The sequence below is a fragment of the Blautia sp. OM07-19 genome (assembly GCF_003481595.1).
Classification (GTDB): Bacteria; Bacillota; Clostridia; order Lachnospirales; family Lachnospiraceae; genus Blautia_A; species Blautia_A intestinihominis.
In genome coordinates, this window is the sequence record NZ_QULA01000007.1 from 115,343 (window position 1) to 157,487 (window position 42,145).

The 42,145-nt window shown below is 45.5% G+C and carries 41 protein-coding genes (1 of these 41 only partly in view); 36 read left to right on the top strand and 5 right to left on the bottom strand.

All coding sequences use genetic code 11. From position 1 onward, the window contains the following. The 4 genes from murD to ftsZ form a co-directional block, all read left to right on the top strand. Positions 1–1,341, top strand: the 3' portion of a protein-coding gene (murD, locus tag DXC01_RS07325; RefSeq protein WP_118698627.1) for a UDP-N-acetylmuramoyl-L-alanine--D-glutamate ligase. It extends 18 nt beyond the left edge of the window; only the last 1,341 of its 1,359 coding nucleotides appear in the window; the start codon falls outside the window, past its left edge; it ends in the stop codon at positions 1,339–1,341. 165 nt (positions 1,342–1,506) lie between these two features. Further along, complete coding sequence (gene murA / locus DXC01_RS07330) at positions 1,507–2,802, top strand: UDP-N-acetylglucosamine 1-carboxyvinyltransferase (protein ID WP_334295377.1); 1,296 nt, start codon at positions 1,507–1,509, stop codon at positions 2,800–2,802. Further along, on the top strand, positions 2,780–4,006 hold the full coding sequence (locus DXC01_RS07335) for a cell division protein FtsQ/DivIB (protein WP_118698629.1): 1,227 nt from the start codon (positions 2,780–2,782) through the stop codon (positions 4,004–4,006). The genes murA and DXC01_RS07335 overlap by 23 nt, the downstream gene beginning before the upstream one ends. A gap of 148 nt (positions 4,007–4,154) precedes the next feature. After that, entirely contained in the window at positions 4,155–5,318 is a 1,164-nt protein-coding gene (gene ftsZ, locus DXC01_RS07340; protein WP_118252128.1) for a cell division protein FtsZ, read from the top strand. A gap of 77 nt (positions 5,319–5,395) precedes the next feature. On the opposite strand, the gene DXC01_RS07345 is transcribed toward ftsZ, so the two are convergent. After that, positions 5,396–5,722, bottom strand: a complete 327-nt coding sequence (locus DXC01_RS07345; RefSeq protein WP_118698630.1) for a DUF1540 domain-containing protein — start codon at positions 5,720–5,722, stop codon at positions 5,396–5,398. A 372-nt stretch (positions 5,723–6,094) separates the two neighbouring features. On the opposite strand from DXC01_RS07345, the gene infC reads away from it, so the two are divergent. The 14 genes from infC (at position 6,095) to DXC01_RS07415 (ending at position 17,490) form a co-directional block, all read left to right on the top strand. After that, the gene (infC, locus tag DXC01_RS07350; RefSeq protein ID WP_022215329.1) at positions 6,095–6,589 is read left to right on the top strand and encodes a translation initiation factor IF-3; all 495 of its coding nucleotides are present in this window, start codon (positions 6,095–6,097) and stop codon (positions 6,587–6,589) included. Positions 6,590–6,675: 86 nt separating this feature from the next. After that, a complete protein-coding gene (gene rpmI / locus DXC01_RS07355) occupies positions 6,676–6,873 on the top strand; it encodes a 50S ribosomal protein L35 (RefSeq protein ID WP_015541985.1) in 198 nt (65 codons plus the stop codon). Between the two features lie 50 nt (positions 6,874–6,923). Further along, a complete protein-coding gene (gene rplT / locus DXC01_RS07360) occupies positions 6,924–7,280 on the top strand; it encodes a 50S ribosomal protein L20 (protein ID WP_015541986.1) in 357 nt (118 codons plus the stop codon). 73 nt (positions 7,281–7,353) lie between these two features. After that, the gene (locus DXC01_RS07365) at positions 7,354–8,832 is read left to right on the top strand and encodes a DUF6056 family protein (protein WP_118698631.1); all 1,479 of its coding nucleotides are present in this window, start codon (positions 7,354–7,356) and stop codon (positions 8,830–8,832) included. Positions 8,833–8,995: 163 nt separating this feature from the next. Then, positions 8,996–10,156, top strand: a complete 1,161-nt coding sequence (locus tag DXC01_RS07370) for an ABC transporter substrate-binding protein (protein WP_118698632.1) — start codon at positions 8,996–8,998, stop codon at positions 10,154–10,156. A 107-nt stretch (positions 10,157–10,263) separates the two neighbouring features. Beyond that, a complete protein-coding gene (locus tag DXC01_RS07375) occupies positions 10,264–11,148 on the top strand; it encodes a branched-chain amino acid ABC transporter permease (protein WP_022213246.1) in 885 nt (294 codons plus the stop codon). 12 nt (positions 11,149–11,160) lie between these two features. Next, positions 11,161–12,231 (top strand): branched-chain amino acid ABC transporter permease, encoded by a 1,071-nt coding sequence (locus DXC01_RS07380; RefSeq protein ID WP_022213247.1) that lies wholly within the window; start codon positions 11,161–11,163, stop codon positions 12,229–12,231. A 2-nt stretch (positions 12,232–12,233) separates the two neighbouring features. Beyond that, the gene (locus DXC01_RS07385; protein ID WP_022213248.1) at positions 12,234–12,992 is read left to right on the top strand and encodes an ABC transporter ATP-binding protein; all 759 of its coding nucleotides are present in this window, start codon (positions 12,234–12,236) and stop codon (positions 12,990–12,992) included. A gap of 13 nt (positions 12,993–13,005) precedes the next feature. After that, positions 13,006–13,716 (top strand): ABC transporter ATP-binding protein, encoded by a 711-nt coding sequence (locus tag DXC01_RS07390; RefSeq protein WP_022213249.1) that lies wholly within the window; start codon positions 13,006–13,008, stop codon positions 13,714–13,716. Positions 13,717–13,729: 13 nt separating this feature from the next. Next, entirely contained in the window at positions 13,730–14,356 is a 627-nt protein-coding gene (locus DXC01_RS07395) for a cytidylate kinase-like family protein (RefSeq protein WP_118698633.1), read from the top strand. Between the two features lie 97 nt (positions 14,357–14,453). Continuing rightward, positions 14,454–15,185: a polysaccharide deacetylase family protein gene (locus DXC01_RS07400; RefSeq protein ID WP_118252079.1), complete on the top strand. Its 732-nt coding sequence runs from the start codon at positions 14,454–14,456 to the stop codon at positions 15,183–15,185. A 130-nt stretch (positions 15,186–15,315) separates the two neighbouring features. Then, positions 15,316–15,975, top strand: coding sequence for a YesL family protein (locus tag DXC01_RS07405; protein ID WP_022213252.1), 660 nt, complete (start codon positions 15,316–15,318; stop codon positions 15,973–15,975). Then, entirely contained in the window at positions 15,972–16,955 is a 984-nt protein-coding gene (locus DXC01_RS07410) for a TIGR01212 family radical SAM protein (RefSeq protein ID WP_022213253.1), read from the top strand. Before DXC01_RS07405 ends, DXC01_RS07410 begins: the two co-directional genes overlap by 4 nt. Before the next feature lie 16 nt (positions 16,956–16,971). Continuing rightward, a complete protein-coding gene (locus DXC01_RS07415; RefSeq protein WP_022213254.1) occupies positions 16,972–17,490 on the top strand; it encodes a DUF4364 family protein in 519 nt (172 codons plus the stop codon). 18 nt (positions 17,491–17,508) lie between these two features. On the opposite strand, the gene DXC01_RS07420 is transcribed toward DXC01_RS07415, so the two are convergent. Next, positions 17,509–18,828 (bottom strand): replication-associated recombination protein A, encoded by a 1,320-nt coding sequence (locus DXC01_RS07420; protein WP_118698634.1) that lies wholly within the window; start codon positions 18,826–18,828, stop codon positions 17,509–17,511. 181 nt (positions 18,829–19,009) lie between these two features. On the opposite strand from DXC01_RS07420, the gene DXC01_RS07425 reads away from it, so the two are divergent. Next, positions 19,010–19,318, top strand: coding sequence for a YerC/YecD family TrpR-related protein (locus DXC01_RS07425; RefSeq protein WP_118252076.1), 309 nt, complete (start codon positions 19,010–19,012; stop codon positions 19,316–19,318). Positions 19,319–19,512: 194 nt separating this feature from the next. Here the strand turns inward: DXC01_RS07425 and DXC01_RS07430 are convergent, their stop codons facing one another. Further along, on the bottom strand, positions 19,513–21,222 hold the full coding sequence (locus DXC01_RS07430; protein ID WP_118698635.1) for a serine hydrolase: 1,710 nt from the start codon (positions 21,220–21,222) through the stop codon (positions 19,513–19,515). 245 nt (positions 21,223–21,467) lie between these two features. Between DXC01_RS07430 and DXC01_RS07435 the strand changes: the two genes are divergently transcribed. Both DXC01_RS07435 and DXC01_RS07440 read left to right on the top strand, forming a co-directional pair. Beyond that, positions 21,468–22,436, top strand: a complete 969-nt coding sequence (locus DXC01_RS07435; protein ID WP_022213200.1) for a serine hydrolase — start codon at positions 21,468–21,470, stop codon at positions 22,434–22,436. Positions 22,437–22,477: 41 nt separating this feature from the next. Continuing rightward, on the top strand, positions 22,478–23,434 hold the full coding sequence (locus DXC01_RS07440) for a hypothetical protein (RefSeq protein ID WP_243111569.1): 957 nt from the start codon (positions 22,478–22,480) through the stop codon (positions 23,432–23,434). Between the two features lie 57 nt (positions 23,435–23,491). On the opposite strand, the gene DXC01_RS07445 is transcribed toward DXC01_RS07440, so the two are convergent. Next, the gene (locus DXC01_RS07445) at positions 23,492–24,100 is read right to left on the bottom strand and encodes a DUF1836 domain-containing protein (protein WP_118252074.1); all 609 of its coding nucleotides are present in this window, start codon (positions 24,098–24,100) and stop codon (positions 23,492–23,494) included. A 67-nt stretch (positions 24,101–24,167) separates the two neighbouring features. Beyond that, a complete protein-coding gene (locus DXC01_RS07450; protein WP_022213203.1) occupies positions 24,168–25,016 on the bottom strand; it encodes an AraC family transcriptional regulator in 849 nt (282 codons plus the stop codon). A gap of 293 nt (positions 25,017–25,309) precedes the next feature. Between DXC01_RS07450 and DXC01_RS07455 the strand changes: the two genes are divergently transcribed. From DXC01_RS07455 to DXC01_RS07530, 15 genes are all read left to right on the top strand, one after another. Beyond that, complete coding sequence (locus DXC01_RS07455) at positions 25,310–26,602, top strand: ABC transporter substrate-binding protein (protein WP_118698636.1); 1,293 nt, start codon at positions 25,310–25,312, stop codon at positions 26,600–26,602. Further along, a complete protein-coding gene (locus DXC01_RS07460) occupies positions 26,599–27,468 on the top strand; it encodes a carbohydrate ABC transporter permease (protein ID WP_022213205.1) in 870 nt (289 codons plus the stop codon). The genes DXC01_RS07455 and DXC01_RS07460 overlap by 4 nt, the downstream gene beginning before the upstream one ends. After that, entirely contained in the window at positions 27,468–28,316 is an 849-nt protein-coding gene (locus DXC01_RS07465) for a carbohydrate ABC transporter permease (protein WP_022213206.1), read from the top strand. The genes DXC01_RS07460 and DXC01_RS07465 overlap by 1 nt, the downstream gene beginning before the upstream one ends. 36 nt (positions 28,317–28,352) lie before the next feature. After that, the gene (locus tag DXC01_RS07470) at positions 28,353–30,539 is read left to right on the top strand and encodes an alpha-galactosidase (protein WP_118698637.1); all 2,187 of its coding nucleotides are present in this window, start codon (positions 28,353–28,355) and stop codon (positions 30,537–30,539) included. A gap of 222 nt (positions 30,540–30,761) precedes the next feature. Then, on the top strand, positions 30,762–32,993 hold the full coding sequence (gene pcrA, locus DXC01_RS07475) for a DNA helicase PcrA (RefSeq protein ID WP_022213208.1): 2,232 nt from the start codon (positions 30,762–30,764) through the stop codon (positions 32,991–32,993). A gap of 98 nt (positions 32,994–33,091) precedes the next feature. Continuing rightward, positions 33,092–33,784 carry a phosphatase PAP2 family protein gene (locus DXC01_RS07480; RefSeq protein WP_118698638.1) on the top strand — a complete coding sequence of 231 codons (693 nt, stop codon included), beginning with the start codon at positions 33,092–33,094 and terminating at the stop codon, positions 33,782–33,784. Between the two features lie 7 nt (positions 33,785–33,791). Next, the gene (locus DXC01_RS07485; RefSeq protein WP_118698639.1) at positions 33,792–34,826 is read left to right on the top strand and encodes a lysylphosphatidylglycerol synthase transmembrane domain-containing protein; all 1,035 of its coding nucleotides are present in this window, start codon (positions 33,792–33,794) and stop codon (positions 34,824–34,826) included. A 5-nt stretch (positions 34,827–34,831) separates the two neighbouring features. Further along, complete coding sequence (locus DXC01_RS07490; RefSeq protein ID WP_118698640.1) at positions 34,832–35,509, top strand: CDP-alcohol phosphatidyltransferase family protein; 678 nt, start codon at positions 34,832–34,834, stop codon at positions 35,507–35,509. A 3-nt stretch (positions 35,510–35,512) separates the two neighbouring features. Next, a complete protein-coding gene (locus DXC01_RS07495) occupies positions 35,513–36,394 on the top strand; it encodes a phosphatidylserine decarboxylase (protein ID WP_118698641.1) in 882 nt (293 codons plus the stop codon). A gap of 116 nt (positions 36,395–36,510) precedes the next feature. Continuing rightward, the gene (locus tag DXC01_RS07500) at positions 36,511–36,753 is read left to right on the top strand and encodes a hypothetical protein (RefSeq protein ID WP_022213213.1); all 243 of its coding nucleotides are present in this window, start codon (positions 36,511–36,513) and stop codon (positions 36,751–36,753) included. 99 nt (positions 36,754–36,852) lie between these two features. Further along, positions 36,853–38,241, top strand: a complete 1,389-nt coding sequence (gene rlmD, locus DXC01_RS07505) for a 23S rRNA (uracil(1939)-C(5))-methyltransferase RlmD (RefSeq protein WP_118698642.1) — start codon at positions 36,853–36,855, stop codon at positions 38,239–38,241. Between the two features lie 173 nt (positions 38,242–38,414). Next, positions 38,415–38,633 carry a cation transporter gene (locus DXC01_RS07510; RefSeq protein ID WP_005427815.1) on the top strand — a complete coding sequence of 73 codons (219 nt, stop codon included), beginning with the start codon at positions 38,415–38,417 and terminating at the stop codon, positions 38,631–38,633. A gap of 69 nt (positions 38,634–38,702) precedes the next feature. Continuing rightward, positions 38,703–40,571 (top strand): heavy metal translocating P-type ATPase, encoded by a 1,869-nt coding sequence (locus tag DXC01_RS07515; protein ID WP_118698643.1) that lies wholly within the window; start codon positions 38,703–38,705, stop codon positions 40,569–40,571. 29 nt (positions 40,572–40,600) lie between these two features. Beyond that, on the top strand, positions 40,601–40,963 hold the full coding sequence (locus tag DXC01_RS07520) for an ArsR/SmtB family transcription factor (RefSeq protein WP_022213216.1): 363 nt from the start codon (positions 40,601–40,603) through the stop codon (positions 40,961–40,963). A gap of 169 nt (positions 40,964–41,132) precedes the next feature. Next, the gene (locus tag DXC01_RS07530; RefSeq protein WP_330427639.1) at positions 41,133–42,080 is read left to right on the top strand and encodes an HAD-IA family hydrolase; all 948 of its coding nucleotides are present in this window, start codon (positions 41,133–41,135) and stop codon (positions 42,078–42,080) included. The last annotated feature ends 65 nt before the right edge of the window (positions 42,081–42,145 follow it).

The following is a 42,145-nucleotide window of genomic DNA, read 5'->3' on the forward strand; positions in this document are numbered from 1 at the left end:
AGAGTACTTGTCTTTGGAACAGGCAAAAGCGGCATCGGAGCTGCAGATCTTCTGGGAGAGACAGGAGCTCATGTGATCCTTTTTGACGGAAACGAAAAAACAGACAAGGATGCGGTTCTGGCGAAAGTATCTCACGCAGAGGATGCCTCTGTTTATGCCGGTGAGCTTCCTAAGGAAGTTCTGGAAAGTCTTGATCTGGTTATACTGAGCCCGGGAGTACCGACAGATATTCCGATCGTGAAGAAATTTTATGAGATGGGACTTCCGGTATGGGGAGAAGTAGAACTGGCTTACCGTACCGGCAAGGGAAGGGTACTCGCAATCACCGGAACAAATGGCAAAACAACCACAACAGCCCTTCTTGGCAAGATCATGAGTGATGCAGAGGACTCTGTCTTTGTAGTGGGAAACATTGGAACTCCATACACTTCCAAAGCACTGGAAATGAAAGAGAATTCCACAACAGTAGCGGAGATCAGCAGTTTCCAGCTGGAGACGATCGAAGAATTTGCACCACAGGTCAGTGCGATCCTCAACATCACAGAGGACCATCTGAACCGTCACCATACAATGGAGGAATATATCCGCGTCAAGGAACTTATCGTCAAAAACCAGAAACCAGAGAACTACTGTGTCCTGAATTATGAGGATCCGGTACTTCGCGAATTTGGCCAGCATATCGTTCCGAAGACTGTTTATTTCTCAAGCGTAAGGAAACTTGACGAGGGAATTTATCTGGACGGAGATCTGATCGTACTCAAGACCGCAGAAGCGGAGATTCCGTTCGTACATACAGGAGAACTGAAACTTCTGGGACAGCATAACTTTGAGAATGTGATGGCAGCAGTTGCAATGGCATACTATGCAGGCGTGTCTGTAGAGAGTATCCGTAAGAGCATCTGTGAGTTTACAGCAGTAGAACACAGAATTGAATATGTCACAGAGAAAAATGGTGTCGCTTATTACAACGATTCCAAGGGAACCAACCCGGATGCTGCGATCAAGGGCATCCAGGCGATGAACCGTCCGACCCTTCTGATCGGCGGCGGTTATGACAAAGGCTCCAGCTACGATGAATGGCTGAATGCTTTTGACGGCAAAGTGCGTTATCTTGTACTGATCGGACAGACAAGAGAGAAGATCAAAGAAGCGGCAGAGCGTCTTGGCGTATGCCCGAACATTGTTCTCTGCGAGGACCTCAAGGAAGCAGTAGAGTTCTGTGCACAGAAAGCGGAAGCAGGAGATGCAGTCCTTCTTTCACCTGCATGTGCAAGCTGGGGACAGTTTGACAATTATGAGCAGCGAGGAGATATGTTCAAAGAATACGTAAAGACTCTTTGATTTTTGGGATTTTTCACAACACTATATAATATAGAAGAAACAGGAAAGTCAGATTTGAACAAAAAGTTCAGATCTGGCTTTTGTATTGTGTGGATTTTATGGACAGAACAGAGAATCACAGAAAAAAGTTTTTGACATATAATAAAAGTAAGATGCCCTTTGGGAGTGAACCGATTGGATAAAATTCACATAGCAGGGGGAACACCCCTCCATGGAACCATCCGTATCCAGGGCTCCAAAAACGCTGCCCTTCCAATGATGGCGGCGGCACTTCTTTATCCGGGGGTCAGTATACTCAGAAACTGTCCGAAAATCGCAGATGTATTCTGCATGGAAGAAATCCTCTGTGCACTTGGTGCAGATACCTGGTGGCAGGAACATGACCTTTACCTGGACTGCACAAAAGCGGATAAAACGGAGATATCAGGGATTTACACAGAAAAAATGAGGTCTTCAGTCATACTTCTGGGTGTATTGCTTGGAAGATATGGGAAGGCATCCATGGGGTATCCCGGCGGCTGTGTGATTGGAAAAAGACCGGTGGATCTTCATCTGTATGCGTTGCGGGAATTCGGTGTATGTATAGAAGAAAAGAAAGAGTTTCTGGAAGCAGAATGCCGGAAGCTGAAAGGCTGCGAGATCTTTTTTGCAGGGAGTAGTGTGGGTGCGACAGAACAGGCGGTTCTGACCGCTGCTTCGGCAGAGGGAAAAACAAGAATCCATAACTGTGCAAAAGAGCCCGAAATTATCTGGCTCTGCAGATTCCTGAAAAGAATGGGAATAAAGATCCAGGGAGAAGGAACAGAAAAAATCCTGGTTGAAGGCGGCGCACCGGTGAAGGGCGGAGATATGCAGGTTCCACCTGACCGGATCGTGGCAGGAACCTATCTGTGTGCTTCCGCAGCCACCAGAGGAAAGATTGAGATTGAGAATCCTCCGGAGGGAGAGCTTACAGCTTTCCTCGAAGTATATCGCAAAATGGGTGGACAATATGAATGGAACAGTGGTAAACTAGTAGCGGACAGCCGCCGGGTGCGTTTTCCTGTCCCTCTGACAGAGACCGCTGTATATCCGGGATTTCCTACAGATCTGCAGTCGCCTCTGATGGCAGTGCTTGCGACGATTCCGGGAGAGAGCCGCATACAGGAATCTGTTTTTGAAGACCGTTTCAAAATAGCAGAAGAACTTAACCGGATGGGTGCAGAGATAAAGATACAGGGGAAGAAAGCATGGATCCGCGGAAGTTTTTGCCTTAAAGGCACCAAGGTACGTGCACAGGAACTCCGAGGGGGAGCGGCACTTGTAATTGCGGCACTTGCGGCAAAGGGTGAGTCCATTGTAGAAGGATATTCATTTATCCGCCGGGGTTACGAGGATATAAGCCAGGATATTTCAAGGCTTGGCGGCAAAATCAAGAAGGATACAGGAACTACGATATATGAAGACATCCAGCAATATTAGTACACGAAAACTGGTTATAGGCAGTGTGGCTGTTGTGGTTTTGGCTGCCGCTGTTTTTTTCTTTACTTTTTTTCAAGTAAAAACAGTAGAAGTTATAGGAAATGACCATTATACAGAGGATGAACTGAAAGAAAAAATCCTTAAAGGCTCAATGACATCCAATGCCATTCTTGCACCGCTGTTTTATTCCAAGAATGCGGCAGAAGAACTTCCGTATATTGAGAGTTTTAATGTCAGACGTTCCGGCAGGAACAAACTGATCATCAGCGTCAAAGAAAAAAGCGTTGTAGGATGCATTCCTTATCTGGACAGCTATGTTTACTTTGACAGTAATGGATATTTTGTGGAGGGCAGCAAGACAAGAGATACGAAAGTTGCCTTTTTTGACGGCATCCAGCCGAAGAAGGTCGTGATGGAGGAGAAACTTCCCATCAAGGAGACGGTTCTGAATACAGCAGTTGCCCTTTCTACGATCTTTGCCAAGAATGATATGGTTCCGGATCATATTATGTTTGATGACAGCTATGAAATCAGCCTTCTGTATGGCGATATCACTGTACAGCTTGGAAAGGATGAATATCTGGAGGACAAAATGACCAGGGCAATCGCCATTCTTCCGCAGCTTGAGGGACAGAAGGGGATTCTGCACATGGAAAATATTTCCCGTAATTCAAAGACTGTGACATTTGAGGCAGAGGAAGTGGAGATCACAGCCGAGAACTGGAATGGCGGCTACGACGAGAATGGTGACTATACCGGCGATGGCGAATATGATGAAAATGGCGATTATGTAGGACCAAAACCGGCAACAGCACTGGACACTGCAACTGAGAGATGGGTAGGCGGCTACGATGAAGAAGGCGACTATACCGGCAGTGGTGAGTATGATGCTGATCTGAATTATGTCGGCCCTGCACCGACACAGGAACTTCTGGACAGTTTTGGAGACTGGACCGGCGGTTATAACGAATCAGGAGGATTTGACGGAGTCGGTGAATACGATGCCGATGGAAATTATGTAGGAGCAAATCCGAATACATCTGATGATACAGAAAACACATCAGACAGCGGTGATTCCGGTGAGGAATCAGACACTTCCGGGGAGGAAGATTCTTACGATGAAAGCACCGAAAGTGACCAGGAATACGACTCTGAGAGCGATTATTCGGACGAAGAAGAGGGCTATTACGATGAAGAAGGATAACTCTTTGATGGCGAAGAATCGTGAAAAAAGTATAAAAAAACAAAAATAGTAGTTGATTAATTCAAGAAAAAAATATATGATATATCTATATGTAGCTTGATATGACAATATCAGGAAGATAAAAGGAGGAAGTACATTGTTAGAGATTATGTCAAATGAGGCCGAGTCTTCAGCCAAGATTATTGTAATCGGCGTAGGCGGAGCTGGAAATAATGCAGTAAACAGAATGGTGGAAGAGGCTATCGGAGGAGTAGAGTTTGTTGGTGTAAATACTGATAAACAGGCCCTGACACTTTGCAAAGCTCCAACAGTACTTCAGATTGGTGAAAAGATTACGAAGGGCCTTGGCGCCGGCGCACAGCCGGAAGTTGGCCAGAAGGCTGCTGAGGAGAGCATAGAAGAAGTTAAACAGTTAATGGAAGGCGCAGACATGGTATTTGTTACCTGTGGTATGGGCGGCGGCACTGGTACAGGTGCAGCACCGGTCATCGCAGCAGCAGCCAAGGAAATGGGAATCCTGACCGTCGGCGTTGTTACGAAGCCTTTCCGTTTCGAAGCAAAAACACGTATGAACAATGCTCTGTCCGGAATCGAAAATCTGAAGAAAGCTGTTGACACACTGATCGTCATTCCGAATGACAAGCTGTTAGAGATCGTAGATCGCCGTACAACCATGCCGGAAGCTCTCCGCAAAGCAGATGAAGTTCTCCAGCAGGCAGTACAGGGCATCACAGACCTGATCAACCTCCCGGCTCTTATCAACCTGGACTTCGCAGATGTTCAGACTGTTATGAGAGACAAGGGAATCGCTCATATCGGAATCGGAGAAGCAAGAGGAGACGACAAAGCGATGGAGGCAGTACAGCAGGCGGTATCCTCCCCGCTTCTGGAGACAACCATCAAGGGTGCAACTCATGTGATCATCAATATTTCCGGAGATATCTCTCTCATGGATGCAAACGACGCAGCAAGCTACGTACAGGAGCTCACAGGAGAGGATTCCAATATCATCTTTGGTGCTATGTACGATGACTCCGTTGCAGATTACGCAAGAATCACAGTGATCGCAACAGGACTTTCCGATCTGGAAGCAAAATCCACACCGTTTGGAAACAGGAGCAGTGCATCACCGTTCAGTGTCCGCAAACCTGCAGCAGCATCAACAACAACTGCCCAGTCACAGCCGACAATGAGCATGCCAAGCTTCAACCTGCCGAACATGCAGTCAGCTCCGTCATTCAATACCAAGGTGCCGACAAGCACTGTTCAGAAGAAGGACATCCAGATCCCGGATTTCCTCAGAAACAGATAAGAATCAGAACATACAAAAGACGCTGTGTTTCCACAGCGTCTTGTTTTGTTTTTAGGAATGAGGGCAGTTAAGAGAAATCAGCATTTGCAGGAGAAGGTATTGCATTTTGTCTCGTTGCATCCTTCTGTGCTGCATCCGGAGACATCAATAGCGGAGGCGGTACATTTGCAGTGTTCGTTGTAGGTACATTCCTGGGCTTTGCAGTCGATGTTGATCTTTTCGCAGCCGCAGTGGTGAGCTTCACTGTTCATGGCAGCACCGGAAGCACTGCGTTCACGGAAACTTCCGCAGTTTGTTTCATCTGCATTGCGTGCACCTGCACCGGTAATCTCGATATCACCTCTGGAACAGAGTTCGTTTTCGTTGTACATACATTTGGTTGCAGAACATTTGAGAATTGTCATAGTTCGTTCCTCCATGATTGATTTTTTTGCGGGACGTATGTCCGTATTCTAGTATTAGCAAAAAAAATTAAAATATACAAAAAAACTTCTTGACTTTCTCTGGAAGGAATAGTATATTGTTAAAGTACGTAAAGAAAACAAAGCAGAGTTTCACTCTCACCTCAGCACAGAGAGATTGTGTCTCAGGTTTATATGCAGAGATAGATAGCAGAATCTTCCTGGATTCTGGATATTACATGGCATTTTGCTCATGCATCACTGGGTATAATAGAGTGTGGATTCTGTCCATGCTCTTTATTTTTTGAAGGGTGACTGAGAGTCAGGCATATCATTTATTCACAGGTATGGAGGTGTACTACAATTAGCAATTTAATGATTAACGAACAGATCAGAGACAGAGAGGTGCGTCTGATCGGACCGGACGGAGCACAGCTCGGAATCGTGTCAGCCAGAGAAGCAATGGCGAAGGCACAGGAAGCAGGACTTGACCTTGTAAAGATCGCACCACAGGCGAAACCACCGGTGTGCAAGATCATCGATTACGGTAAATACCGTTATGAGCTCTCCCGTAAGGAAAAAGAAGCTAAGAAGAAACAGAAGACGATCGACATCAAGGAAGTACGTCTTTCACCAAACATTGATACAAATGACTTAAAGACCAAGGTCAATGCAGCAAGAAAGTTCCTCTCCAAAGGTGACCGCGTAAAGGTTACACTTCGTTTCAGAGGAAGAGAGATGGCGCACATGGCAAGCAGCAGACACGTGCTCGACGATTTTGCAGAACTTCTCGCAGACGTTGCAACCGTAGAGAAAGCGCCTAAGATCGAAGGAAGAAGCATGACCATGTTTCTCAGCGAAAAGCGTTAAGCAGTTATCAGAACACTGTGCCATTGGTGCATGAACCTGGTAATGTGAAATAAAAAACAGAACCACGAATCAAGGAGGAAATAACAATGCCTAAGATTAAAACTTGTAGAGCAGCAGCAAAACGTTTCAAAAAGACCGGAACTGGAAAGATCATGAGAAATAAAGCTTATAAGAGCCATATCTTAACAAAGAAATCTCAGAAGAGAAAGAGAAACCTGAGAAAAGCTACTGTTGTTGATTCTACAAACCTGAAGAATATTAAGAAAGCTCTGCCATATTTATAATTAACAGGCAGCGGACGATATCAGAAGACAAACAGGAGGAAATATAAGAAATGGCAAGAATTAAAGGCGGATTAAACGCAAAAAAAAGACATAACCGTACATTAAAACTGGCAAAGGGCTACAGAGGAGCTCGTTCCAAACAGTATAGAGTAGCAAAACAGTCTGTTATGAGAGCACTTGCAAGCTCTTATGCAGGACGTAAACAGAAAAAACGTCAGTTCAGACAGCTCTGGATCGCTCGTATCAACGCAGCAGCCAGAATGAACGGACTTTCCTACAGCAAAATGATGCACGGACTCAAAGTAGCAAACGTTGACATCAACAGAAAAATGCTTGCAGAGCTCGCTGTAAACGATGCAGAGGGATTCGCAGCACTTGCTGAAATCGCTAAGAAAGCAGTAGCATAAGTTAATATGCCTGAAAAGACCGCAGAGTTTATAACTGCGGTCTTTTTTTGCGGCAGTTTCAGGGAGAGAGAAGATGAAGATCAAAGATAACAGGGTAAGATATTTTATTTATGCTGCATTTTTTATGTTGTTTGTATATTTGGGATATAAAGTCCCATACTGCCTTGATGAGTGGAAGTGGGGACTTCCTCAGAGAGTGGAACTGATGAAGAGAGGCTTTTCGGGATATAATGGAAGATATCTGGGAAATATTCTGGCATTGCTGATCACAAGGTCAGAAGTGGCAAAAACACTTGTAATATCCATATGTATGGTGCTGATCGTATGGCTGATGGAAATGAGTGTGCGAAGAAAAACTTTTTCAGAAAAAGATAAGTCAGACCCGATTCTTCTTCTGAGCCTCATCTTATTGTTACTTGCTGTCCCGGCTTCCCTGTATGGGCAGAGCTATGGATGGCCGGCTGCTTTTGTTAATTACGAAGTTCCGGTGCCATTGTTTCTGGTCTATTTTATATGGACAGATGAGCTTTACAGAAATAAAGTGGAAAAATACTCATGGTTTCAAACTTTGGCAGTCATCCCACTGGGAATATGTGTCCAGCTATTCAGCGAAAATATAACGATCATTGTTGTTGCATATGCAGTATGGATGATGATTTACACTGGTGTCAGATACAGAAAGATTTATTTGATAGAAGTGAATTATCTGTGGTCCGCAATTCTGGGGGCGGTGGTCATGTTTTCTAATTCGGCATATTCCAGTGCGGCAGTGCATAATGGAAAAACCTATAAAAGCATTGATATGAGTGCAGGAGTACTGCTCCAGAGGTTTGTTGTCAGGATATGGACAAACCTGGTTCTGAATAACTGGGTACTGACAGTGATACTTGCAGTTTTGCTGACTGCTCTGATCCTGAAAAAAAGAAAACAAAGTTTTGCAGCAGCAGAGATGCTGGTCGTTTTCTGGGGCTACAGTGTGTACAGTATTTTTCACAGAATTTGTCCAGAGTGGACATTTGATGGAAACCAGGCGGTGGACAGAGGGATTATGGCACTTCTTTCCATGCTGTTTTTTATAAATATGCTTCTGTGTATCTGGATGTTTACAGAAAAAGAAGAACGAATTTCGATCTGTATTACATATCTCGGATCTCTGGCTTTTGCAGCACCGCTTATTGCGGCAGATCCGATCGGTCCGAGATGCTTTTATATTTCTTATGTATTTGAAGTGCTGACGGCAGCAAAAATTCTTCAATATTTTTTGAAAAACAGAGGAGAAATACAGGTTTTTTATCCGGCACTGATCCTTGCAGTAACAGTTTGTATTTCAGCCGTATTTTATGTGAGAATTTTTATGATAATAGGGAAGTACAGTGATTACAGAGCAGAGCTGATCGAAGAGGCAGTCGAACAGAATGCAGAGGAACTGACACTTCCGGTCATGCCATTCAGTGATTATACAGGATATACGGAACCGATAGATGAGATCTGGAACGAAAAATTCAAGGAGTTTTATCATATTCCGGAGAATATGACAGTCAGATTTGAATAGAATGTCCGTAATACAAGGACACATATCCTTGTTAAATAAACAAATTCTTAAATAAATCTAAAATTTTCCCTTGCAATCAGCTATAGCCAATGCTATAATCAAAAACATTAAAGCTTTAGCGAATGAAAGTGCGCGGGCTAAAGATTAAAGGAGGAGCTTTATTATGAAAGCATGGAAGAAAGCACTTAGTTTAACAGCAGCAGTAGCAATGACAGCAACAATGATGCCTGTATCTGCATTTGCAGCAGACGACGAGACTTTCAAGATCGGTGTTATCGGACCGATGACAGGTGACAACGCACAGTATGGTCTTGGTGTATACCATGCAGCACAGGTTGCAGCAGAAGAGATCAATGCTAACGGCGGATTCAACGGATACAACGTAGAGATCCTTGACGCTGGTGATGACCAGGCTGACCCGGAGAAGGCTGTAAACGCATACAACGACCTTCTGGACAAAGGAATGCAGATGCTTTGTGGTACCGTTACATCCGGTTCCTGTATCGCTGTAGGTGCAGAGGCAGCAGAGGATACATTCCTGTTCACACCATCAGCAACAGCAGTAGACAGCATCACATCCGGATCCAATGAATTCCGTATGTGTTTCACAGACCCGGCACAGGGAACCAAATCCGCACAGTACATCGGAGAGCATGCACTTGCTACAAAGGTAGCTGTTCTCTATGATTCATCCGCAGACTACAACTCCGGTATCAACGATGCATTCGTTGCAGCAGCAGACGAGAACGGTCTTGAAGTTGTAGCTGACGAAGCATACACAGCAGACAGCAACACAGACTTCTCTGTACAGCTCAAGAAGATCAAAGACAGCGGCGCAGAGCTTCTGTTCCTTCCTAACTACTATGCAGACAACGCACTGATCCTTCAGCAGGCACATGACGCTGGTATGGACGACGTTAAGAAATTCGGTGTAGACGGTATGGACGGTATCCTTGGAGTAGAAAACTTCGATACATCCCTCGCAGAAGGCGTTATGCTTCTGACACCATTCTCTGCAACAGCAGAAGATGAAAAATCTCAGGCATTTGTTAAAGCATATGAAGCTGCAAACAAAGATGAAGTTCCGAACCAGTTCGCAGCAGATACATACGATGTACTCTATGCTATGAAAGCAGCAGCAGATGCAGCAGAGATCACACCGGATATGGAAAATGCAGACATCAGTGCAGCTATGTCTGAGGCAATGCTCAGTGTAGAACTTGACGGACTTACAGGTAAAGCAAAATGGACAGAAGATGGCGAATGTGACAAAGAGCCAAAAGCTTTCGAGATCCAGGACGGCGCTTACGTAGAAATGGACTAATAAGATACTATATTCAGAGGACGGGGGACGGTTGCCTGTTATCACAGGACTGTCCCCCCTTTCTTGCACTAATAAGCCAATCAGTTAATAATTTAAAGAGGTGCATTATGAGCTTTTTATCATACTTAAAAGATGGAATCAGCCTGGGCAGTATCTATGCGATCATTGCCCTGGGGTACACAATGGTGTATGGTATTGCAAAAATGCTGAACTTCGCTCATGGTGATGTCATCATGGTCGGTGCATTTGTGATCCTTACCGCTGTTACCAAAGGAGGCATGTCTCCGGTGCTGGCTATCGTACTTTCTGTAATCTTCTGTACCGTTCTTGGTATGGTGATCGAGAAAGTCGCATACAGCCCGCTTCGTAAGGCGTCTTCCAACCTTGCAGTACTGATCACCGCGATCGGTGTCAGCTATCTGCTTCAGAACCTGGCACTTTTGATCTTCGGAGCAGATGCCAAGAGTTTCGTAACTGTTATCGATGTGCCGTCCGTGTCTTTATTTGACGGACAGCTTGTGATCAAAGGAATAACCATTGTAACGATCCTTACCTGTATCGTGATCATGGTCGGTCTGATGCTTTTTGTTCAGAAGACAAAACCGGGACGTGCGATGCAGGCAGTATCTGAGGACCGCGACGCCGCACAGCTCATGGGTGTCAATGTCAATGCGACAATCTCCATGACATTCGCGATCGGTTCCGGACTTGCAGCGATCGCAGGACTTCTTCTCTGCCAGACTTACCCGACACTGACTCCATATACAGGAGCAATGCCTGGTATCAAAGCTTTCGTTGCAGCCGTATTCGGTGGTATCGGATCCATTCCGGGAGCCATGGTCGGAGGAATCCTCCTTGGCGTGATCGAGATCTTTGGTAAAGCATATATTTCTTCGCAGGTTGCAGATGCTATCTGTTTCGGCGTCCTGATCGTAGTGCTTCTTGTAAAACCTACCGGACTGTTCGGCAAGAACATCCAGGAGAAAGTATAAGGGGTGGTCAGAATGAAGAAAACAATGAACAAAACAGTAAAAAACAATATGATCAACTATGGGATCGTGATCGCACTTTTTGTGATCGTACAGATCCTTTCCGGTACAGGACATCTGTCCAGACTTCTTACAGGTCTTCTGGTTCCGCTGTGTGTTTATGTGATCGCAGCGATCTCCCTGAACCTGGTAGTAGGTTTTTCCGGTGAGCTGAGCCTTGGTCATGCAGGATTCATGTGTGTCGGCGCGTATTCCAGTGCATTATTTTCACATATCGCAAGCGATATCCCGCAGGTTCCGAGATTTATCCTGGCGATCCTGATCGGCGCAGCAGTAGCAGCCGTGTTTGGTGTGATTATCGGTATCCCGGTACTTCGACTTCGTGGTGACTACCTTGCGATCGTAACCCTGGCATTCGGTGAGATCATCAAGAATCTGATCAACATCCTGTATATCGGTTTTGACGAAAAAGGACTTCACGTAGCAACAAGTGCCGCAAGTCTCAAACTGGAAGCAGGCGGCAAACAGATCCTCAAAGGTGCGCTTGGTATCTCCGGAACAGGTGCTCTTTACAAAGATGTCAAACATTACTTTTTCCCGATCGGAATCCTTCTGGTCCTTCTTACACTGTTCATCGTACAGAACCTTGTAAACTCCAGAAGCGGACGTGCTATCATGGCAACCAGAGATAACCGTATCGCAGCAGAATCCGTAGGTATCGATGTTACCAAGTTCAAACTTCTTGCATTCACGATCTCCGCAGCCCTCGCAGGTGTTGCAGGTGTTCTCTATGCACACAACCTTTCCATGTTAAAGGTATCCGGATTTGACTACAACATGTCTATCCTGATCCTGGTATATGTCGTACTTGGTGGAATCGGAAACCTGAGAGGTTCCATGATCGCAGCGATCATCCTCTATGCACTTCCGGAACTTCTCCGTGGATTTGCAAACTATCGTATGCTCATCTATGCGATCGTCCTGATCGTTATGATGCTCTTTAACTGGGCACCGGCAGCAAGAAACTGGAGAGCACGCGTAATGGAAAAGATCAAAGGCACTAAGAACAAAAAGGAGGCAGCTTAACCATGGCAATGTTGGAAGTAAATCATCTGGCTATCCAGTTCGGCGGTCTTCGCGCAGTTGACGGATTCAATGTATCAATCGAAAAAGGTCAGCTCTACGGACTGATCGGGCCGAACGGTGCCGGCAAAACAACAATCTTCAACCTTCTCACAGGTGTATACAAACCGACCGAGGGTATCATCAAACTGGACGGACAGGATATCACAGGTAAGAGCACGATCGAGATCAACAAAGCAGGTATCGCGCGAACATTCCAGAACATCCGTCTGTTCAAGGATATGCCGGTTCTTGACAACGTCAAGGTCGGACTTCACAATCATCATTCTTATTCTACCCTGACCGGAATCTTAAGACTTCCGAAATATCACAAAGTAGAAAAAGAAATGAATGAAAAAGCAATGGAGATCCTCAAGGTATTCGACCTCGACAAAGAAGCAGATACCCTTGCAGGAAACCTTCCATATGGTAAACAGCGTAAACTCGAGATCGCCAGAGCACTGGCAACCGATCCGAAGCTTCTTCTTCTGGATGAGCCGGCTGCAGGTATGAACCCGAATGAAACACAGGAACTGATGGATACCATCCGTTTCGTACAGAAACATTTTGATATGACCACTCTTCTGATCGAGCATGATATGAAACTGGTCGGCGGTATCTGTGAAGAAGTAACCGTACTGAACTTCGGACAGGTGCTTGCACAGGGCGAGACTCTGAAGGTTCTGAAAGATCCGGCAGTAGTCACTGCATATCTGGGAGAATAAGGAGGAAAATCAAATGTCAATGTTGGAAGTAAAAGATCTCCAGGTTTATTATGGTGTTATCCAGGCATTGAAGGGAATTTCCTTTCATGTAGAACAGGGAGAAGTTATCGCACTGATCGGTGCGAACGGTGCCGGTAAGACAACCACACTGCAGACACTGACCGGAATCATCCCGGCAAAAGCAGGAAGTATCATGTTTGGAGGCAAAGACCTCACAAAGACACCTGCACACAAGATCGTCGAGATGGGTATGGCACATGTACCGGAAGGAAGACGTGTATTTGCAGACATGTCTGTATACGAAAATCTTCTGATGGGTGCTTACACAAGAAAAGACAAAAACGAGATCGCACAGAGCCTCGAGATGGTTTACAAGAGATTCCCGCGTCTGAAAGAACGTACAGGACAGCGTGCCGGTACACTTTCCGGTGGTGAGCAGCAGATGCTTGCAATGGGACGTGCGCTGATGAGTAAACCGAGCATCATCCTGATGGATGAGCCGTCTATGGGGCTTTCCCCGATCTTTGTAAATGAGATCTTTGATATTATCAAAGAAGTAAGTGAAAGCGGCACAACCGTTCTCCTCGTTGAGCAGAACGCAAAGAAAGCCCTTTCTATCGCTGACAGAGCGTATGTCCTTGAGACAGGAAGCATTACTCTGGAAGGCAAAGCAGATGATCTGCTTCATGATGAATCTGTCCAGAAAGCATATCTGGGAGAATAAGGAGGAATCAATAATGGATCAGGTTGTAATCACAATTGCAAGACAGTATGGAAGCGGCGGACGTACCGTCGGCAAAATGCTGGCAGAGCGTCTGGGGATTTCTTTCTATGACAAGCAGATCATTCAGATGGCATCTGATGAGAGTGGAATTGACGTAAAACTTTTCGGCAAAGTAGAAGCGGGAGATAAAGTCAAGACTTCTCTTTTTGGCAGCAAGGCCAGCATCTACAAGGGAGACCTGCACCAGCCAGGCAGCAAGGATTTCATCTCCGATGAGAATCTTTTTAACTACCAGGCTAAAGTAGTCAACGACCTTGCAGAAAAAGAATCCTACGTGATCGTAGGACGCTGTGTAAACTATGTGTTCAAGGATCGTCCGAATACCTTGCGTGTATTCATTCATGCACCATGGGAGTTCCGTGTAGAGCAGGCTTCTGAGAAGATCTCCGGATCAAGAGAAGATGTGGAGAAATTCCTTCTCAAGGATGACAAGCGCAAACAGGACTACTACCATAAATTTGCAGGCGGTGTCTGGAACGATGCGACAAATTACGACCTTTGCCTGAACAGCGGCAAACTCGGATTTGAGAAATGCGTTGATGCGATCGAAGCACAGTTAAAGATCATGCTTGGAAAATAAAAGCCAGTTGGGGGCGGTGTTTTTAAAACACTGTCCCCGTTCTTTTTTTATGCTTTCATGCATATATTGAAGGGAGTACAGGGCAGGCAGGGTAGATATGAGAAAATTTTTTTCAGGGATAGTTGTTGTACTTCTATTGCTCATGGGAACTGTCTGGTCTGCAGGAAAAGAACCGGAGGCTGTACAGACGATCGGAAATAAGGCAGCCAGGCTTGTTGCAGGAGAGGGGATGCTCCGGCTGATGGAACAGGAACTTATGGAGCAGAGCCAGGCACATCCTGAAGTAGCACTGACCTTCGATGACGGTCCAAGTCCGAAATATACACCGCTTCTTCTGGATGGACTGAAAGAGAGAAATGTCCGGGCAACTTTTTTTCTTCTGGGCAAAAATGTGAAGGAGAATCAGGAACTGGTGCAGAGGATGCAGGCGGAAGGACATCTTCTGGGAAATCATACGTATAATCACGTGCAGCTTAACAAGATCCCGGAGACTACAGCCCGGCAGGAGATACTCAAAACAAACAATGAGATCTATGAGGCGACAGGAAAGTATCCGGAATACATGCGTCCTCCTTATGGAGCCTGGAAGAAAAACATGGAGCTCTGCGTCGAGATGCTGCCCGTATTCTGGGATATTGACACACTTGACTGGAAAAGCCAGAATGTGGATGCGATCCTCAAGGCAGCAGGAGAAGAACCGGAGGACGGTTCGATCATCCTTATGCACGACGAATATCAGACCAGCGTGGAGGCAGCCCTTCTCATTATCGACCGGCTGAAAGAAAAAGGTTATGAGTTTGTGACAGTAGATGAACTGATCGTACCATGACCATATCGTGAAAGGTTTGTGTTACTGTTCACTCCGTTCACAGTAACAGGTTTGTCATTGCTTTTTCTGCTCAATTTCGTTATACTGATATATAACGAGTTTATCAATTCAGCAGAAAAAGGAGTAAAAAATGGACAGATTCTTCAGTATGGATAATAAGTTTTTTACATTTATGGGAAAGGTCGCAGATTTATTTATTTTGAATATCCTATGTCTGATCTGCTGCATCCCGATCGTGACAGCGGGGGCATCGATCACAGCGATGTTTTATGTGACCATAAAGATGGTAAAGAACGAAGAGTCCTACATAATCAAGAGCTTTTTTAAATCTTTCAAACAGAATTTCAAACAGGCAACGGTGATCAACCTGATCATGCTTGTGCTGGCAGTGATCCTTTATGTGGATATGAGCATCGTAAAGCAGATGGGACAGCCGCTTGGACAGATCATGAATATTATTTTCCTTGCATTCAGCGTTCTGTATGTGATGGTATTCCTGTATATTTATCCAGTTCTGGCGAAATTTTATAATTCTACCAGAAATACGTTTATCAATGCGGTGCTGATGTCTGTTCGTCATCTTCCGTATACGGTCCTGATGGCAGTGATCTGTGCATGTCCGGTACTTCTGGTATCTTTTGCACCGACATTTAAAGTACAGGCAACGATCATCCTGATCTGTCTAGTGATCGGCGGGGCAGTGGTTGCATACTGCAACTCATTTTTCCTGGTAAAGATCTTTGAGAATTATATTCCGGAAGGCGCAGAGGACGGAGGAAAGGCAGAATGAGAAACTGGAATGGTAAACCGTACCATTCACTTGACTATATGCTGAGAGAGACCTTTGGCGAAAAGGTATACAAGGTGACGCTGAACGGCGGTATGTCCTGTCCGAACCGTGACGGGAAACTCGGAAGCCGAGGCTGTATTTTCTGCAGTGAGGGCGGAAGCGGTGATTTTGCGGCAGATGCGGCACTGACGATCACAGAGCAGATCGACAGCCAGATCGCTGTTTTGTCCGCGAAACGCCCGATCCATAAATATATTGCTTATTTTCAGGCATATACCAATACCTATGCCCCGGTGGAATATCTCAGGAAGATTTTTACAGAAGCGATTCATCATCCATCTGTGGTGGCACTGTCAATCGGGACAAGACCGGACTGTCTGGGAGAAGATGTTCTGGATCTTCTTACGGAACTGAACCAGATCAAGCCGGTATGGATCGAACTTGGGCTTCAGACGATCCACGAGCGGACGGCCGCATATATCCGGAGAGGATATCCTCTTTCGGTATTTGAGACAGCGGTGAGAAATCTTCGGGAACGTGGGATCGAAGTGATCGTTCACACGATCCTGGGGCTTCCGGGGGAATCCGAGGAGGACATTCTCGCTACCATGGAATATTTGAACCACAGAGACATACAGGGAATCAAACTTCAGCTTCTCCATGTGCTTAAGGGCACCGATCTTGCACAGGAATATCTGGAGGGCAAATTCCACGTATACGAAAGAGAAGAATATCTGAATCTGCTGATCCGGTGCATCGAGCATCTGGATCCGGAGATCGTCATACACAGGATGACAGGAGACGGACCGAAGGAACTTTTACTTGCTCCGCTATGGACAGGCAGGAAGAGAGAAGTCCTGAATCTTCTGCATCATCAGATGAAGGTATGTGACAGTTGGCAGGGGAAGCAGTATAATTTTGACCAAGTTACTGTGAACGGAGTGAACAGTAATAAGCAGTTTCACACCCTGTCAGAATAAGAAAGAGGTGACTCAAATGGCAGATCCATTTACAACGTATAAGCTGATCGTATTATATATGGCGAAGCACGCGACACAGGCACTGACAAATTCACAGATTTCAGAGTTTATCCTGGACCGGGAATATACCGATTATTTCCAGCTGCAGAAAGTACTGTCAGAGCTGACAGAGACAGAACTTCTCCACAAAAGGACGATCACGAACAGTTCTTACTATGAACTGACGGAAGAAGGACGCAAGACGCTTTCCTACTTCGAAAAAGATATCTCACAGGATATCAAGAATGAAGTCAAGGAATATCTGGAAAGTCGTGGCTGCAAAGTACAGGAGCGGATCCTGACCCCGGCTGACTATTATACGACCCCGCAGGGCGGATATGCCGTCCGCTGCCAGATCATAGAGAAGGATTCCTCTACGATCATGGATCTGAGCATGGCTGCACCGAACAAAGAAGCCGCCCAGGAGATCTGTCGGAGCTGGGCAGCGAAGTCACAGGATATATATGAAATGTTGATGGGAGAGTTGATCTCATAAAATAAGAGGGTGGAGCCGTTAAGCTTCACCCTTTATATGTTTCATATATTCGTTGAGAGTTTTCTCATATCCAAGATCCCCTGGTTCATAGAACTTCTCGCCCTCGATCTCCGATGGCAGATACTGCTGATTCACATAATGATTTGGATAATCATGCGCATATTTATATCCGATCCCTTTACCAAGCTTCTCATGCCCGCCATAATGTGCATCCTGCAGATGAACAGGAACCGTAGTCCTGGTCTTTTTGACAGAGTCCATGGCAGAAAAGATCGCGTTTACAGCGGCATTGCTCTTTGGTGCACATGCCATATAGGTGACTGTCTGTGAAAGAATGATCTGTGCTTCTGGCATGCCGACACGCTCAACTGCCTGGGCAGCAGCAACAGCCACACAGAGTGCTTGCGGATCTGCATTTCCGATGTCCTCAGAGGCAAGGATCATGATCCTGCGCGCAATAAACTTGATATCCTCCCCTGCGTAAAGCATCTTGGCAAGATAATAGACAGCCGCGTCCGGATCGGAGCCACGCATACTTTTGATAAAAGCAGAAATGATATCATAATGATTATCCCCCTGCTTATCATACTGGACCACACGCTTCTGGATGCATTCAGAAGCGACATCAAGCGTCAGATGGATATAACCGTCATCACTCTTTGGAGTTGTCAGGATCCCGAGCTCCACGGCATTCAGTGCACTCCGCGCATCACCGCCGGCCATATCAGAAAGAAATTCAAGCGCGTCGTCATCGATCACAGCACCATAATTCCCCATTCCCTTATCACAGTCATTGACTGCACGCAGGATCAGCGTGCGGATATTCTCCTGACTCAGAGCCCTGAGCTCAAAAATAATAGAACGGGAGAGAAGAGCACCGTTGACCTCAAAATAAGGATTCTCCGTCGTTGCACCGATCAATATGAGCGTTCCATCCTCCACAAACGGAAGAAGATAATCCTGCTGTCCTTTATTAAAACGATGGATCTCGTCGATGAACAGAATGGTCTTCTTACCATACATACCAAGCTGTTCCTGCGCTTCCTTTACGACCTGCTCCATATCCTTCTTGCCCGCAACCGTAGCATTGATCTGAGTAAAATTGGCACGGGTCGTATTCGCGATCACCTTAGCAAGCGTCGTCTTACCAGTCCCCGGAGGCCCATAAAAAATAACAGAAGTCAGCTTATCCGCCTTGATCGCACGATATAACAATTTATCCTTCCCCACAATATGCTCCTGCCCGACAACCTCATCCAGAGTAGTAGGGCGAAGCCTCGAAGCCAGAGGCGACTCCCGGTCCAGAGTCTTGGATTTGGCATATTCAAATAAATCCATAACAATACTCCAATCTGAAAAATTCGTACATTTGTTCCCAGTATACCTGCTTTTCAAAGGAAATTCAACTATCCACACCGTTTTGTTATGAAAATCACAAAATCCCTTGCTTATCACAAGTTAAAGTGTTAAAATACTAATATGTGAAATATAACAGAATGTAAGCTAAAGGAGCAGGAAAATGGGTAAAAAAATCAGGACGGAAGAGGTTGACCATCTTTTTGAGGCAATCCTTTGTTTGAAGAATAAAGAAGAATGCTATACCTTCTTCGAAGATGTATGCACGATCAACGAACTTCTTTCTCTTTCACAGCGTTTTGAGGTAGCTAAAATGTTAACTGACAAGCGCACATATCTGGACATCTCCGAAAAGACCGGGGCCTCAACCGCAACCATCAGCCGAGTAAACCGTTCCCTCAACTACGGAAACGACGGCTACGAAATGGTCTTCGAAAGAATGAAAGCCAAAGAAAATAAAACAGAAGAATAAATAAAAAACGGAGCCCGCAGGATCGAAGATCCCTACGGCTCCGTTTTTCTTCTCAATAATTTCCCCAACACCCAGGGCGACGCCGCAGGCACGCCCGTCCCCAGTCTAAAGCCGCGTGGCCAAGAAGGGGGGAGCCTGAGGGGGGAACTTCGGCCTTCGCAGACTCCGAGATACTTTCCCCCCTCAGGGGTTTTTCACTTCTGCGAAGTCATAAACTCATAAACATCTTTAGAAATCTTCGCAATAGTATTTTGCGCATCCGCATTACTTTTAACATCATTGGAAAGCACCGCAATCACATAAGGGTGCGTGGCATCGAAAACAATAGCAATATCGTTTTCAACCACTCCCAGCTTTGCGTCAGAAAGCTCCTCCGTCTTATTCGCCGTCTCAATCCCATCCGGCACCCCAACCGGGATCTTCGTCTTCACAGTCTGCCCCTTCAGCAATTCCAGCATATCGGAATCCGCCTTCTCATTAACAAGCGTTCCATTATAAATATCCGACAAAAGCCGACAACAATCCGAAGCACTCACATAATTATCATCCGTCGGTTCATTCGCAAGGAACTCCCTCCCAAGATGAGTACTGGTATACTCCCTCTCCTGACAAAATTCATTAACCACAGCCGCCCCCGCAGCAAAATCCCCATTTCCAAGCTGTCTCACCAGCTCATTTGCCGCATCATTATCACTAACCGTGATCATCTTCGTAAGCAGCGGCTTCAACGTCTTCTCATACTCCTCAGAAGCCGTATCCGCTCCATCCGGATAAACCATCTTATCATAAACCGCCGCCATAATAAACGCCTTAATAACACTCGCAGACTTCATCGCCTTCTCCGCATTCACCGTACTATACGCCTGCGTAGAAAGATCCATCGCAGAAACAGCCCAGCTTTCACCCTTCTTTTCCTGCACATCCACATAATCTTTTTCAATCTTATCTGTAAGTGCAGAAAGATGCTTCCCGATCGCAACCGTATCCGGTGCAACAATACTGAAATACTCATCAATACCATCCGCGACTGCCTTCGCCATCGTCTCATGATTTGCAGAATTGGTGATATACAGATCATCATTCTGATTACTCATAAATCCCATCTCAAGGATCGCAACAGGAACAGTACTCCAGTTGGTTCCTGTCATATTATCAGAAGAGATCACCCCAAGATTTCCAAGCCCGGTCGCATCACAGTAATGATTGATGATACAGCTTGCAAGCGTATTACTTTTCTCAATGATATCCTGATCCAGATACTGATTGGAAGAAGTAGGAGCCATCGTAAGCGCACCGGAAGAAGCAGAACTGTTATCGCCATTTGCATGGATACGCACCGTGATATCAGCACCTTTTTCCGTAGCAAGTTCTGCGCGTTCCTTGTTGCTGATAGCCGTGTCGTTATCCTCACGGGTCATAATAACATTATACCCACGTGAGATCAGCTCTTTCTGGAGTACAAGAGAAACTTCCAGATTCACTTCATATTCCGGAACTTTGGAAAAATTTCCGCTGGTTCCTGTCGTAGCTTTGTTTTTCGTCTGGGAAGATCCAGGAGCCATTGGTTCCTGTGCGCTCATATCCACCCAGGATCCCTGATGCCCGGCATCCACACAGACTGTGAAATTTCCCTGATTGGAAGTTTTGCTGTTTTCGGTGTTGGCATCAGACCAGTCCATGCCAGATGAGGAATCAGAAGAACTGATAGTACCCTCTTCTTCCTGCGCGTCAGTTTCATCTGTCGTTTCATCCTCTGTTTCAGATGACTGTTCAGAAGAAGACGGCGGTTTGATCATGGCCTGTCCTTCCTCACTTTCATAGGTGGTTTCCGAAGAAGCCGAAACGACTGCCGGTGAAACAAAGATCAGGCTGCCAAGCAGCAGTGCTGTCAAAAATTTTTTCATAAAGTACCTCCTGAAAACTGTTTTTTGTATATAAAAATTACAAATTTGCGAAACACTCTGCTATAATAAATATATACAGAGAGCAGAATTGATTTTCAAAAACTGCCGCTTTTATGATAAGCTATAATCAGTATTTTGGCAAGATACGAAGTAAGGTATAAGTTACCGTAAATGGTAACAAATTTCTTGCAACTGTTATACAAAAAACTTATAATAAAAGTATCTGAAAATAAGGAAGAGAGAAAATGAAAAATAAGACTTTAACCAGAATCGCAGTAAGCAGTTTGATTACAGCATGTCTGATGGTGCAGCCGTGTTATGCGGCAGAAGCCACAGCAGAGACACAGACAACGGAGGAATCCGATCATCATCCGGAACCGGCACCGGATGAAACAGCTACAGTCCAGGAGGGACAGGGAACCCTGTCACCGCCGTCAGAGTCAGAGGGAGGAAGCGTATTTGGAAGTTCTGCATCATCAGAGACAGCCGGGACTGATGAGAAACTTCAGAGCGTTTTGTCAAGCCTTGCACTTCCGTCAGGAAATGGAACCTGGTCCGTATATGTATGTGACCTGGAGAAAAATACCGAAGGAGCCATCCAGGATGCCAGAATGCAGGCAGCAAGTCTGATCAAGCTTTATATCATGGGAGCTGTTTATGAGAATTATGACAGTATTGTGGGACAGTATGGACAGTCCAGCGTAGATTCCAACCTGAATTCCATGATAACAGTCAGTGATAATGATGCGGCAAACACACTGGTAAGTTATCTGGGAGGCGGAGACAGCAGTGCAGGAATGAATGTAGTTAATAATTTCTGCAGTGATAAGGGATATTCCAGCACACATATGGGAAGACTTCTCCTCGCAAGCAATCAGTACGATGACAATTATACCTCTGTTTCAGATTGCGGACACTTCCTCAAGGAAGTTTACGATGGAAATCAGCAGTCTGATGCACACGCACAGGCAGAATTTGCATTACTTGCAGCACAGAGCAGGAGAAACAAGATCCCGGCACAGATGCCGTCAGGCGTCAGCGTTGCAAACAAGACAGGAGAACTTTCGGATGTCGAGAATGATGCAGGAATCATCTACAATGACCTGAATGACCTGATCATTGTATTTATGTCAGAGAATGTTCCACAGCCGGGGGCAGCTCAGAGTACGATCGCATCTCTGAGTAGACAGATCTATGATTCTTACAATTCCTGAGAGAATTGTAAAAAATAATATTCCCAAAGGAGGGCATCACTATGAAAGAAAAATCAACATTTTTAAAATGGACAGCACTTTTTGTACTTGTTTTCACTTTATCCCTGCCATTAACAGCAAGGGAAAGCCTTGCAGGAACCATGTACACAGTCAGCGTAAGCAAGGGATATCTTGCACTGCGTACCGCCAAGGCATACGATGATAAGAATGAGATCGGAGAGCTTTACACAGGAGATACCGTAGAAGTTACAGATACCAGCGACAGCACTTACTGGTATGTATATTCTGCAAAACTGAATAAATCCGGCTATGTAAACCGCAATTATCTGGTTGGCGGCGGAAGCAGCACAGGAGGAAGCAATTACACAGTCAGTGTAAGCAAGGGATATCTCGCACTTCGTACAGCCAAGGCATACGATGATAAGAATGAAATCGGAGAGCTTTACAGCGGAGATACTGTACAGGTACAGGATACCAGCGACAGCACCTACTGGTACGTATATTCCCCGAAGCTTAACAAATCCGGCTATGTAAACCGCAACTATCTGGTTGGCGGTGGAACAGCAAACACAGGCGGAGCCAGCTATACCGTCAGCGTAAGCAAAGGATACCTCGCGCTTCGTACCGCCAAGGCATACGATGATAAGAACGAGATCGGAGAACTTTACAGCGGAGATACCGTACAGGTACAGGATTCAAGCGACAGTACCTACTGGTATGTATATTCTCCGAAGCTTAACAAATCCGGCTACGTAAACCGCAACTATCTCGTAGGCGCAGGCAGCAGCACTCCTTCTGTAGTAACCAAGACCGTCAGTGTAAGCAAAGGATATCTTGCACTTCGTACCGCCAAGGCATACGATGACAGCAATGAGATCGGAGAGCTTTACAGCGGAGACACCGTGCAGGTACAGGATACCAGCGACAGCACCTACTGGTATGTATATGCACCGAAACTGAACAAATCCGGCTATGTAAACAAGAATTATTTATACTAAATAACAAAAGAGGTTCCCGTCACACTGCGGCGGGAACCTCTTTTTATTTGAGTGAAATCATTTCTTTTTCTTTGGGTCATTTTCTCGAAGACTGTCGATCATCTGCTCGATGATCGTTTTTTTCATGTAGACATCAAAACTGAGCAGGCAGATGAAAGAGAATAATTTCAGGAAATCCTGCTCATCCTCCGGAGCATCCGTAAACGTATTCTGAGCAGTCTGATAATTCTTCAGAAGCTCCTTCTTGAGAACTTCAATCTGTTCTTTCTCCATGCTGAAAACTTCCTCATAGATAGAAGTCAGATCCAGCTTCTCCTGAGATTTAAAATATTTATCCGTGATCGGATTCAGAAGAGTCTGAATATCATTGATAGAAAGAATGTTCTTGAAGTAGTAAATAAAGATCAGAACCAGCAGATGCTCTTTGGAATAACGCTTCTTCACCGGTGACGGAAGAAGATTATTCTTGGCATAGTTATTGATCATGGTCTTGGTGAGAATCTTGTCTTCCTGATATCGCTTGGAATGTGCAAGCTGCTCTTCCATGAAAGTCGTTACCTGATCCATATAAAGATCAATATTCGGAATATCCTCGGGTTTAATATATCCAATTCCGGAAACCCAGTCCAGAATATGTCTGATCATCGCCTCATTATTTGTTGACATAAATACCACTTTCCTCTCTCTTATGCCCCTTATTATATAGTTTTAAATACTACTTGTAAACATTTTTCTAAAGGAATTTGTTATTTTGGCGGTAAGTACGGGGTGAGATTCCATAAAAATTCTTGAAAGCTCTGGAAAAATGGAGTTGGTTGGGATAGCCGACCTGCCTGCTGATCTCGCCCACAGAAAGATCTGTGATCTTGAGAAGTTCGGCAGCTTTTTCCATACGGTACTGGATGAGAAATTCCTGTGGAGACTGTCCGAGGACATCACGAAAAACCTTGCCAAAATAACTCCGATCCAGATTGCAGCGGCGAGCCATGTCCTCGACCGTGATCGCACGGGAATAATTCTGGGCGATGAAGGTCACAGCTTCGTTCGTGTAAAACTGTGCACGTTTGCCTCCCTGGGTGTGCCGCCTGGAAGACGATCCGCTGACCAGTGCATCCATGATAAGATAAAGATGCCCGATCAGATGATAGGAAGATTCCTGAGCGTGTGTGGCAAGATACAGAATCTCATTTTTGAGCCGCTCCCCATCCTGTGGTGTGCGTGGAAGATAGACCGGAGAGTCAGAAGAAAGACCGGAGCCCTCCAGAATCTCCTTTGCCCGGAGTCCGCTGAATTCGATCCAGGCATATTCCCATGGGTCTTTGCGGTCGGCAAAATAAGTATTTACACAATCGGGCTCAATCAGGAATCCCATTCCGCCCTGAAGCTGGTATTCCGTAGACTGGGAATTTTCATCATCAACCAGGAGTGTTCCTTTACCTGAAATAACATAATGGAACAGGAAATGGTTTCGTACAAAAGGACCGTAGGAGTGTAGTGGAAGACACTGTTCATATCCATACTGGTAGAGTGTAAGATCCATAAAACGGTCATCTGAAAACATATGAAACAAGACTTTATCCATATTTTATCCTCCATGAAACATAGAAACTGGTTAATATTACTAAAAAATATCAATTAAAATTGTTAGTAATACACGAAATCTGCATGTTTTTCTATATTATATACCATAATGAGTCTATACTTCAACTTTATTCTTTAAAAAACGAATAAAGGTATAAAAGTGCTGTCATGAGAATATTTACGGAAAGAAGTCCAGATGATATTATTTTAGATGAAGAGTGATGGAAATCCGTTCAGGATCCAAAATACTATGGCCGTGGTATTAAAAGAAAAACAGGAAGGGAGAGAAGTGCAATGAAGAAAAAATTAATTCTTGCAGGAACCGTTCTTATGGGAGCAGGACTTGCTCTTGCCGGATGTGGAGATTCCTCAAAAACTTCTGACGGCAAAACAAAGATAGAAATGGTTCAGTACAAACCGGAGGCAGTCAAAGCCTTCGAAAAGATGGAAGAGAAATTTAACGAAACCCATGATGACATCGAACTGACGATTGAATCACCGAATGAGGCAATGACAATCCTCAAGACAAGATTTATCAAGGAAGATCAGCCGGATATCATTGGAATTGGTGGAGATGTGAACTATTCCAATTTCCTGGATTCTGATATGCTGGTGGATATTTCAGATTTTGATGGTCTGAAAGACATCAAACAGTCCTACTTAGATATCGATAAAAACCTGGAATTTATTCCGGAAGATGGTACTTACGCAGTCCCGTATGTGGCAAATGCAGCAGGAATTCTTTATAACAAAGAAATGTTCGAAGAAAATGGCTGGGAGATCCCGACAACCTGGGATGAATTCATAGAACTTCTGGATACGATCCAGGCTTCAGGACAGCTTCCTTTGTACTTTGGCTTTAAGGATACATGGACCTGTCTTGCACCGTGGAATGCCATGGCGTGTGACCTCTCACCGGCAGATGTCTGCCAGCAAGTCAACAAAGGAACGACAACTTTTTCAGAAGAATACAGAGAGCTTGCCGACAAGATCATCCAGCTGCTTCCATATGCACAGAATGATCCATATGCATTCAGCTACAACGATGCCTGCACTGCTTTTGCAAGAGGGGAATCTGCAATGTACTGTATCGGAAGTTACGCAGTTCCGCAGATTCTGTCTGTGAATCCGGATATGCAGATTGATTCCTTCGTATTTCCGGCAAACGACAATGCAGACAAACAGGTGCTGAATTCTGGTGTAGACCTTCAATTTTCGGTTATGAAGGACTGCAAAAATAAAGAAGCCGCTTATGAAGTTCTGCGATTTATGCTTGAGGATGAAAATATTCAGATTTACCTGGACGAGCAGAATGCAGTTCCATGCAAGGAAGGTGACTTTGAACTTCCGTCCATGCTTGACGGCGTGAAAGAATACATCGAAAACGACAAAATGACAGACTACCAGGATCACCATTATCCGTCAGAAATGGCCGTAGATGCAATGATCCAGACCTATCTTATGGATGGTGACGCAGACAGCTTCCTTGCGAAATTCGATAAAGACTGGATACGCTACAACCGTGACCTGATACGAAAAGTCCAGAAGTATGAGGAAGAACATGGAGAGGGAGGAAATGAATCATGAAAGGAAATGAAAGAAAACGTACATTTATGCTGATCACCATTCCGGTGCTCATCCTGTTTTTTGCCTTTAATACACTGCCGCTGATCAAAGGCTTCATCTACAGCTTTACGAACTTCAAGGGATATGGAAGTTACGAATGGGTAGGACTCAGAAACTATATTGACCTCTTTCAGGATGCACGCGTAGGAAAATCTTATCTGTTTACGTTTAAATTTGCAATCGTGGCAACGATCATTGTCAATGTGATAAGTCTGATCCTTGCACTTGGTCTGAACAGCAAGATCCGTGCAAAAAGTGCACTCCGTGGAATCTATTTTATCCCGAATGTTCTCGGAGGACTTGTTGTAGGCTATATTTTCAGTTTTATTTTCACATATATTCTCCCGACGATCGGAGAAAACCTGGGAATTGGATTTCTCAAAAGCAGTATGCTTGCGAGCACAAAGTCAGCATGGTTTGCAATCGTAATTGTTGCAGCATGGCAGGCAATCGCCATGAACACGATCATCTATATCTCAGGTCTGCAGACCGTTCCGGAGGATGTTTATGAGGCAGGCGCGATCGACGGTGCAACCGGATGGAGCAAGTTCAAAAACCTTACTTTTCCGCTGATCATTCCTTTTTTTACCATAAATATGGTTCTCTGCATGAAAAACTTCCTCATGGTATTCGACCAGATCATGTCTTTGACAAAGGGTGGTCCGGCACAGAGTACAGAGTCTATTTCCTATCTTATTTACAGAAACGGAATGGATGGAGGACAGTTTGGTTTCCAGAGTGCGAATGCAGTACTTTTCTTCGTAGTCATTGTTGCAATTTCTGTATTCCAGCTTACATTTATGAATAAAAAGGAGGAACAGTTATAATGAAAAAGAACAGTCAGATGCCAGGCAAAACCAACTGGCCGGTTACAATCCTTTTGATCCTTGGATGTATTACGATCTTTTTTCCATTATATATGGCAGTGATCATTGCATTCAAAAAGCCGTCCGAGATGACAAATGATATTGCAGGAGCACTTTCCCTGCCGTCCTCCTGGAGCTTTTCGAATTTTACAGAAGCAATGAAAGTCACAGATTTCTGGAATTCTCTTGGAAACTCTCTGCTGATCACAATTGTGACAGTGGTACTTGCCATTCTGATTCATTCTATTGCCGGATATGCGATCGGAAGAAACATGGCAAACAGCAAATTTTATAAATTTTCTTATCTTTATATCGTGAGCGGTATGTTCGTTCCATTCGCGATCCTGATGATGCCGCTTGTAAAACAGACTTCTCAGATGGGAATCGGAAACAGGGTTGGTGTGATCGTGCTTTATGTGGTATTCTATATGCCAATGAATCTTCTTCTGTATTCCGGTTATCTCAAAAATATTCCGATGGCACTGGAAGAAGCTGCAAAAGTAGACGGTGCAAGTACATGGAAGACCTATTGGAGTATTGTTTTCCCGATCATGAAGCCAATGCATGCGACAGTGGCAGTTTTAACTGCACTTGGAACATGGAATGATGTTATGACCCCACTCGTCATGATGTCCGGAACCGGTAAAAACACACTTCCGCTTGCACAGTTGAATTTCCAGACACAGTTTGGAACAAATTATAACCTCGCCTTTGCATCCTACCTGCTGGCACTGATACCAATTGTGATTTTCTATCTGGTATGCCAGAAGCAGATACTTAACGGTGTTGTCAATGGAGCGGTAAAATAAACTTAATCATGAACTTATCAAAAGGAGAAGACATCTATGGCAATCGTATTTGACAAAGAAAACAGACTGTTCACCCTGTGCACAAAGAACAGCATGTACCAGATGAAAGCGGACGACAAAGGAATCCTGCTTCACACCTACTATGGAAGAAAAACAGACATTTGTGATTACTCCTATCTGATCCAGAGAAGAGATCACGGTTTTTCCGGAAATCCGGACGAGGCAGCAGGGGACAGGACATACTCCACAGATACTCTGCCGCAGGAATATTCTTCTTTTGGAAGCGGAGACTATCGTGAGAGTGCACTCGATATCCGCTATGATAATGGAACAAGAACTCTGGGGCTTCGTTATGAAGGCTATGAGATCATCAAGGGAAAATATTCCATTCCGGGACTTCCGGCAATGTATGCAGACGAAAACGAGGCAGAGACTCTCGTGATCACTCTTCGTGATGATGTGCAGGATGTCAGAGTAAAACTGTACTATGGAGTTGTGAAAGACCTGGATGTCATCACAAGAAGTGTCAGCGTGGAAAACCACGGTCAGGCACCGGTTCAGCTTGAGCGTGTGATGTCCCTCTGCCTGGACCAGCCGTATGGAGACTGGGACTGGATGACTTTTTATGGAAAACATGAGATGGAGAGACAGCTTTCCAGAACTCCGATCCACCACGGCGTGCAGTCTGTCGGAAGTCTTCGCGGTGCATCCAGCCATCAGTACAACCCATTTGTAATGCTGGCAGATAAAAATGCGACAGAAACTTCAGGAGAGTGTTATGGATTTTCGTTTCTGTACAGCGGAAACTTCCTCGCAGCAGCAGAAAAAGACCAGTTTGACCAGACCAGACTGATCATGGGGATCCATCCGGAAAATTTTGAGTTCCTTCTGAGAGAAGGCGAGATTTTCCATGCACCGGAAGTCATGATGGTATACAGCGCAGAGGGCTTCGAAAAAATGTCAAACTCCTACCACAAGGCAGTCCGTGAGCATGTATGCAGAGGCAGGTTCAAACTGGAACGCAGACCGGTCCTCATCAACAACTGGGAAGGAACCTATTTCGATTTCACCGGTGAAAAACTCCTCGAGATGGCGAAAGAAGCAGCTTCCTGCGGTGTGGAACTGTTCGTCATGGACGATGGCTGGTTCGGAAAACGAGATGATGATAACAGCGGTCTTGGAGACTGGCAGGTAAACGAGAAGAAATTAGGCTGCACGTTAAGCGAGCTGGCAGAGCGCATCCATGGTCTTGGAATGAAATTCGGTATCTGGTACGAGCCGGAATGTGTATCAGAGGACAGTGACCTCTACCGTGCACATCCGGACTGGGCGTTTACCGTGCCGGGCAGAAGACCGAACCGTGGACGTAACCAGCTTGTGCTTGATTTTTCCAGAGAAGATGTCAGAAATCATATCTTTGATGAGATGACCAAGGTCCTGGACAAAGCGAATGTCGATTATCTGAAATGGGATTTTAACAGAAGCATCAGTGATATTTACTGTGCAGCACTTCCGGCAGACCGCCAGGGAGAGGTTCCGCACCGTTATGTTCTTGGTCTGTATGAATTTCTGGACAGACTCGGAAAGAGATATCCGGATATGCTGATCGAGGGCTGCAGCGGAGGCGGCGGAAGATTTGATGCCGGAATGCTCTATTATACTTCTCAGATCTGGTGCAGCGATGACACCGATACGATCGAGCGTCTGAAGATCCAGTATGGAACTTCATTTGCTTATCCGGTCAGCGCAGTGGGATCTCATGTATCCGCCTGCCCGAACCATCAGACAGGACGTTTCGTACCGTTTGAGACAAGAGCAGCCGTAGCGATGGCAGGAACCTTCGGATATGAGCTGGACCCGGCGAAACTTTCAGAAGAAGAAAAAACGCAGATCCGTGGTCAGATCGAGGAATTTAAGAAATATTACGATGTGATCCACTTTGGAGATTATTACAGACTGACCAATGCGATGGAGGAAGGCCCTTACGCGGCATGGGAGTTTGTAAGTGAAGACGGAAACGAAGCGCTTGTAAGTGTCGTGGCATCCAGAGTACGTGCAAACGACCCGGGAGTAAGGATCAGACTCCGCGGACTTAAAGAAAATCAGATGTATCTGGTAAATGGAGTGGAATATCCGGGCGGTGCGCTTATGCACGGCGGTATTCTTCTGGAAGAGGCAAAGAAAGAATACCAGAGCTGGAATTACCACATCACAGCGAAATAAACGAACTGCATATTAAGTTTTACAGGACAGAGAGACCGGGCAGACTGGTTTCTCTGTTTTTGCATTATATGGCGAAAAGCTGGCAATGTGGAAATCTTATCCTTGTCGAAGGAATTTCCTTTACCCTCCCGGGACTTTCATGTATAATAGAAAAAGACCGTAAAACATCAGTTCGACACAGATAACTTATGAACGTTTAACAGAAACAGGAGAAATTTTTAAATGAGTATATATGACACACTGAATCCGCCTCAGCAGGAGGCTGTTTTTCATACAGAGGGGCCTCTTCTGATCCTTGCAGGAGCAGGTTCCGGCAAGACGAGAGTGCTGACACACAGGATCGCCCACCTGATCGCTGACAAGGGCGTGAATCCATTCAACATCCTTGCGATCACCTTTACCAACAAGGCAGCACAGGAGATGCGAGAGCGTGTGGATAAGTTGACAGGAGCGGATGGAATGAGCGTCTGGGTTGCGACCTTCCACTCTACCTGCGTCCGCATCCTGCGCCGCTATATTGACAGGCTTGGATATGACAATCGTTTCACCATTTATGACAGCGATGACCAGAAGACTCTGATGAAGGAGATCTGCCGCAAATTAAATATCGACACCAAGAAATACAAGGAGAGATCTCTTCTTGCACAGATCTCCCATGCCAAGGACGAGATGATCACACCGGATGAGATGGAGATGAATGCAGGAGGAGATTTTAACCAGAAAAAAGTAGCCCAGGTCTACCGCGAATACCAGGCTGCACTCAAGAGCAACAATGCCCTGGATTTTGACGATCTGCTGGTCAAGACCGTAGAGCTTTTTCAGAACTGCGGGGATGTCCTGGAGTCCTATCAGGAGAAATTCCGCTATATCATGGTGGATGAGTATCAGGATACCAACACCGTACAGTTTAAGTTCGTGAGCCTTCTTGCGGCGAGATACGGGAATTTATGCGTAGTAGGTGATGATGACCAGTCCATCTACAAATTCCGCGGAGCCAACATTGGCAACATCCTTGGATTCGAACGGGTTTTCCCGGATGCGAAGGTGATCCGCCTGGAGCAGAACTACCGTTCCACCAAGAACATCCTGAATGCGGCGAATGAGGTGATCGCCAACAATGCAGCACGTAAGGAGAAACGTCTCTGGACAGAGAATCCAGAGGGAGAGAAACTTCACTTCCGCCAGTTTATGAATGGATTCGAGGAAGCAGAATACGTGATCGGAGATATTGCAAAGAAAAAGAGAGAACATCTGGCAGATTACAGAGAGTGTGCGATCCTCTACAGAACCAATGCACAGTCCCGTCTGTTTGAAGAGAAGTGCCTGAAGGCAAATATCCCATACAAGATCGTAGGAGGGATCAACTTCTACGCGCGTAAAGAGATCAAAGATCTGCTCTGCTATCTCAAGACGATCGATAACTCCGCAGACGATCTGGCAGTCAGACGTATCCTGAATGTACCGAAACGAGGAATCGGTGCAACGACTGTAGGACGTGTGCAGGATTATGCGGATTACATGAATGTGAGCTTTTATGATGCTCTGAGAGTGGCAGAGGAAGTCCCATCCATCGGAAGGAGCCTGAACAAGATTGAGGGATTTGTTACCTTTATCCAGTCACTCAAGAGCAAGGCACAGGCATACAGCGTTACAGAGATCCTGGAAGAAGTGATCGACCTCACCGGATACGTGGATGAACTCAAAGCAGAGGATACAGAGGAATCCAGAGCAAGGATCGAGAACATCGACGAGCTGATCTCCAAGACTGTTTCCTATGAGGAAGCAATGAAGGCAGAGGGCAGAGAAGCAACACTTTCCGGATTCCTGGAGGAGATCGCATTGATCGCAGATATTGATACAGTAGATCCGGATCAGGATTACGTTCTGCTCATGACTCTGCACAGTGCCAAGGGACTGGAATTCCCGTATGTTTACCTTGCAGGCATGGAGGATGGAATGTTCCCGAGCAGCATGTGTATCTTCTCAGATGATCCTACAGATATGGAGGAGGAGCGCAGGCTCTGCTATGTGGGGATCACAAGAGCAATGAAAGAACTGACCTTGACCAGTGCCCGCCAGCGCCTGGTCCGCGGAGAGACACAGTACAACAAAGTATCCAGATTTGTCCGTGAGATTCCGAGGGAGCTGGTAGAGCTTGGAACGACCATTCAGGAACATAAGCCGTCCATGCAGGAGACACCATCCCCTAAGAACAGCTACATGCAGATGCGTCAGACCTTCCGCGCGAAACCGTTTGAAGCACAGAACTTCAAAGTCACCAAGGCGGCATCACTGGATTACGGCGTAGGAGACACCGTCCGTCATATCAAATTTGGCGTTGGTATCGTCAGGGATATCGTAGAAGGCGGCAGAGATTATGAAGTAACCGTAGATTTTGACAAGGTCGGAGTCAAAAAAATGTTTGCAGGATTTGCAAAGTTGAAGAAAATCTGACCTTTTTCTTAAGAATTCTTAATGTTTTCGGACTTTGGTTGCTTACCCGGTCCGAGGATGATATACTGTTTACATGAGAAAGATGAAGGGAGTATATAATGAAGAAAGTTATGAAAGGTATCACCAGGATACTCCCGGCTTATGGAGTCTTTCCACTTATTTTTTCTTTTGTATTTAATTGTCTTGTTTATTCCGGCTCCAGAATGATCGCAGGCGGATGGTATCACCACAATATCGAGACCGGCGTGGACAGAAGCCTTCCTTTTGTCCCGCAGTTTCTTGTGATCTATTTCGGCTGCTATCTTTTCTGGGCTGTCAATTATATTCTGATTGCCAGGCAGGATCGACGCAGTGTGTACCAGTTTTTTACAGGGGATTTTATATCAAGATGTATCTGCCTTGGCTTTTTTCTTGCATACCCCACAACAAATACACGACCATTGATCACAGACGGCGGCTTATGGAACCAGGCAGCACTCTGGCTGTATTCCATAGATGCGGCAGATAACCTGTTCCCGTCTATCCACTGTCTTGTGAGCTGGTTCTGCTATCTTGGCATTCGCGGAAGAAAAGAGATTCCGGTATGGTATCAGAGAGTATCCATGGTCATCGCAGTCCTTGTATTTGCATCGACACTTCTGACGAAGCAGCATGTGATCGTTGATGTGGCAGGCGGTATTCTTCTGGCAGAACTGTGTTTCTTTATCGGAAGGAAGACACAACTGTACAGGATCTATGAGAAACTTGGCAGCAGGATCGAGAAAAAGATCCTGAAGATTACAGAAGGGTAAGCTGCGTATGAACAAAACAAAAAAGATAATTTTTAATACGATATTTCTGGTCGTAGTATTTGGGCTGACGATCTATGGTGTCTTTCATGGAGAGGACTTGGGGGCAGTCATGGATGCGATTCAGAGCGCAGACAAGATCTGGCTTCTGCCGGGAGTGGCACTGGTAGCTTTTTTTATATGGGGTGAATCGATCATCATCTGGTATATGATGCGTTCCTATGGGATCCATCTCAGGAAAAGAGTCTGTTTTCTGTTTTCATCGGTAGGTTTTTTCTTCAGCTGTATCACGCCGTCTGCAAGCGGCGGACAGCCGATGCAGATCTACTATATGAAGAAAGAAAAGATTTCAATCCCAGTGGCAACAGTGATCCTGATGATCGTTACGATCACTTACAAGTTTGTGCTGGTGGCGATCGGAGTCGGGATCGCGGTCTTTGGCAGAGGTTTTCTGCATCGCTATCTGACCGGGATCATGCCGATCTTTTATCTGGGACTGGCGTTGAATATTTTTTGTGTTACGTTCATGACAGTGCTGGTGTTTCATCCGGATCTTGCCAGAAACTTTCTGGTAAAGGGTCTTAAGATCCTGGAGAAACTGCATATTGTCCGCAAAAAACACAGCAGACTTAAGAAGCTGGAAGATTCTATGGATACTTACAGAGAAACTGCTGCGTATTTAAGAACTCATCCGCGGGTGATCTTTCATGTGATCCTGATCACGTTTGCACAGAGAATGGCTCTGTTTGCGGTTACCTGGTTTGTGTACCGGGCTTTTTCGCTCAGTGGAACGGGATTCTGGACGGTCCTGTTTCTGCAGGCGGTGATTTCTGTTTCTGTTGACATGCTACCCCTTCCGGGAGGAATGGGAATCAGCGAGACACTGTTCCTGAATATTTTTGTGCCTGTTTTTGGAAGCCTTCTGCTTCCTGGAATGGTACTGAGCAGGGGACTGGGATACTATGGGGAACTCTTTATCAGTGCGTTTTTTACAGTAATAGCGCAGCTGACGATAGGTCAGAAAACAAATGAAAAACAGGGGTAGTATGAATGATTGGATTTTATGATTATACAGTAGTGGTAACGTACATAAGCCTGATCTCTTCGATCATGGGCATGTTTTTTGCAATAGATGGGAAATTGCCGCTGGCAGTGTTCTGCCTTGCATTTTCAGGATTATGTGATATGTTTGACGGCAAGATCGCCCGGACAAAAAAGAACCGGACAGATGATGAGAAGGCTTTTGGGATTCAGATCGATTCCCTCTGCGATATTGTCTGTTTTGGCATTTTTCCGATCATTCTGGGATACCAGCTTGGAATGTGCAAGATCTACAGTCTGATGATCCTTGCTTTTTATGGTGTGGCAGGCGTGATCAGGCTGGCATATTTTAACGTAATGGAAGAAAAGAGACAGAGCGAGACAAGCGAGAACCGTAAATATTATCAGGGACTTCCGATCACATCCATGTCTGTGATTATGCCGCTTCTGTTTATGGTTTCGGTGTTTTTCCCGGGATTCCGTTATTTCCTCGTATGTCTTCATATTGCGATGCTGCTGGTAGGATTTCTTTTTATCCTGAATTTCCGTTTCCGCAAGCCGACAAACCGAGAGTTGGTCATACTGGTAGCAGTTGTGGCTGTGGCAGTTCTTTTTATCCTTCTCTACAAAGAAGGATGGTGGGCAAAATATAATCTTTACAGAATACAAAAATTGAAAGGAGCCTGAGCCATGCGATACACGGCAGACCGTCAGGGGCATAAATGGGAGGAAAGCACCGGTCAGGATAAATTCCTGGAGAAGCTTTATGGAAGTGCAGCGGGGAGATGTCTGCTGAAGCCGCTGGTGTCACCGTCAGTTTCGAAACTTGGCGGCAGGTTTCTGGATTCCGGGATCTCTACTCTGGCAATCGATCCTTTTATCAGAAAAGCCGGAATCAATATGAAAGATTATGAGCCGCGGAGATATCGTTCTTATAATGACTTTTTTACAAGGAAACTCAGAAAGGGTGCTCGCGAGATAGATATGGACGAGACACATTTTATCAGTCCGTGTGACTGCCGGCTGAGTGTTTATCCGATCGATGAGCAGATGGAAGTTAGGATCAAGCATACGCGGTATACAGCAGGAAGTCTTCTTCGGAATGAGGCACTTGCGAGGCGGTTTGCAGGTGGATATCTGTGGGTGTTCCGACTCAGTGTGGATGATTATCATCGTTATATCTATGTCGACAGTGGCAGGGAATCGGTGAGAAGGAGGATACCGGGGGTTCTGCATACAGTGAATCCGGCCGCGAATGATGTATATCCTATTTATAAGGAAAATACGCGGGAGTATTCACTTATGAAGTCCGAGCATTTCGGAACGCTCCTGATGATGGAAGTTGGTGCATTGATGGTCGGAAAGATTGAAAACCACCCGGTATGTGACCATGTGGACCGCGGTCAGGAGAAAGGGAACTTCGCATTTGGCGGGTCAACGATCATTTATATGACGCAGAAAGGATGCGTGGTTCCAGATCAGGATCTGCTGACGAATTCACAGGAAGGTGTGGAGACAAAGGTTCAGATAGGCAGTAAGATAGGCAGTGCACCTTTTATGGAGAAAGGATGAGAATTTTTCGCGGATTTTTGAAGTAACTTTTTTATAGAACATATGGTAAAAATTTCAGAATAGTGATATACTATGTTCTATAAAAATTGACATCGAGCGAGAGGATGGTGCGTACAATGAATCTGAATAATTTAAACATGAATGCCAAAATCGAGGAATTACTCTCTACCCTGAACAAGAAAGAAGAAGAAAAAGAGAAAAACACAGTTCTCTGGGTGCTGGCAATCATCGGTGCAGTTGCAGCAGTAGCAGGTATCGCATTTGCAGTTTACCGCTTCTTCACACCAGATTATCTGGAGGATTTTGAAGAAGATTTCGACGACGACTTTGATGATTATTTCGAGGACGAAGAAGAGTAAGCAGGCTACGGTGAACAGTAACTTGGATTTTGAGCAGCTCCGGCAGATAACCGGGGCTGTTTTACTGTAAATATAAAAGTAAGATAAGGAATAAGTGAAATGAAAAAAGGTGAAATTTACGAAGGCATTATAGAAAATGTAGACTTTCCAAACAAAGGCTATGTCCAGGTGGATGATCAGAAAGTCCTGATCAAGAACGGAATCCCGGGTCAGAATGTACGGTTCATGATCCAGAAGAAACGCTCCGGCAGGGCGCAGGGACGCATCATGGAAGTTCTGGAGAAATCCCCGCTTGAGACAAGAGAGCCGGTATGCAGCAACTTTCCTGCATGCGGCGGATGCATGTACCAGACAATGTCCTACGAGAATCAGCTTGAGATGAAGGACAGACAGATCCGTGAGCTTCTGGAAGATGCACTCATCCAGGGCGGACAGACAGACGCAGAAGGTAAGGCTGATTTTGAATGGGAAGGAATCCACGGAAGCCCGATCGAATTTGGGTACCGCAACAAGATGGAATTTTCCTTTGGTGATGAATACAAGGACGGACCGCTTTCTCTCGGTCTGCACAAGAAGGGTAGCACTTATGACATCTTAAACACGGACGACTGCAGACTGGTCCATAAGGATATGACAGATATCCTGACCTGTGTACGCACATTTTTTCAGGAAAAAGGTGCTTCCTATTATCGTAAACTCCAGCATGTGGGCTATCTCCGCCATCTGATGCTGAGACGTGGTGTAACGTCCGGCGAAATCCTGGTACATCTTGTCACTACCAGCCAGGAGGAATACGATCTGGAACCGCTTAAGGAACAGCTTCTGGCACTGCCGCTGGAAGGAAAGATCGTTGGGATCATGCACATCATCAACGATTCGCTTTCTGACGTGGTCAAGAGTGATGAGACAAGAATCCTTTACGGACAGGACTATTTTTATGAGACACTGCTTGGGCTGAAATTCCGCATCAGTACATTTTCTTTCTTCCAGCCGAACTCACTGGCAGCCGAAGTTCTTTATAACGTTGTCAGAGACTATATCCAGAATACCAGTGGAATGGAAGTTTTTGACCTGTACAGCGGAACAGGCACGATCGCCCAGCTTCTCGCACCGGTGGCAAAAGAAGTGATCGGTGTTGAGATCGTGGAGGATGCCGTGGAAGCAGCGAGAGAGAATGCGAAACTCAACGGCCTTGATAACTGCAGATTCATCGCCGGTGACGTTCTTAAGGTCCTCGATGACCTGACCGAGAAACCGGATGTGATCGTTCTTGACCCGCCGCGCGACGGAATCCATCCGAAAGCACTGCCGAAGATCCTTTCCTACGGCGTAAACCGCATCGTCTACGTCTCCTGCAAAGCTACCAGCCTCGCCAGAGACCTCGAAGCCTTTCTTCAGGCAGGCTACCGTCTTGAGAAAGCCTGTTGTGTAGACCAGTTCTGCGAAACCGTGTGGACGGAAGCAGTCGCAGTATTTGTAAAAGATTGAGAAAACCAGGAAATCATTGGGAACGGAATAAATTTCCGTTCCCGGTGGTTTCTTTTTTTGCGAAAACATATTGACATTTCTATACAAGATGGTATAATACAATCAAACATATGAATAAGTGTTCATATGAAAACGTGAATAAAACATCTATGAAGAAAAAGGAGATCACCACTATGAAGAAATCTTACAAAATCGAAGTTGACTGCGCAAACTGTGCAAACAAAATGGAAGAAGCTGCCAAGAACACAGCAGGTGTTAAGGATGCAAGCGTAAACTTCATGATGCTCAAAATGAAAGTAGAATTCGAAGAAGGCCAGGATCCGGACAGCGTTATGAAAGAAGTCCTCAAGAACTGCAAGAAAGTTGAAGATGACTGCGAGATCTACTTATAAGAACAATGAGAATGCTCTGCTGCGGATGCGGCAGGGCATCTTTATCAAATGGGTGAAGGAGGAGAGAACATGAACAAAAAGCAGAAAAAAATGCTGACCCGCATCATCATAGCTTTCGTACTGATCGCAGTATTGTCCGTGCTTCCAGTTGACGGATATCTGGAATTTGCACTTTACATGATTCCATATCTTGTGATCGGCTATGATATTCTGAAGAAGGCATTCAAGGGAATCCGTAACAAACAGGTATTTGATGAGAATTTCCTGATGGCAGTAGCGACTATCGGAGCAATCCTTCTGAAGGATTACAAAGAAGGCACAGCCGTTATGCTGTTCTACCAGATCGGCGAGCTTTTCCAGAGCTATGCGGTCGGCAAGAGCCGCCGCAACATCACCGAACTGATGGATATCCGCCCGGACTACGCCAATATCGAAAACGATGGTAAACTGGAAAAAGTTGACCCGGATGAAGTTGAGATCGGTTCCATCATCGTCGTACAGCCAGGTGAAAAAGTCCCGCTCGACGGTGTGATCGTAGAAGGAACCACAACCCTCAATACCAGTGCACTGACAGGTGAAAGTCTTCCGCGAAGTGCAAAACCAGGTGATGAGATCATCAGCGGCTGCATCAACATGACAGGCGTGCTCAAGATCAGAACAACCAAAGAATTTGATGAATCTACCGTTTCCAAGATCCTGGAACTGATCGAGGAATCCAGTTCCCGTAAATCCAGATCCGAAAACTTTATCTCCAAATTTGCCCGCTATTATACCCCGGCAGTCTGCTACGGTGCGCTCGCACTTGCAGTCCTGCCGCCGATTGTAAACCTTGTGATCCTTCACAATCCTGCAATGTGGAGCCAGTGGATCTACCGTGCACTGACCTTCCTTGTAATCAGCTGCCCGTGTGCACTTGTGATCAGTATCCCGCTGAGTTTCTTTGCCGGAATCGGCGGGGCCAGCAACGCAGGTGTCCTGGTCAAAGGCTCCAACTATCTGGAGACTCTGTCCGAGACAAAATACGTCGTATTTGACAAGACCGGTACTCTGACCAAGGGTGTATTCGAAGTAGCAGGTGTCCATCACAACACTATGGAACAGTCCAAAATCCTCGAGTACGCAGCACTTGCAGAAAGCTTTTCCTCACATCCGATCAGCCGCAGCCTCAAAACTGCCTACGGCAAAGAGATCAATCAGAACCGCGTGACAGATGTAGAGGAGATCAGCGGCAACGGTGTTACAGCAAAAGTAGACGGAACTCCGGTTGCAGTCGGAAATGTTAAGCTGATGAAGCGCATCGGCGTAGAAGCAGTAGAGTGCCATCAGGTAGGAACCGTCATCCACGTGGCAATCGATGGAGCTTATGCAGGCCACATCCTGATCTCCGATGTTCCGAAACCGACTTCCAAAGATGCGATCGCAAACCTTAAGAAAAACGGTATCAAAGAAACTGTCATGCTGACAGGTGATATTGACAGAGTTGCACAGCAGGTTGCAGGTGAACTTGGCGTTGACCGTGTATACAGCGAACTCCTTCCGGCTGACAAAGTAAGCAAAGTAGAAGAACTTCTCGCAAAGAAATCAGAAAAAGAGAAACTCGCTTTCGTTGGTGACGGGATCAACGATGCACCGGTACTTTCCAGAGCAGATATCGGTATCGCAATGGGAGCTATGGGTTCCGACGCTGCGATCGAGGCAGCCGATGTGGTCCTGATGGATGACGACCCGATGAAGATCGTCAAGGCGATCCGTATCGCAAAGAAATGTATGCGTATCGTATATGAGAATATTTATTTTGCGATCGGTATCAAGGTGATCTGCCTGATCCTGGGTGCAGTTGGTATTGCAAACATGTGGGTAGCGATCTTTGCAGATGTCGGAGTCATGGTGCTTGCAGTCCTGAATGCGATCCGTACCCTTTTTGTAAAACGTCTGTAAAAAGAAATTATAAGAAAGAGAGACTGTTTATGGCAGAAGAGAAAGAAGAAATAACCTGCGAATGCCAGGAAATCCACGAAGATCTGCTTAAGATCGTGAATGAGACCATGCCGGATGAAGAAGAACTTTATGATCTGGCAGATCTCTTCAAGGTTTTTGCAGACTCTACTCGTATCCGTATTCTATTTGTCTTGTTTGAATCCGAAGTCTGTGTCTGCGATCTGGCAAAAGTCCTGAATATGACCCAGTCCGCAGTGTCCCATCAGCTTCGCATCCTTAAGCAGAACAAGCTCGTAAAGAACCGAAGAGAGGGAAAATCCATCTTTTATTCCCTGGCAGATGACCATGTCAGAATGATTATATCCATGGGAAGAGAGCATATCTTAGAGTAAGATTTCATAGTAAGAATAAAGCAAATGTCGGCATATGTCTGCCCGAAACAGACACATGCCGGCATTTTTTGTATAGTCAAAATCAGAAGAATAAGGTAAGATAAAGGAAGAAACCTGTAGCGGAAATGGATGATCCGCAGATACCACACAAGAGAAAGAGATGACGATCATGGACTATTTATCAAATAATGTAGCAGTAAATTTAAAGAGATTCCGCCAGTACAGAGGCATGAGCCTCGATCAGATGGCTGAAAGGACAGGAGTCAGCAAGAGTATGCTGGCACAGATCGAAAGAGGTCAGGCAAATCCATCTATTGGTGTTCTGTGCAAGATCACAGTCGGTCTCCAGATCGAATTTGAGGATCTGATCCAGACACCAAAAGTAACGGATTCGCCAGAAGGAAGCACTCCAGGTGCCAGACCTTCCATAAAAGCAGTGATCTTTGACATTGATAATACTTTGTACAGTTATGACAAAAACCACATTTATGGAATGAAAGCCCTCACCGACTACTGTGAGAGTGCGTTTGGAAAGTCAGCGGAAGAAACTCTTGCATGCTACAAAAAAGCCGGACAGATCATGATCGACAGGATCGGCGGCGATGTAGCAGCGATCCATAACCGCCTGCTCCGCACGCAGGGGATGCTTGAACTCTGGGAAAAACCAGTCTTTCCACATGCCCGCAATATGTATCATGCATACTGGGACACCCTGATCCGCCAGTCACAGCCGGTCCCTGGAGTGATTGATTTCCTCAAAGAACTCAAAAAACGCGGTGTCCGCACCGGAACAGGAACCGACATGACTGCCTATATCCAGTATAAGAAACTGGAATCCCTCGGTGCTGCACCATATATTGATTTTATGGTCAGCAGCGAAGAGGCCGGCGTCGAGAAACCACATCCACACCTTTTTGAGATCTGCGTGGAAAAATCCGGCGTACAGGCAGTTGAGTGTGCATTTATCGGTGATAATTATAAGAAAGATGTGGAAGGTGCATGCAACAGTGGTCTGCGCGGCATCTGGTACACGCAGGAACAGGAACCGGAACATGAAACAGACTATCCAATCATACGATCATTTACAAAAGTTGATATTGATCATTTCTTGAAATAATGACCGATTTAGGATAATAAGCGGGAATCCTCGGCAATTCAATTACCGAGATGAAAGCGCAGGAG

Excerpts from the sequence above, each read along its gene's own strand:
- DXC01_RS07335 (WP_118698629.1), top strand. The coding sequence starts at position 2,780 with ATGAAGACATCCAGCAATATTAGTACACGAAAACTGGTTATAGGCAGT.
- ftsZ (WP_118252128.1), top strand. The coding sequence starts at position 4,155 with ATGTCAAATGAGGCCGAGTCTTCAGCCAAGATTATTGTAATCGGCGTA.
- DXC01_RS07345 (WP_118698630.1), bottom strand. The coding sequence starts at position 5,722 with ATGACAATTCTCAAATGTTCTGCAACCAAATGTATGTACAACGAAAAC.
- infC (WP_022215329.1), top strand. The coding sequence starts at position 6,095 with ATGATTAACGAACAGATCAGAGACAGAGAGGTGCGTCTGATCGGACCG.
- rpmI (WP_015541985.1), top strand. The coding sequence starts at position 6,676 with ATGCCTAAGATTAAAACTTGTAGAGCAGCAGCAAAACGTTTCAAAAAG.
- rplT (WP_015541986.1), top strand. The coding sequence starts at position 6,924 with ATGGCAAGAATTAAAGGCGGATTAAACGCAAAAAAAAGACATAACCGT.
- DXC01_RS07365 (WP_118698631.1), top strand. The coding sequence starts at position 7,354 with ATGAAGATCAAAGATAACAGGGTAAGATATTTTATTTATGCTGCATTT.
- DXC01_RS07370 (WP_118698632.1), top strand. The coding sequence starts at position 8,996 with ATGAAAGCATGGAAGAAAGCACTTAGTTTAACAGCAGCAGTAGCAATG.
- DXC01_RS07375 (WP_022213246.1), top strand. The coding sequence starts at position 10,264 with ATGAGCTTTTTATCATACTTAAAAGATGGAATCAGCCTGGGCAGTATC.
- DXC01_RS07380 (WP_022213247.1), top strand. The coding sequence starts at position 11,161 with ATGAAGAAAACAATGAACAAAACAGTAAAAAACAATATGATCAACTAT.
- DXC01_RS07385 (WP_022213248.1), top strand. The coding sequence starts at position 12,234 with ATGGCAATGTTGGAAGTAAATCATCTGGCTATCCAGTTCGGCGGTCTT.
- DXC01_RS07390 (WP_022213249.1), top strand. The coding sequence starts at position 13,006 with ATGTCAATGTTGGAAGTAAAAGATCTCCAGGTTTATTATGGTGTTATC.
- DXC01_RS07395 (WP_118698633.1), top strand. The coding sequence starts at position 13,730 with ATGGATCAGGTTGTAATCACAATTGCAAGACAGTATGGAAGCGGCGGA.
- DXC01_RS07400 (WP_118252079.1), top strand. The coding sequence starts at position 14,454 with ATGAGAAAATTTTTTTCAGGGATAGTTGTTGTACTTCTATTGCTCATG.
- DXC01_RS07405 (WP_022213252.1), top strand. The coding sequence starts at position 15,316 with ATGGACAGATTCTTCAGTATGGATAATAAGTTTTTTACATTTATGGGA.
- DXC01_RS07410 (WP_022213253.1), top strand. The coding sequence starts at position 15,972 with ATGAGAAACTGGAATGGTAAACCGTACCATTCACTTGACTATATGCTG.
- DXC01_RS07415 (WP_022213254.1), top strand. The coding sequence starts at position 16,972 with ATGGCAGATCCATTTACAACGTATAAGCTGATCGTATTATATATGGCG.
- DXC01_RS07420 (WP_118698634.1), bottom strand. The coding sequence starts at position 18,828 with ATGGATTTATTTGAATATGCCAAATCCAAGACTCTGGACCGGGAGTCG.
- DXC01_RS07425 (WP_118252076.1), top strand. The coding sequence starts at position 19,010 with ATGGGTAAAAAAATCAGGACGGAAGAGGTTGACCATCTTTTTGAGGCA.
- DXC01_RS07430 (WP_118698635.1), bottom strand. The coding sequence starts at position 21,222 with ATGAAAAAATTTTTGACAGCACTGCTGCTTGGCAGCCTGATCTTTGTT.
- DXC01_RS07435 (WP_022213200.1), top strand. The coding sequence starts at position 21,468 with ATGAAAAATAAGACTTTAACCAGAATCGCAGTAAGCAGTTTGATTACA.
- DXC01_RS07440 (WP_243111569.1), top strand. The coding sequence starts at position 22,478 with ATGAAAGAAAAATCAACATTTTTAAAATGGACAGCACTTTTTGTACTT.
- DXC01_RS07445 (WP_118252074.1), bottom strand. The coding sequence starts at position 24,100 with ATGTCAACAAATAATGAGGCGATGATCAGACATATTCTGGACTGGGTT.
- DXC01_RS07450 (WP_022213203.1), bottom strand. The coding sequence starts at position 25,016 with ATGGATAAAGTCTTGTTTCATATGTTTTCAGATGACCGTTTTATGGAT.
- DXC01_RS07455 (WP_118698636.1), top strand. The coding sequence starts at position 25,310 with ATGAAGAAAAAATTAATTCTTGCAGGAACCGTTCTTATGGGAGCAGGA.
- DXC01_RS07460 (WP_022213205.1), top strand. The coding sequence starts at position 26,599 with ATGAAAGGAAATGAAAGAAAACGTACATTTATGCTGATCACCATTCCG.
- DXC01_RS07465 (WP_022213206.1), top strand. The coding sequence starts at position 27,468 with ATGAAAAAGAACAGTCAGATGCCAGGCAAAACCAACTGGCCGGTTACA.
- DXC01_RS07470 (WP_118698637.1), top strand. The coding sequence starts at position 28,353 with ATGGCAATCGTATTTGACAAAGAAAACAGACTGTTCACCCTGTGCACA.
- pcrA (WP_022213208.1), top strand. The coding sequence starts at position 30,762 with ATGAGTATATATGACACACTGAATCCGCCTCAGCAGGAGGCTGTTTTT.
- DXC01_RS07480 (WP_118698638.1), top strand. The coding sequence starts at position 33,092 with ATGAAGAAAGTTATGAAAGGTATCACCAGGATACTCCCGGCTTATGGA.
- DXC01_RS07485 (WP_118698639.1), top strand. The coding sequence starts at position 33,792 with ATGAACAAAACAAAAAAGATAATTTTTAATACGATATTTCTGGTCGTA.
- DXC01_RS07490 (WP_118698640.1), top strand. The coding sequence starts at position 34,832 with ATGATTGGATTTTATGATTATACAGTAGTGGTAACGTACATAAGCCTG.
- DXC01_RS07495 (WP_118698641.1), top strand. The coding sequence starts at position 35,513 with ATGCGATACACGGCAGACCGTCAGGGGCATAAATGGGAGGAAAGCACC.
- DXC01_RS07500 (WP_022213213.1), top strand. The coding sequence starts at position 36,511 with ATGAATCTGAATAATTTAAACATGAATGCCAAAATCGAGGAATTACTC.
- rlmD (WP_118698642.1), top strand. The coding sequence starts at position 36,853 with ATGAAAAAAGGTGAAATTTACGAAGGCATTATAGAAAATGTAGACTTT.
- DXC01_RS07510 (WP_005427815.1), top strand. The coding sequence starts at position 38,415 with ATGAAGAAATCTTACAAAATCGAAGTTGACTGCGCAAACTGTGCAAAC.
- DXC01_RS07515 (WP_118698643.1), top strand. The coding sequence starts at position 38,703 with ATGAACAAAAAGCAGAAAAAAATGCTGACCCGCATCATCATAGCTTTC.
- DXC01_RS07520 (WP_022213216.1), top strand. The coding sequence starts at position 40,601 with ATGGCAGAAGAGAAAGAAGAAATAACCTGCGAATGCCAGGAAATCCAC.
- DXC01_RS07530 (WP_330427639.1), top strand. The coding sequence starts at position 41,133 with ATGGACTATTTATCAAATAATGTAGCAGTAAATTTAAAGAGATTCCGC.